Genomic DNA, 57,671 nt, shown 5'->3' with positions numbered 1-57,671 from the left:
GGATGATCTTCTTCTGAATACCCACCAGCTCGGCGTCGCCGATTTCCACACCAAGGTCACCACGGGCGACCATCACGGCGTCAGAAGCCTTGATCAGGCCGTCGAGGGTTTCGTCATCCGCTACGGCTTCAGCACGTTCGATCTTCGCCACCAGCCAGGCAGTACCGCCGGCCTCGTCGCGCAGTTTGCGGGCGTATTCCATGTCGGCGGCGTCACGCGGGAAGGACACCGCGAGGTAGTCGACTTCCATTTCAGCGGCGAGCTTGATGTCGGCCTTGTCTTTTTCAGTCAGGGCCGGTGCCGTCAGGCCGCCACCGCGACGGTTGATACCTTTGTGGTCCGACAACGGGCCGCCGATGGTCACGGTGCAATGCAGTTCGGTGGCGGTGGCGGTATCAACGCGCATCACCACGCGGCCGTCGTCGAGCAGCAGCTCGTCGCCCACGCCGCAATCCTTGACCAGATCCGGGTAGTCGATGCCGACCACTTGCTGATTGCCTTCGGTCAGCGGATGGCTGGTGGAGAAGGTGAATTGATCACCGATCTTCAGCTCGATGCGCTTGTTGGCGAACTTGGCGATACGGATTTTCGGGCCTTGCAGGTCACCCAGCAGGGCAACGAAGCGGCCGTGCTTGGCAGCAAGTTCACGCACCAGCTTGGCGCGAGCCTTGTGCTCGTCGGGGGTGCCGTGGGAGAAGTTCAAGCGGGCGACGTCCAGGCCAGCCAGAATCAGCTGTTCGAGAACTTCCGGCGAGTTACTGGCCGGGCCAAGGGTAGCGACGATTTTGGTACGACGGACGGTCATGCAGAGACTCCTGAGTTCAAGCGCTGAGTGAGGCTACTATGGTCCGAAGCTGTAGTCATTGTTCGTTTGCACTACTTATTGCTTTCTTTATTGAACCGTACAACTTTGATTCGAAGCCTCCTGAAGATTTTCGTCAACGGGTCGATACAGAGCTCAAGACAGGAGAACCCTCATGCGATTCGTGCTCATTGCTGCCCTTGCCCTCAGTGCCGTGGGCTGCACCCGTTGGTCGATGGACCATCATTTGAACAACGCCTACCGCGCCTATGATCGCGGTAACTGCGAAGACGCGATGCTCGAATTGTCCCAGGTCGACCGCGACAGTCGGGCGCGGCGCTATATACAGCCGGAAGTGTCAATGCTGCGCGGCCAGTGCCTGGAACGCCAGAAGTTGTACGTCGATGCAGCCGAGACCTATCAGTTCATCATTGCCCAGTACCCGGACAACGAATACGCCTACCGTGCCCGCGCGCGGCTGCAAACCTTGCAGTCGCTGGGTTGGTACCCGCCGCGCAGCAGCGCCAAAAGCATGCCCGCGCCTTTGTAATATGTAATCAGTGCTTCCAAAAGATCGCAGCCTTCGGCAGCTCCTACGGATTTGTGTACGGCTTCGGCTACTCTGCGTAGGAGCTGCCGCAGGCTGCGATCCTGGCGATTCTGCACGCGCCAAACATCTGCGGTTTACGTCGAAGTGCTGTGCATTTCGCTTAACTGACGGGCATTAGTGTGTGCGCGCCAGCCTTGAGCTAATCTTCGATTAGCGCGTTTTGGAATGTTCAACCTAAACGCGGTAACACCCGTGAACGGCAGCGGTAAAGCGAGCGCGCAACAGTGACGTTCGCACCGTGATCGGGGACAGCGCACCTGCCACAGGTCCGTTGCGAAGTAGTAGTGCGGCTCTGCTTAAGGGCCTTTCCATAGCGATACTCAGCATGTTCACTGACCGCCGAATCGAGCGGCATCAATTGCCGTATTTTCTGAGAGTGTTCAACAGCGTCACCGACAAACCCATTGGCTTTATCGGCAATGTCTCCGAAGACAGCCTGATGCTCATCTGCCCGTTGCCGATGATGATCGGCGCAGCGTTTGAGCTGCGCCTGAAAATCCCCACCAGCGAGGGTATTTTGCAGGTGATCGACCTGCGCGCCTGTTGCCTGTGGTGCCATGAAGACGCCACCCCCCACCATTACGACGCCGGTTTCGAGGTGCAACGCGCACCGCCCGAATACGGGCAACTGGTGAGCGCTTTGCGACAGTACTTCAGCTTTTATCCGCTGCCGGCTTCGGCGTAAGCCCTACCCGCAAATCGGAAGATCAAAAGATCGCAGCCTGCGGCAGCTCCTACACGGTATAGGCTGCGATCTTTTGCCGTTAAGCCCTACCGCAAATCAAAAGATCGCAGGCTGCGCCAGTTCCTACGCCGGATGATGTGTCCCGCGTAGGAGCTGCCGAAGGCTGCGATCTTTGCCCAACCTCTGGCAATTACTCCGTTTCAGGTGGATCAAGGTGATCCAGTGCGCGATTCACCGCCAATTCGGCCAGGGAAATCATCTGCTGAATCGCCAGTGCGGTATTGCGCTTGGGGCCGTCGAGGTCGAATGCCAGATCGCTGGCCATGACGTTGGCCGAGGCGAGGGTTTCGCTGGTATGGGCCAGCAGGGTTTCAGAGTCGACGTCGGGGGCAATGACGAAAATGCAGCCGGGGCGCCGGTCGGCTAACAACGCCTTGGTCTCGGGCAGCACCAGGTAATGATTGAGCGCACGGTGCGCGGCGGCGTGGAGCTCTTTCGAGTCGAGGGAGGCGTAGGGGGAAACGGGGTCGGTTTCGGGGGGATTCGGTGTGGCTTTGAACATATTCTTGTTCCTGTAGTGGGGCTGCCACCAATTCGCGACTAAACGAAGGGGTGGCGGCTGTACGCAGGTTAGTCGACCGGGAGGAGACAAGAAAAACCGGCGCGCCCGAGGGCGCCCTGCGCACAGCCACCATAACGAGCAAGGATAGGGATTACCTGACCGTATGGAGTGCAATGCACCTTCTTATCACCTCCGAGCGACTAAACCCGATCGCTGATGGGCAGCGACAGGACTCACGTTAGCCGTGGCGGACAAGGTGCACAAGCCGGGGGATTCTGGCGGATATGTAGGCTGCGGCGCAAGGAGATGTAGCCGTTGACTGAGGGGGTTGAAAGCACGAGGGAAGGGATGGGGAGACGGTTACCGTTCGTCTGAACTGTCAGTTATTACAGGTTGTCCGAGCCTGTCGAGGCGGACTACAAGTAGTGCAGGTGAACACTCAGCCGGCTACTTTCCTGGATTAAGTCATGTCTGATTTCAACGAGATCTTGCCCGTACTTGCCCTCACTGTAACTTCCCCACGGGAAGGGAGCATGACTGCGTCTCGCAGACCCCTTTTTGAAGGGATGGGGGAGCCCTTCAGTCGCCTCGTTGTTATTGCTTATCAGAATGGTCAGCCGAAGTGGGGAACAGATAGTCCCAGACTTGGAAGTGGGCCTAGCTGGTCGTTACAAGTTACGGAATGGGACCTTCCGAGCGGCACCATAGACCTCGAGGTGCAGATGTTCCGGGGCTCGGATTTTCTTGGGAAAGTTAATCGCCAATTTTTCATCGCTGGGCCGCCACAGATCATCTCTCCGACAGCCAACTCGTTGATCATCAATGAGCTCAGGCCTGAAGTCTCAGGAACTGGCTCCAACGGCACCGTCGTCAATATTTATCGCGAGGGTGGTGCCGGTGAGATCTATGGCAGTGCCTCGGTAATCAATGGCAGTTGGCGGACACGCCTTAGCAAGGACCTGCCTCAAGGTGGCTTTGTTTTCATCGCCGAGGCCAAGCTTGGCGGGCAGCCTACAGGCTGGAGCAACACGGTACCCGTCACGGTAGTGGTGTTGTCGGCGCCCGAGATCACCAACCCCGCTATGAACTCTATCCAACCGCTTCGGCCTACGGTCAGCGGTAAAGGTGGTTATCCGGGGGCGCAGGTAGAGATTTATAAAGATCTCGCTTCCGAACAGTTGGGGACGGCTAGTGTGAACGCAGCAGGTAACTGGTCTACGGTGGTTACCAAGGATTTGCCTCCTGGCCCATACTCGATCACGGTGCGGCAAACGTTCCGAGGTGAGTCGTCGCTGCGCAGTGGTGCCAGGCTTTTCAAGATCCGCCCCCCCAAACTGGCCGTCACCGTAACGCCGCTCGCCAACCAACAGATAAAATTCTCTGGTGCCGGTCACACCGGCGCCATCGTTGAACTCACTAAAATCAGCGGCCCCGGCGGGCAGGCATTGAGCACCACCGTGCAAAACGGTCAGTGGGAGGTCACCGCCACAAACTGGGTACCGGGCGCTTACACCCTGTCGGCCATACAAAAGGTATCCGACAACGCCGGTGGCTGGATCCCCTCGGAGTCAATTCAGTTCACCTTCACCTGGGCGCTGCCCAGCCCGACCGAGGTGGTCTACACGAAGGATTACACACCGGTCTTCTCCGGCAAGGGCTACACCGGTGCCATGGTGATTATTGCGTTTCCGGGTGGTGCGACCACCGCCGCGCCGGATGCCTCGGTGGGTGGTACGGGTGTATGGTCGAGCAGGGCTTCGGAACTATGGGGGCCGGTGAACCAGCGACTTATTCATATACAACAGCGTCTGAATGGGCAGTCGTCCCCTGGCTGGGTTGAAGTCGCGGTGACCATTCCTCCGTTGGCGCCTGTCATCACCAATCTTGTCGAGAACGAGTTGTCTCCGACCATCACCGGCACCTGCTGGCGTGGGGCGGAGGTCAATCTTGTCTTCAGCGGCAGCTCCACGGTGCATAAACCTTCCGGCGCCAGCGGCAGCTGGACCTTTCGGCGCGACATTTCCTTTGCTCCGGAGGTGACCCATACGGTCACCGTGACCCAGACAGCCGCGGGGCAAACCTCGCCCTCTGTATCCAGAACATTCACCGTGCAGAAGCCGCTGCTGAAGCCCGTCATCACTGAGCCCCAAAAGGATCAGGAGGTCGGCCGCGAGCTGATCGTTCGAGGCACGGCCGGGGTGAAGGGGGCCACGATGAGGCTTCGGGATGCCCAATTCGACAGACCCTTGGGGGAGCCCAAGGTGCTGATCAGCGACGGCGACTGGTCAATGGAACTCAAGGGCCTGGAGTTTCGCAAATACACCATTGACGCGAGACAGAGCATTGGCTCGCGGGATTCCATACGCAGCGAATACTGTTTTTTTGAGGTGGTGGTGCTGCCGCCGACTATCACGGTGCCGACGCCGGGAGGCGACCTGCCACGGACCTCGACGATGTCCGGCACGGGCATTCCCGGTGGCCGGGTCGAGGTGTGGTTGCAAGGTAATGCGCAGCCATTGCTCAGCAATATCCTTGTCGGCGAAAACGGTCGCTGGGAGGGCGAGGTGACGTTGCCGATCGGGGCGAAAACCATCTTGGCCCGGCAAACCTTGAATCAGGAGCGGCCGTCCAAAGACAGTCCCCGGCTGACCTATAACGTTGTGCCGGCCGCGCCCTTTATCGAAACCCCCGCCGAGGCTGAGCGGGTTGGTCGGCAGGTGGTGGTGTCAGGTTTTGGTTATTCGGGGGATACGGTGGCGGTGGCATTTGCCGATGCGCCGCAGACGCTGTTAGGCCAAGCCCCGGTCGTTGATCGCACGTGGTCGGTGAGGGTCACGCTCGACCGAGCGGGTGGGGCTCAGCGTTTGATGGCCGTGCAATCGCGCGATGGCTTCAAATCCGTCCAGTCACCTGCTCGATCCGTACTGCTGGGTTCGTATCTACCGACGATCGACAAGCCCGAGCAAGGGCGATGGGTCACCGATCCGGTCGGGGTTGCAGGTAAAGGCAGGGTGGGGACCGGTGAGTTGGTGAGCTGGTTCAATCCTGATCGCGTGTGGGCCTCGGGCGTTCCCGTCACGGCTCAGGGTTGGCAACGCAGTGTTGCTCAGCCACTGCCCAACGGCGGCAACTGGGTCCGCTTCAGGCAGGTTATTCAGGGTGAAACGGGCGGCTCTGACTGGGCCGAAAGCGAACGTTTCGAGGTGGGGCCGCAGCCGCCATTGTCTGATTAGCACCCTGTATAGCTCCCGATGAATGGTCAGCTCTACTGTCAGTTCTGACAGTAGACGCTGGCTTCGCTCAGGCGCCCAATCCAGTCATTGAACTGAACAGCGCGACCTCCTCGCCAGGCTGTTCAGCACACTGTCATCGGTACAAGGAGTTTCACCATGGCTGTTTCCCAGGATCACCCTTCCTTGCAACTGTTTCATGAAGTGTTCCCTGAAGAAGAACAGCGCGAAAGGTATGGCGAACTGAGCACATACCTCGAACAGGGTGGCTCGGTATTCCCGCTGGTGGCAAAAGGCGTGGAAGGCCTGGTGCATGACTTCAAGTTGAGCCAGGTTGATGCCCAGCACTATCTGCGGCGGGCCAATGCCCTGGCCATTTATGTGCGGCGTCAGTTCATCGAGCAGACGTTGACCGGTGACGAAACACAATCGCTCCAGGCGCTGAGCGGGTTGCCGTCATTGGTGCCGGGACCGAGTTTTGAGCGGTTGTTCTGGCCGGACTTCGACAGGCTTTGCCCCCCTGATGCGCTGGAGTCGGTGACCTCGCCGGTTGCCTATCTGATTGAACTGCTGCTGTGGATCAGAGACCGGATCGAGTCTGTCCCGGCTGACGGCCCGGAACCGTCCCGAAGGATGCCGCTGAACGGGCGACGTACCGATCTGGCGACGCTGTCCATCGACTTCAACGCGGTGCATCAGGCAGTGTCCTCAGTGGACATCATCATTCCGGTGCTGGAAACCTTCATCAAGGCCAACAGCCAGGCATCGGTGGACATTGACTTGGAAATGAGCATGGCCCGTTATCCCAATGGGCTGCCCTATTACCGGGACTGGACGACGATCGATTTTGTCGCCCGGCATCATGACCTGTCGGTGGGGGAGATGGCGCGGGTGGTTGATCTGTCGTTTCCGTATTTTCTGCAACCCAATGGACAGAGCACTGAGGCGGGACGAGCCTTGCTGCATGCCTCTCGGTTGGGACCTTATCAGCGGGAGTTGTTGACTGAGGATCCCAATGACAGTGAGGACCCTGATGACGTGGAGGGCTTCTACCTACGGAACTTTGGCGCTGTGGGTGTGGAGTGGCAGAACATCGGCCAGGTGCCGTTCTTCTGCGAAAGGACAAAACTTGACGCCATCGGACTTGAAGCATTGCTCTCGATTCGAAGTTTCGCCCCGGTGCGGTCCGCCAATGCGCCTCCGAACAACGGTGAACTATTAGAGGGTTCGCAGTCGGGTTCGGTCTATCTCAACGCAGGTCAAACGCCTTCTGTCAGTATTGACTTCAAGAGAACAATTGTAATTCTTCACCGATTGAAAGATGCCAATCAGGCACGATACGACCGCATGAACCGCAAGCTGCGTCTGGACCAATGGCTGGGTCTGCCCCCCGAGCAAGTGGATGCACTGCTGATGGCGGCCATCAATACCGAGACGCGGACACAGGCACCCGCACACAGCTGCTGGATATCGCCTGACACCCTGCGCGCCATTGGCTTGTTTCAAGGGTTGCGCGAGCGTTGCGGCTGTACCGTCGAGGATTTCTCGGTGTTTATCGGTGAATTGTCGATCTTCGGCCGTGGCGAACTACGCTCGCAGTTTGATCGGGTCTTCAATGACCAGGCGTTCTCCTCCACGCCTCTGAAACTCGATGACAGCGAGTTCCCGGTGTTTCCCGCGCCCGGCGACGAGGAGCTGACGGTCAACCTGCTCTGCCGTGGGCTGGGGATTAACCTGCACACTTACCGTCACCTGGCCGAGGTGATTGCTCCGGTGCATGGCCTGGGGCAAACGCTGAAATGTAACGTAGCGGTGCTCTCAAGCTTTTACCGCCTGGTGAAGCTACCGCAACTGTTGGGGATTACCCCGGTGGAGGCCATTATCTTGCTCGCGACACTGGGGGGAGAGCGCTGGCTCAAGGCGCTGGCCGGAGCCCCATGGCTCCACTCGAGCGAGCAGCAAGACACAACACCGGATGTGTTGAACGTGATTCACGCCATGGACGCCTGTGTACGCTGGTGCAACGAGTACACGCTGCCCGTGGCCTGGATGCTGCAGGTGGTAGCGCCCATTATGGCGCCGGCGGCCGCGTCTTCGAATGAACGCCAGTTGTTTGAACAACTGCGCAGCCTGCTGACAGCGGCACTGTTTTCCAATGCGGCGTTACTGATGGCCGGCGTTCCTCCGCTGGCGAGCGGGGCGGACTGGCTGGATTTGCTGGCGGCACTGGTCGACCGCGACGGTTTGGTGCTGACGCAACTGGAGGCGATCGAGCTCGATTACCCGGCGTACGCCCGTGAGCGGCTCGATTTGGCCGTCAGGGCGGGTATTGGCGAGGGCGATGCGGCCTCACGCGCGCAGATCGTCGAGAAAATGCTCGGCGTACTGCTGCTGGCCAGGGCGGGCCAGGTGTCGGTGGTCAGGGAGTGTCTGGCGGTGTACGCGGGGCTGCGCTCGGAGCTGGTGGTGTGGGTACTCGCCTGGGCGCAGGGCACGGTGTATCAAGTGCTCAGGCAAGCCCTCGAGCGCACGACCGAGGGCGACGAGGTGGCGGCTTACCGGCGACGGGAAGACGCCGAAGGCGATCCGTTTCTGGTGCTGCTGGCCGATGTGCAGCGGCGCAGTGCGGTGGTGATGAAACTCGACCTCAGCGCCGCACTGCTGGAGGACTACCTGACCTACGGCTACCGAGTCTGGCTCAAACGTGAGGACAAACATGAGTTCACGTTGAGTACGCTGTACTACTTGACGGTGCTCAACCGGGCATTCGCGTTGGGGGATCAGCCGCCAGCAGCGCTGCTCGATTACCTGCGAGAGGTCAACGCCTTGCCCGACCTGCTGACGGGTGATGCCTTGCGTCTGGCTCAGGAAACGGCGGCCATCCGGCTGGCGATTTTTTTCACCTGGAGCATCCAGGAAGTGCGCGAGTGCGCAAAACGGGTTGATCCGCAGAAGAGCCTGATCAAAAGCCTGGTGCAGTTGGATCTGCTGATCCGTGTTCGCGAGTTGGCGGCCAGCAGTGGTATGGATGCACAGACGATTTTCCTGATGGGCACCCTCCCGGCAGCGGTTGACAAAGGCGCTTACTCACAGGCGGCCGAGCATGCACTGCTCAGCCTGTCGACATCCCCCGTCCCCTTCGTTCCCCACGACGGGGAGGCCCTGGAACACACGGTGATGACGACGTGCGTGGTGGATCGTACCAAGTTGGTGGCCAATAAATCCGGTGAAATTGCTACCTACACGGTGACCGTTAAAGACCTCAGCGGGGAGGGGTTGAGCGGGGTCTATGTGTATTGGCAGACCGAGCTGGGCAGCATCAATAAAAGTGCAACCGACATCAACGGGGTGGCCAAGGCGGTGTTCACCCCCGGCAGGGTCATGGGCATCGCGGCCCCACGTTACTGGCTGGACCTGCATCCGAAACAGCAAGCACCCAATGTGGCGATTGGTGTCGATGAAGCCGAGCTGTTCTTCCCGGCACCGCTCAAGTCCCAGGTGCCGGATGGCGTTGTAGCGGCAGGTCAGGAAGTCGAACTGTACGCCGTGATGCTGGATAAATATGCAAACCTGGGTATCGGCCAGCCTGTGCAATGGAGCGCTGAACCGGTAAATGAGGCTGACATTCCTTGGCTGATTATCCGGCCCAGCGAAGCACTGACCAATCAGGACGGGCTCACGCGGGTGTTTGTCTCAAGCCCGTCGGGGGGGACATTCGAGGTCGGCGTCACCAGCGTCGACAGCGATATCACCGCCTATTTTGAGTCAATTACCTTCGCCGGTGGCGCACTGCCCGGCTGAAGGGCACTTCCTCAATCCGGGCGCGGGCTGCCCGGTCGCGCTCAACCTGGCTGTACCTCAGGAGCAAGGATCATGGACAACAAGCATATCGCCGGACTGCTCGAACAGCGTCGTACGGCATTGGTCGAGTATTGCATCGGGCAGCTTAGAAAGGGCCAGCCTGACGATCAGGACGATCAGTTCAACTTCCTGAGAACACCCGAGGACTTGTTCGAGCTTCTGCGCATGGATCCGCTGGACAATTATCCGGTGCAGAACTCCTGGGCCGCCGAGGCCACCAGCTGTGCGCAGCATTACATCCATGCGGTGTACCGCAAGCTGGAACCGGGGTATTCAACAGTCGAATTCGATAAACGGGATTTGAACACCTGGGAGCTCTACAGCAACTACCCGGACTGGGCGGCGTTGCAGATGATCGCCCTGTACCCGGAAAATTACATCAACCCCTATGTGCGTCGGCGCAAGACCAGCCTGTTCAAAACCCTCGAGAACAACCTGAACCAGACGCGCCTGAACACTGATTCCGTACAGCTGGCGTTGCAGGATTACCTGCAAACGTTCGAGCAGACCTGCAACCTCGACGTGATCAGCGGCTATATGGACGGCACCTCGCTCACGAGCAACCTCTCACCGACACGCGCCGATTATTATTTTGTCGGCCGGCAGCGGGTGCAACCGTTTCAGTACTTCTGGCGCAAGGCCGAGGTGGAACTGACGCCCAGCTGCCGGGCAATCAACCCGGCGGCGTGGGGTGAATGGCAGCCGGTCGAGATCCCGGCGGGGGAGAGGGTGCTGGATATGCGGCCGGTGTTCTGGGGCGGACGTTTGTGTCTGGTCTGGGCCGAGTGGCGTGACAGGGTGGTGAGTAAAGAGGCGGGCGAGTTTTTGCCCTACAAGCTGGAGATCAGTCTGGCGTTCATGGCGCAGAACGGCCATTGGTCAGCACCGCTTTCTCTGCACAGTTCTGAATCGGATAAGGATATTTCGGCTGGCTGCCGGTTAATTGCCACGGTGCTCGTCGATGACCAGCACCCAAAAGGCAAGTTGGGGGTGTTGTTGACCAATCGCAGTAATCCGGCGCCTGCAAACCCTGTCGATGTGTATCAGGTTCGTGATGTTCTGTTCCGTAGTGTTGCCAACGATGATGGTGGCTGGCTGGCGCCCTTGGCGGGCTATGGTTTTGTCGATCCAGAGATCGTGCAGCATCCGATCTTGCGACAAAACGTTCCGACTATTGTCGACTCAGACGAACCCAGCGGTAGCTTGACGCCTTACTATTCCTTGCAGGCGACTGTTTTGCGTGTTGCCGCACAGGATGTACTACTGGTTAGAGGCCTTTGTGCGGTGAAGCCGAATGTTGTAGGGGTTAACAAAACCTTCGACTTGAGGTTGCTTAATCCGAGCGGTGGTGATCCTGCGCCGATCATGGGGGCTTTTTCCAATGCAGGTGGCTGGAGTACCCCCTGGATGGTCGTTCCCAGATCGGCGGGTGGTTTTACAGTGCCGGTCAGTTTTACATTCGGTGGTACAACCTCAATTGATAACCTCGGGCGCAAAAAATATGTAGTGACGGTGGGCTTGATGGCAGGCGTTGCTTTTGCCCCGCCATCGCTGGACAAGACCAACCCCCAGGGCGCGCAATTTCTCACCCTCAACCAGCCTGAACTGACCCTCAAACACGTACGCCTGAACTCGTTGTTCGGGCCCGAGCTGGTGCAGCGCGCCAATATCTCGGTCGAGGCCGTGCTGGACTGGGAGACCCAGCATCTGCAAGAGCCGGCCCCGGTCGCAGGTCCGATCGACGAGCCCAACGGCGCGTTCGATGGCGCCAACGGCTTATTCTTCTGGGAACTGTTTTTCCATCTGCCGCACCTGGTGGCTTCACGGTTAAGCGCTGAAAACCGTTTTCTGGAGGCGCAACAGTGGCTGCATTACCTCTTCGACCCTCAGGCCCCGATAGACGCTAAAATCACACCGCCCAAACCTCTTTACTGGCGTTGCCGGCCATTGACCGGCCCCGGCAACCTGGGCTGTGAAGCCGAGGCACCGACCGATCCGGATGCCATCGGTTATTCGGCCCCTCGGCATTTTCAAATCGTGGCGTTCACCGAGTATGTGAAAAACCTGATGGCCTGGGGCGATGGGTACTATCGCCAGCTCACCCGCGACAGCCTGGTGGCCGCCAGGCTGTGTTATGTGCAGGCCGAGTTCCTGATGGGCAAGGCCCCGACGGCGCGGACCGTCAACCGCTGGCAACCGAAAACAGTCGGCGAACTGTTGGCCGACGCCAGCGCTCGGCCCGCGCTGGAAGCGTTCGAAAAAGACCTGGTATTCACCCTGGCGAATCTGCCGGCCAAGGCCGAGGTGGCGCCCGAGCTTGGCATGCTGGGGGTCAAAGGTTTTGTACTGCCGATCAATGAGCAGTTGTTGGAGCTGTTCGCCTTGCCCGGCAGCCGCCTGCATAACCTGCGCAACAACCTCACCCTTGACGGCAAGCCGCTGCTGATTCCGCTGTTCAGCCCGCCGACGGACCCCCACCAGTTGTTGCGGGATCTGGCCGCCGGCGGCGCCGGTTCGCCGCGGCCGATGGGCGGGCAATTGGTGGTGGTGGCGTTTCGTTGGCGGGTCCTGTTCGAAGCGGCGCTGCGTGCGGTGCAGACGTTGCAGGAGCATGGCAACCAGGTGCTGCGCCTGCTCGAACAACGGGATCGGGCCGAGATGGAGGAGTTGCAACACAGCCATCTGGTGGATTTGGGGGCGTATGCGCAGACCGTGCAGGAGCAGACCATTGCGCAGCTGGAGGCGAGTGTGACCGCGTTGGGGCAGAGCCGGGCGGTGGCACAGGAACGTGCCGATGCGTATGCGCAAAAGTATGAGAACAATGTGAGTGATGCGGAGTATGAGGTGATGGATTTCATGCTTGCGGCGAAAATAACCTCGATGGTGGGTATCGGGCATAAGGCGGCGGGAGCTCTCGCTAAAACCGTCATCCCGAATCATGTAGGGGCGGGGATGACAGTGTCGTGGGGCGTGTCAAATCCCGGGGGGATAATGGACGCGGTGGGTGGGGTTTTTGACATTGTCGCCGCCGGTTTATCCCTGAATGCCGAACGAACGGCAACGGCCGAAACCTACCGCCGCCGTCGAGACGAATGGGATCTGCAACGCCATCAGGCACTGGCAGAGGTCCGGGCAATCGACGCGCAAATCACCGCGCAAAGCCACGCTGTCGAAGCCGCCAAGGCCAGCCTGCGGCAAACCCTGCGGGCCAATGCCCATGCGCTGACGCTCTACACCTTCATCAAGAAGCGTGCGACCAACGCCGAGTTGTTCGGCTGGCTGCTGGGCCAACTCAAGGCTTTGCACTATCAGGCCTATGACGCGGTCGTCAGTTTGTGCATCAGTGCCCAGGCTTCGTTGAGCTTTGAGACCGGCGATTACGATTCGCAGGTTCCCCTGCCGAAGGTCTGGCTGGACGAGCGTCACGGCCTCACGGCGGGCGAACACCTGAAGGTGCACTTGCTGCGCATGGAGCGTGAATACCTGCACCGCCATGAGCGGCGTCTGGAGCTGGTCAAGACCATCTCTCTGCGGCAATTGTTCAATGACACGGTGGATCCGCAAGAAGGTTTCGATCACTGGACGGATGCGCTGGCGGACCTGCAAAAGACCGGCACGCTGGATTTCAAATTCACGCAGTTGCTCTTTGACCGTGACCATCCAGGCCATTACTGCCGGCAGATCAGCACGCTGGAAGTTGACCTGCCGGTGCTGGTCGGCCCCTTCGACAATGTGAAGGCCATCGTGTCTCAGGTCCAGAGCATCACGGCGACCAAGGCGTCGACCCGCTCGGTGGAATACCTGCACAACCCTGCCAATGCGGTGGCCCCCGCCGATGTGCGGTTCAACCTGCGCAGCGGCCAGCAAATCGCTTTGTCGGTGGGCGTCGGCGACACGGGCATGGCCATGGTGAAACCCGATGAAGGCTTGCTCAACCCGTTTGAATGCACGGGGGCGGTATCGCGTTGGAAACTGAGCTTTCCTCGGCCCCGCAAGGAGCCACAAAAATCCATGCTGGCGTCGTTGACGGACATCATCGTGCGGATTCGCTACACGGCGAAGGCCGGCGACCCGACGTTTGCGCGCAAAGTCGAGGAGCTGGTCAAACGCGTCGATCCGGATGATCCGCTGACGCTGGATTGATCGCCGATACGAATGGGTAAAACCGAGCAGGGACAGGAGCGGGCAATCATGAGTGATCCGATTATTCAGGCCAATGCGAGCCTGGTATTCAATAGTGAGTTTCGCGAAGGCTTTTCTTATTGGGTCAAAGGCCCGACCAATCCCATATGGGGCGCTCGGGAAAAAGACACCTATAACGGCGAAGAAATTTATTTATTGACGCTCGGGAATCGAGCCTCGGTCTGTCAGATTATCGAAGCGCCAAAGGACCTTCGCACTGACGCTCGTTACTTCCTGAGCTTTCTCTGCGAATCGTGGCATTACGCCGCCGGTCGTCTGGAGGTCCGCATTGACGGGAGTTCGGAACCTGCACAGGTGATCACGCTGCCTCCCGGCTCGCTCAACAGTCAGGTGGACGAAGAGCACTCTGACGATCAGCGACCGATGGTATTCAGACCTGAAAAATACGACGTCGAGCTGACGCTTCCGCTCAAACAACACGACAGGGTTCGCGTCAGCGTTTTCAGCCCGGCCAGCAAAGACGATGAGTATGGGAAGCTCATTCGCATCACCCGAATCAGGATTCTCCTGCACCTGGAACCGTTGGTGCTGCAGCGGCTGACAGTCGATGACCAGCCTTTGTCGCCGGATCGTCCGTTGTATGTGTGTCTGGGGGCTTCCGGGAGCTTTCAACACCGGCTTGGTTTTGTGCCGGTGCCGGGCAACGCCTGGCTGGACACCGAGGCGTCGCTGACCAGCGACGACAACCCTCAGGGTGCCATTATTGCGACGCCGACGCTGGGCGAGGACCATCCGCTCGATGATCAATGGTCGCTCGACTGTCCGCTGATCGACGGTGACGATCCCCATGAGTTTTCGTTCAACCTGTTGAGCAAATACACCGCCGATGCCTACCCCATCCGGGCTTCGCTCGGGCACCATCGGCTGGTGTTTCGTGAGGTACTGGAGGCGGCCTATTACCCGGTTTTCGAGTACAAACAAAGCGTGCGCCTGGGGGTTCAGGTGGCGTCGTATTACACCGGTCAAGCGCTGAGCGGCCGGACGGTGAATTGGGGGTCAAAGGGGCAGCGGCAAGTCACCACCACGCCCACCGATGAAGAGGGCTGGGCGTACTTCGATTACGTACCGAGTGGCCCTGGCGATGTTGTCATCGCAGCGTCGGTGGTGAGCCTGTACTACGCCAGTGGTGTGTCCACTCAAGCGTTTGACGTTCGGGTGCTGGCGACCGATCCCTGGAAGGAGGTCATGGCCGTCATCGACGGCAAGGAAACCCGTTGGGACGAGAAGACCGGTTACCCCAATCGTGGCACCCAATACCCGGTGACCTTGAAACTGCCTGCCACCAGTCCGTTGTTGGGGACTGATTTGAGGCTGCTGTGGGAAGGCGACTCCCCGGCCGAGTTGGGGGTGGCGGTGAGCCCGGAGCTTGACGAGCCGGTTCCGGTCGGCGCCGCTGGACTGACCTGGACCCTGACCTGTGGTGACGACCTCGACGGCAAGTTTGACCTGCTGCTGGGCTGCTCGAAACTGTTGCTGCCCTCGCGCAAAAAGCCGATGTCGCTGGCGCGCAACAGGGTCGAGATTGGCGAAGTGCGGGAGGCCAACAAGTCCCCGGTGGTGGATGAACAGGAAAGCGTGCTGCTGATGGTGCAGGTGCTGCACATCCTCACCAGCGGCCCCGGTGATCCGGTGGTCAATGCCCTGGTTGACTGGGTGGGACCCAATGGCACGGTGTCCACCGTTACGGGGGCGGGCGGCTGGGCCAGCGTGCTGGATACGCCGAAGAAGGATGGTCCCTACCAGATCATCGCCAATGTCAGGGCACACGCGGAAATGCAGCCGGTTGAGCGGGCGTTTGCGGTGACGGCGTTGGCGACCAGCCCCTGGAAGGATCAAGTCGAGTTTCATCTGGATTGCGAGCCCGTGGATCGGGCCACCGTCGGGATCACCTGTCGGCGTGGCAAGACCCATACCTTTCGCGTGACGCCGACGGCGGGTAGCCCGGTGAAGGACAAACCCATGACCTTGGCCTTGCGCAATGAAGAGCCGGGTCTGGGGTTGGTCATCGGGACGCCGACAGCCACGTCGGCGGGTGGCTGGGAATGGCGCTTGAGCTCCGGGTTCAGCGCCAGCCGCAGTAGCCTGTTCGAGTTGTCGCTCACCAGTGACGCGGTATCCGGCGTTCGGGAGCTGTCCGGGCGTTTACTCTCCGAGAACCTGGCCGATGAAGGGTACGTGGTGCTCGATCAGGTGTCGGCCACGGTGGGCAACCAGACACTCTTCCCGTGCCTGGGGGCGATTCATCGTTACAACTTCTTGCCCCATGCGCTGAGCCCGCTGATCGGATTGGATTTGAAACTGGGATGGTCGGGCACACCGGCCGGTGAGCTGGGGGCAACGGTTACACCTGCGCTGGACCGTCCTCAGGCTATCAGCGCCGGGGGAGCGGCTTGGGAGCTGAGCTTCACCGCCAGTCAGAAAGCCGGCCAGTTCTCCCTGGCATTGGCGCTGCCGCAACTCAAGCTGACGTCCACCGCCAATGTGATGCAATTGGCGCACAACAAAGTCAGGATCGAGGCGCTGCGCGAAGCGGCCGTGGACCCGGTCGTCGGGCAGGACCGTGCCTGGCAGTGGGTGCAGGTGTTTTCCAGTTTCACCCGCCAGCCGGTAGCGCAGGTGCCGGTGAAGTGGACAGCGCCGGGGGCTTCGAGTGCGGTGGATACCGATGCAAGTGGCTGGTCCGGTTATGCCTTGACGCCGGCGACCGCACAGCCACATGTCGTCGAGGCGCTGGTTTCCAGTCCTTATGACGATTATCAGGACAAACGCGCCATGACGGTCAACGTGCTGGCGAGCGATCCGTGGAAGGGGCTTGTCGTTCAGTTCGATCGGCAAGCTTCACAGCTTTGGGGTGACAAGACGTATTTCCCGCGGCGCAAAGGCGAGCACAGCATCGAGTTGTCGGTGCCGGACGACAGCCCGTTGCTGGATCAATATGTAACGCTGGGGTTGACGGGCACGGGCCCTGCCGAGCTGGGGGTCAGTTTCGTGCCGTCAGCGCTCGGGGTGCCGCGATTGCTGACCAGCATGGGGTTGAGCTACACGCTCAAAGGTGGCGATCTGAAAGACGGGAGTTTTGCGTTGCGCCTGGCCGCGTCGCGGTTGTCGAACCTGTCACCGGCCAATGCGCTGTCGCTGGGCAGCGGCGCGCAGGTGCTGAAAATCATCGGGAACAACCGTGTTCATCAAACACTCGATCGGGAGCAGCAGCTTCATGAGCAGGTCACGGTGGTGTCTGCCGTCAGCGGCAAGCCGATGGCCGGTTGGAGCGTGACCTGGCGCAGCCCCGACCTTGGGGTAGTGACCACGGTGACCGATTTTTATGGCGTGGCGCGGATCCGTTTCAATCCGAAAACCCCGGGGGCCGGTGAGCTGACGGCAACGGTCGGGGATGAGTCGTTCTCGGACAGCCTTTCGCTGACCTTTACGCTGAGCGATCCACGCAAAATCAGTGAACTGTATGAGCCCGATAACGCACAGCGGCCTGTTAAATGGGAGTCGCCGGCTCACGCAGTGGCCAAGGTGGTTTCCAGCAGAACGGGCTTGCCGCTGGAGGGCGTCGAGGTCATGTGGGAGTACGCGGCCCAGGCACTGTCGCCGTCGCTGACGGATGCCGATGGGATTGCCAGGCTGACCTTCGTCCTGTCTGCCGAGGGGCATGGCATATTGTCGGCAGCGGTGAAAGGCGGTGTGGGGGGCTGGGATACGGCGCAGTTGATGTATGGCGGGGTGATTCCGGTCATCAAGTCGCTCACCTGTGACAGGCCAGTCACTTATACGGGGTATGAAGTAAATGCCTGGGCCAAGGTTATCAGCGCTCCCAATGGCCTCCCCTTGAAAGGTATCAAGATCAAGTGGAGCTACGCGGGGCGCCCATTACCTGATTCGCTTACCAACGCCGATGGCATCGCGTCGGTTAGCTTTATGACATCTGACATCGGTGAATATGATCTGGTGGCCACGCAGGCTTCAGGCTTACCGGGTTCAAAGACACAGCGGATTACGGTTCAGCCTTTGCAAGCTGCAAGGGTATATGGAATGTCGGCTTTCCCACTCACGCTTCGGGTGGGAGAGTCATCGAATATCACCGCAACGGTATTGACCCTTTTGATTCTGAAGCCTGTGGAGGGGAGAAAGGTGCATTGGAAAATAGATGGCAAGGAGTTCGATATGACCTATACCGACGCAGCGGGCAAAGCCAGTGTCCAGTTTGATGCCACCCGAGCTGGAACCGTAACCATATGGGCTCACGTGTATAACCAGAGCAATGAAGAGGCTAAATCGGTGGATTTAAAGATTATCGAATAAGCAGCGCGTTGTGCTCTGGCGAATTTCCTGCTGTGGTACTGGCAACTAAATTGCACCCGCTTTTTTCCAGGCCAAATACCGCGTCACCAATGCCGAACCCAGTTCACTCGGCCGCACATCCAGCACCGGCACTCCATGAGCACTCAACCGCTCATGGAGTTCGGCCCTGGCGTTCAAGTAGTCCACCGTGCCGCAATAGGCGAGGGCTTCGTTCAGGGTTTGCACCGGGGTTTGCCGCACTGTGTCGAGCACCTCTTCGCGCAAACTCGCCACCAGCACCCGGTGTTGTTTACCAATGCGTTTGACCGCACTCAGCAATTCTTCGTCATCTTCATCGCGCAGGTTGGTCACCAGCACCACCAGCGCCCGACGTTTTTGCCGGGCCAGCAGTTGACTGACGGCGGCCTGATAGTCGGCCGGGCGCTGGCTACTGTCGAGGTCATAGACAGTGTTGAGCAACACGTTGAGCTGGCCGCTGCCTTTGACCGGGGCGAGGTAGCGTTGTTGATCGCCCGCAAAGGTGCAGAGGCCCACCGCATCACCCTGACGTAACGCCACATAGCTGAGCAGCAGGCAGGCATTGAGCGCATGGTCGAAATGCGCCAGTTCACCGTCCTGGCTGCGCATCCGGCGGCCGCAGTCGAGCAGGAAGATGATCTGCTGGTCGCGTTCGTCCTGGTACTCGCGGGCAATCGGTGTGCGTTGGCGGGCGGTGGCTTTCCAGTCGATCTGGCGCAGGCTGTCGCCTTCGCGGAATTCACGCAGCTGATGAAACTCCAGACCCAACCCACGACGTTGCCGCTGGCGCACGCCGAGCTGGCTGAGCCAGTTGTCGACGGCCAGTAATTGCGCGCCGTACAGGCGAGCGAAATCCGGGTAGACGCGGGTGCTGTCAGTGACATTCAGGTAGCGCCGGCCGGACCATAATCTGAATGGACTGGGCAGGTTGATTTCGCAGCGATCGAAGCTGAAGTGACCACGTCGCAGAGGGCGCAGACGGTAGCTGAGCTGGCTATGTTGGCCGGGTTGCAGATCGACCGATTGCGGCAGGTGTTCGAAGCTCAGGCCGTCGGGGACGTGGTCGAACAGTTGCACTTTCAGTGGCTGCGAATAGTCGTGCGCAATCTCCACATAGACTTCTCCCCAGCGCCCAAGCGCAAGGCTGCCGGGCATCTGCCGATGCACCCTGGGCGAAGGCCGGCGCATCAGCCGAACGGCATCGAGTAGCGTCAGTACCGATAGCGCCAACAGCAACCCCCAGTTGATCGACAGCAGGCTCGGCGCAACACTGACGCCCAGTGCCCGGAATATGCCGAGTACGATGCTCAGGCCCAGCAGGGCTACGAGCCAGATCAGCAAGAGGCGGGTGGGTTTCATGGCATGGGGTTTCTTGTCACAGGGCTACCCACCTATCTGCAAGGCATATGAATTGTGGCGAGGGAGCTTGCTCCCGCTGGACTGCGCAGCAGTCCTGAAACCGGTCACGGTGATTTTTCTGGCATTGCGCATCAGCTTGATTGCGACCGCTTCGCGCTCGAGCGGGAGCAAGCTCCCTCGCCACAGGGTTGGGTGTCATCGATATCGCGTTGCTCACACTCTTGGCGCCGGAACCTGATCGAGCAATTGCTGGAGCACTTGATCGACCTCCAGCCCTTCGATGTCCAGCTCCGGGGCGATCCGCACGCGATGGCGCAGCACGGCCAGTGCGCAGCCTTTGATGTCGTCCGGAATCACGAACTCGCCACCGCGCAGCAGCGCCCGTGCCCGGGCTACCCGCACCAGCGCAATGCTGGCTCGTGGGCCGGCGCCGAGGGTCAGGCCGGGCCAGCTGCGGGTGGTGCGGGCCAGGCGTACCGCGTATTCCAGCACCTGTTCATCCAGCGGCAAGTCGCTGGCGATCCGTTGCAAGGCCAGTACATCCTTGGCTTGCAGGACGGTGCGCAGCGGTTGCACGTCGAGCATGTCGGCGCGGGTCGAGCGGCTGACCTGACGGACCATGTTCAGCTCCTGATCGGCGTCGGGATAGTCCATGCGCACCTTGAGCATGAAACGGTCGAGTTCGGCTTCAGGCAGGGGGTAAGTACCTTCCTGTTCGATCGGGTTTTGCGTCGCCAGCACCATGAACGGTTGCGCAATCGGCAGGGCGCGGCCTTCAAGGGTGACCTGGCGCTCCTGCATGGCTTCGAGCAACGCGGCCTGGGTTTTAGCCGGCGCACGGTTGATTTCGTCAGCCAGCAGCAAATTGGTGAACAGCGGGCCTTTGCGCAGTTTGAACTGCTCGGTTTGCAGGTCGTACACCGCATGCCCGGTGACGTCGCTGGGCATCAGGTCCGGGGTGAATTGAATACGTGCAAACTCGCCACCGAAGCAACGGGCGAGGGCGCGCACCAGCAAGGTTTTGCCCAGCCCCGGAACACCCTCGAGCAGCACATGGCCGCCGGCAATCAGCGCGGTGAGCACATCGTCGATCACCGTGTCCTGGCCGATGACGGCCTTTTGCAACTCAAGGCGCACGGCTTGCGCCAGTTGGCTGGCGCGCTGGCGCTGTTGGGCGGCGTGGGTCTGGCCGGTGGGCTCGATGGGTTCATTCATAAGGCATTCCTGAGAGTTTGCAGGTGGGCGACCTGACGGCTGAAGTCGGCGCTGGAGAGCCGCTGTTTGGGCCGCGGGCTGAGTGCCTGGCTGATGGCGCGGGTCGGTTGACCGGTCAGGCGTGCGAGCACCTGCCATTGTTCGGCAACGCCGAGGTGTTCGAAGCCTGGGTGACGGTGTCGGGCGCGGCGCAGCACGTCGTGTTGCAGGCCAAGCAGCAAGGTGTGCTGACCGCTGCGCCGCAACATGAAGTCGGCGCTGGCGCGCAAATGCTCTTGAAGTTGTCGGCGGGCTTTGGGCGCTGGTGCCTGCAATGGCCCCTGACGTAACCCGACATGCCAGATCCACAGGCCCATCAACGCGGCGAGCGCGACCAGTGCCTGAGGGAAATAACGCAGCAGCAAGGTCAGCAGGTTGTCGTGATCAATGTTGAAGAGCAGGGTCACGCCCGTATCCGAATACAGGTACCAGAGCAGCCAGGCATTGTCGTATTGGCTGATGTTCGGGTTCTTCCACAGATCGGCGTCGGTGACCACCGTGATGGAACCCAGGCCGTAGCTGAGCTGCATCATGTGGGTGGCCAAGGCGCTGTTGGCCCAGGACTGGGCGAGATTTTTCGGGTCTTCGAGGTGAAACTGCGGGTCGAAGCTGGCGTAGGCCGGGGCGTCTTCGTTTTCGAGATAGAGTTTGGTCAGGTTTGGGTAAGGGTCAGCCTCGGCATCGGGTGGTGGGTTGCTGAGGTCTTTACTCATGGATTGATGCAGTTGCACCTGGTCGAGCAGCAGGTCGCCACTCTTGCCGGTTTTTTCATCCCACAAGGCTTCGGCCACAAACAGCAAACGTCCACCCGCGCGGGTCCAGTTCAGCACCTGATCGGCCTGGCGCGGGGTCATGTTGGCACGATCGCCGAGCAGTAACAGGCTGTGCTGACGCGGCTCCAGCAACGGCAGGATGTCCAGGCTATTGGCGTGAGTGACGGTCAGCCCTTGTTGACGCAAAAAGTGTTCAGCCGCCAGATATGGGTTGGCTCGGGCTTCGGGGGAAGGGCCGTGGTCGATGACTTCCTGATAGGGAATGGCCTGCTGATACAGATAAACGCCCAATGCACCGAGCAGCCCGGCGATCAGCAGGCCAAGGATCAGGCGCCGCCGACTCAACGCGCTGCTCCCGGACCGAACAGCGCTCGCCAGCCATCACACAATTCCTGTTGCAGATGCGCCGGTGGCAGGCGATGCCCGTAGGCCGTGTTCTGCCAGTGCACGGTCAATGTGTTGCTGAAGGCTTGCAGGGCCGGTTGTTGCAACTGCTGGACGCGCTCCAGCACTTGACCTTCGGTGTCGGCGGCTTTGAGTGGGAGATTGAAGTCGTGCAGCAAACGGCTGAGTAATGCTCGATAGAGTAAGCCGAGGGCTTCACGAGGCTGGGTCAGCCAGAGGTTTTCGACACTGGCGGCGATATCGTCTGGCAGGGTTTCGCGGCTGAGATCAAGGCCAAACAATTGCGGCGGTGCTGGATGTGCGGGCGTGGTGCGTGATTTTGGTTGGCGACTGACAAAGGTCCGCAGCCAATCGCGGTAGCGCCAGATCAGCAAAGTGATGGCGCCGATGACGCACGCCCACAGCAGCACCTCAATGGCCCGCGCCAGGCTGGCGAAGCGCTGACTGTCGAACAATGCGAAAAACGCTTTGAGCCATCCCGGAGTTTCAGTGTTGGCGGGTTGATCGGGCTTTTCCTCACCGAAGCGATAATGAGTGACGGTCTGCGGGTTCTTGAACGGTGGTGTGTCGAGTATGGCTTTGATGCTGTTGCTGGCGGCCTGACTGGTCAGCGGTTGCTGGAGCAGGCGCGGGCTGGCCGGTGCGTCGGCGGGTTCGGCGGGTTCGGCGGCCCAGAGTGGTAGCGCGGTAGGCAACCACAGCAGACCGACCATCAGCAGACTGGCAGCGACGCTACTCAGGCGCTGGCGCAAGCGGCGGAACATCAGTTCGATATCCCAGGCTTCGAGCCGGGTGCGACGGTTCAGGTACAAGCTGAAACCGCAGGCGACATAGATCGGTTCCCAAACGATCAGGATCAGCGCGTAAAGCGCATTGATCAGGTGGTCCAGCCAGAGCCAGTCTTGCTCCGTGGTGGCGATCAGCGTTTGCCAGTCCCAACTCAGTTCGATTTGCGCTGGCAGCAAGAGATAGGACAGCACCATCAGACCGATCCACAAGGCAACTTCCAGATGGGCGCCGATCAGCGTCAGCCAGCGTGCGGCGCCAGCATCGCGTTGTTGCAGCACGGCCAGGCGCTGTTGGCGGGCCAAGCCGCTAAGCCCTTCAAGCTGCACGACCGGCATGATGAAACTGCGGCTCAGGCCAAAGCGGCGCCAGGTCAAGCTGGCCAGTAATTGCGGTTTGAGCAGGCGTGGCCATTGGCGCAGGGCCTGTTTCAAGGTCGGGGTTTCGCCGAACAGGGCGCTGGAGAGGATGTACAGCGGTAGCCGTTCGAAGGCCGGTTTCAACCACCAGAACAGCAGCACGGCAATCGAGGGCGAGTCCCACAGCAACAGGCACAGCAGGGCAAAAACCGGCAGCGTGACGATCGCCCAACTGGTCACCAACAGGCGGCGATGTTGCTGACTCAGCAGAACGCCGAGGTCCATGGCTTCCCAGGTGGTACGAGGGCGAATGACCACGCTGGCGTCACTCAGGCGCATGGCGTGTGCGTCCGGCAACTATCAGGTAAATCGCCACCATCACCCAAAGGGCGGCGCCCACCAGGTATTTGATCAGCGGCGCAGGCCCGGTACGGGATGACCAGTAGGCTTCGATAAATGCGGCAATCAGTAGAAACAGCATGACGCCGCAGATCATCAACACGCTCTTGCGAGCCGCCAGGCGCAGCGCTTCACCGCGTGATAAACGGCCGGGAGCGATCAGCGCCCAGCCCAGTTGCAGACCGGCCGCACCGGCCAGGGCGATGGCGCTGAGTTCGAAGGCGCCGTGGCCGATGACGAATGACCAGAAGTTTTCACCGTAGCCGATGTGCGTCAGGTGGCCGGCGACTGCACCGATCATCAAACCGTTGAAGAACAGGAAAAACACGCTACCCAGGCCAAACAGCAAACCGCTGGCGAAGGTCTGAAAGGCGATGCCGATGTTGTGCATGATGTAGTAACCGAACATCACCCAGTCATCACTGGCGGCACGTTCCGTCGCGCGCCCCAGGTGACCGGCCACCGGGTCGTACATGCTTTGCATCTCGGAAACCTGTTCGACCGGGACCAGGCTGTAGACCAGTTCGGGGAACAGGTACACCAGCAGACCCGTGGCGATCAGCGAGCCGAAAAACAGCAGGCTGGCGACCAGCACGAAGGGCCATTGTTCACGGACCAGTCGGGGGAAGTCGGCAAGGACAAAGGCCAGCAGATTGCCGCCGACCCGACTGCGATGCCGGTAAAGTTGTTGGTGCCCGCGCAGTACCAGCTGTTGCAAGGGATCGATCAGATAACTGCTATAGCCGCGTTCTTGCGCCAGCGCGAGGTGTTGGCACAACCGTCGGTAATCCTTGGGGAACGAGGTGCAGTCATTGGCGCCGGCTTTTCCGCGCTCAAGCAGATCGAGTCGATGGGAAAATTGATCCCAATCGGGTTGATGGCGACTTTCGAATAGACTCTGCTTCATGCTGGCCCCAGCAAACCGCGAGCGATTCCATTGAGTTCGGCGACCGCGTGGGACGGTGACGCGCGAAGTGGCTCGGCGAGGATGGCGGCCAGCTCATTGACCCGTTCGCTGGAGAGTTCCGCCTGACGCTCGGCGAAACCCAGCACCGCGCGTTGTTCATTGAGGGTCAGCGCAAAAGGTGGGGGCAGCGCCAAGGCCAGCGGAATCTGTGGTCGGGTGACCGGTTGCTCGCGGTAAATCACCAGCGTGCCGGCGGCAATATCGCCCAGCCGTTTGAAGGTCGGATGCTGCAGGCAGCTGATGGCACCGAGGCCGTAGCCGAACGGCAGCATGTCGACGAACCGCAACAGATTGCGGATCAGCGAAGCCGACCAGCCAACGGGCGTTCCATCGTCATGCACGACGCGCAGCCCCATCAGCTGTTTACCGGGCGAGCAGCCCTGGTTGAGGACTTCGAACAGCACCATGTACCACCAACTGACCAGAAACAGCAGCACCGAACCCAACCCGACGCCGAGCTTCCCCAGAAAGGCCAGGACAATAAACAGCAGGCCCAGCACCAGCCCGCGTACCCCAAGGTCGACGGCAAATGCCAGTACACGGGGCATCAACCCGGCAGGTCGCAGAGGCAGATCGATGCCTTCCGGCGTTTCAACCTGATACCGCGTGTCCAGTGGCGGGGGCAGCGTTGCTTTCCTTGGCAGTGCCAAATTCTTGCGCATGATCAACCTGGTGATGTGGCCTGGTCGGAATTCAATACCGATTCGATGCTAGCAGCCTTCGCAGCGCAAACGACATAACTATGTATGACAAGGTATCAACGAGAAATGCTTGAATAGCAAGATTGCTGGTCGGCGCCGCGCTTGAGCGCCTAGACTTCGCCCGTCTCAAGTTCAGGAACAACCCGTGACCTCCATCTTCTGGTACGACTACGAAACCACTGGCATCACACCGCGCTGCGACCGCCCGCTGCAAGTGGCCGGCATTCGCACCGACTTCGACCTCAACGAGATCGACGACCCGGTCAATCTTTACTGCCAGCCGAGCGACGACATCCTGCCTCACCCGGCGGCGTGCGTGATTACCGGCATCACTCCCGGCCGCCTGGCAGAACAAGGCCTGAGTGAGGCCGACTTCATGACTCGGGTTCATGCGCAGCTCGCGGCCCCCGGAACCTGTGGTGCCGGTTACAACACCTTGCGCTTCGACGATGAAATGACCCGTTACAGCCTGTACCGGAATTTCTTCGACCCGTATGCGCGGGAGTGGCAGGGCGGCAACAGTCGCTGGGATTTGATCGATGTGGTGCGTGCGGCGTATGCGCTGCGCCCGGACGGTTTCGTCTGGCCCGAGGAGGACGGCCGCGTCACGTTGAAACTCGAACGCCTGACCGCTGCCAATGGCATCGACCACGGTCAGGCCCACGATGCGTTGTCCGATGTGCGCGCGACTATTGCCCTGGCGCGGTTGATCCGCGACAAACAGCCGAAACTCTATGACTGGCTGTTCAAATTGCGCAGCAAGCAGAAGGTCATGGATCAAATCCGTCTGCTGCAACCGATGGTGCATATCTCCGGGCGTTTCTCGGCCGCCCGCAGTTATGTGGGTGTGGTCCTGCCGTTGGCCTGGCACCCGCGCAATCGCAATGCATTGATTGTCTGCGACCTGCATCTCGACCCACAGGGGCTACTTGACCTGGACGCCGAAGCCTTGCGTCAGCGGTTGTATACCCGCCGTGAGGAACTGGCCGAAGGCGAATTACCGGTGCCGCTCAAATTGATTCACGTCAACCGTTGTCCAGTGGTGGCACCGTTGTCGGTGTTACGCGCCGAAGACCAGCAACGGCTGCAACTGGACATGGCGTTGTATCAGACACGGGCGCTGCGGCTAACTGACGCACAAGAAGTGTGGCGAGATAAAGTTCTGGCAATTTATGCCAGTGAGGATTTCACGCCGAGTGAAGACCCTGAGCAACAGTTATACGACGGCTTCATTGGCGACCGCGATCGGCGTTTATGTGAACAAGTCAGAGCGGCTGACCCAATGCAATTAGCGCAAGAGCAATGGCCGTTCGATGATGAACGTCTGCCGGAATTATTATTTCGTTATCGCGCACGTAACTTTCCCGACACGTTGAATGACAAGGAGCACGAACGCTGGAGATTATTCTGTCAGCAACGTTTGTCAGACGCTCGATGGGGGGCGCCCAATACCTTGCAGGGGTTTAATGAGGCGACGGCGCAATGGTCGCTTAGTGCTACAACGATTCAGCTGCAGGTACTGGATGAGTGGCGTGAATATGCCGATTCATTACGCAAACGTTTGGGCCTTTGAAATATTCTGTACAAATGCCCGAATGCCGGACATAAAAAAACGCCAGCGGATGCTGGCGTTTTCTGGTGTTCGCAAATGAACCTGCGAAGCGGGTTGCGGCTTAGCCCAGCAGGGTAGCCCAGCCTTCAACCACGTCACCGCCCCACTTGGCTTTCCACTCTTTCAGAGTTTTGTGGTTGCCACCTTTGGTTTCGATGACTTCGCCGTTGTGCGGGTTTTTGTATTGTTTAACCTTGCGAGCACGCTTGGTGCCGGTGGTTTTTTCTGCGCCGCGCGGTGCTTTAACTTTGGAGGTTGGATCCAATATGACGATGATGTCGCGCAGGGACTTGGAGTATTCGCCCATCAGGGTACGCAGTTTGCCTTCGAATTCCAGCTCGGTTTGCAGTTTGTCGTCTTGGGACAGGTTCTTCAAACGGGCTTGCAGCTCTTTGATAGCTTCTTCGGTGGCGCGGTATTCGTTGATCAAGGACATGAGGACTACCTTATGTTAGGCGCTGGATGACAGGGTACAGTGGCGCAATAATAGTCAGGGTGTTTCATCAAGTAAACATTTAAGCCGGCTTTTATTTAATTTAATTAGAGTGTTTAGCGAAAAAGCCGCATTCACTGTTAAAACTTGTCAGGGTTTCATCACAGATACTCACAAAAGCCTGCTTGCGTATTTTTCTCAAGAACATTGTTGTGCGTTCGGGCACAGCCATTCGGCATGGCGAAGCTGGGCAGGGTGTCAGGAATACTGCAGTTTTGCTGCACAATCGCTAGAATGGCGGCCTTTGCGAAGTTCTGGAGTTTTCCCCCCATGCGCACTTTTCGGCTAGTGATTGCTTGCCCGGACCGCGTCGGTATCGTTGCTAAAGTCAGTAACTTTCTGGCGTCACATAATGGCTGGATCACTGAAGCGAGCCATCACTCGGACAATCTCAGTGGCTGGTTTTTCATGCGTCACGAAATTCGTGCCGATTCGCTGCCCTTCGGTCTTGAGGCGTTTCGTGAGGCGTTCGCGCCGATCGCCGAAGAGTTCTCGATGAACTGGCGTATCACCGACACCGCGCAGAAAAAGCGCGTTGTACTGATGGCCAGCCGCGAGTCCCACTGCCTGGCCGACTTGCTGCACCGCTGGCACAGCGACGAGCTGGACTGCGAAATCTCCTGCGTGATTTCCAACCATGACGACCTGCGCAGCATGGTCGAGTGGCACGGCATTCCTTATTACCACGTGCCGGTGGACCCGCAGAACAAAGAGCCGGCATTTGCCGAAGTCTCGCGCCTGGTCAAACATCACGACGCCGAAGTGGTGGTGCTGGCGCGTTACATGCAGATCCTGCCGCCTGCGTTGTGCACCGAGTACGCCCACAAGGTCATCAACATTCACCACAGCTTCCTGCCATCGTTCGTCGGTGCCAAGCCGTATCACCAGGCGTCGATGCGTGGCGTGAAACTGATCGGCGCGACCTGCCACTACGTGACCGAAGAGCTGGACGCCGGTCCGATCATCGAGCAGGACGTGGTGCGCGTCAGCCACAGCGACAGTATCGAAGACATGGTGCGTTTCGGCCGTGACGTCGAGAAGATGGTACTGGCCCGCGGCCTGCGCTATCACCTGGAAGACCGCGTGCTGGTGCATGGCAACAAAACCGTCGTGTTCTGATTGCCGGGTGATGATCGTTCCCACGCGGGAGCGTGGGAACGATCTGCGGTCTTGTGAGGTGGGGGAAATGGCTGATCCACTGGATAAAGCAACATCCAAAGCGCCCGCGACCTTGGGGGAAGGGTGCTTGAGTCGATACGACCCGGATGACCTGAGTGCCGAAGATGGCACCGAGTTTCCAGGCGCAGCTGAGCTCTGGGAGCAATTGCAGGAAGAGTCCGCACCTACAGCTGTAGGCGCGAACTTACCGGTGAAGAAAGCCTAAAGCGCGTTAAATCCGGAAACTGCCTACAAGCTGCTTCAACCGCGCCGCTTGCTGCTCCAGGTCGGAACAGGCGCGCAGCGTCGATTGCAGGTTTTCCACGCCTTCCTGATTCAGGGTGTTGATCTCGGTGATATCGACGTTGATCGATTCCACCACGGCGGTTTGTTCCTCGGTGGCGGTGGCCACCGACTGGTTCATGCCGTCGATCTCGCCGATGCGCAATGTCACGCTGTTCAGGCGCTCACCCGCGAGGTTGGCGATCTCCACGCTGTCCTGGCTGTGACGCTGGCTATCGCTCATGGTGCTGACCGACTCGCGGGCGCCGACTTGCAGCTCCTCGATCATGGTTTGCACTTGCTGCGCCGACTCCTGAGTGCGATGCGCCAGGTTGCGGACCTCGTCGGCAACCACGGCAAAACCTCGACCGGCCTCACCGGCCCGTGCCGCTTCAATCGCCGCGTTGAGCGCCAGCAGGTTGGTTTGCTGAGAGATGCTGGTGATCACTTCGAGAATCTGCCCGATGTTCACGGTCTTGCTGTTCAGCGACTCGATGTTGGTGCTGGAGGCGCTGAGCATGCTCGACAGCTTATTCATCGCCGCGATGCTGCGGTCGACCACTTGCTGGCCGTCTTCGGCCAGGCTACGGGCATCGCTGGCCTGGTGAGAGGCCTGCGCCGCGTTACGGGCGATCTCCTGAGCAGCAGCACCCAGTTGATTGATCGCGGCCGCCACACTGTTGGTCCGGCTCGATTGTTCGTCGGAGTTGAGCATCGACGAGTTCGATGCGCTGACGACCCGCAGTGCAACTTCGTTGACGTGCTCGGTCGCCGACGACACTTCGCGGATCGAACCATGGATACGCTCGACAAAGCGGTTGAAAGCACTGCCCAGGATGCCGAATTCGTCCTGACTCTGGATGGTCAGACGGCGAGTCAGATCGCCTTCACCGTCGGCAATGTCCTGCATGGCGCGGGTCATGACGTGCAGCGGCTGGATCAGGATGCGGATCAGCATGCCAAGCAAGGCGATGATGATTGCCACGGCGATCACTGTGGCGATGATCGCCGAGGTACGGAAATCGCTGAGCATCGCGAAGGCTTTGTCTTTGTCCACCGACAGACCGACGTACCAGTTGACCGATGGCAGACCTTTGATCGGCGTGAAGGTGACGATGCGGGTTTTGCCGTCGACCTCGACTTCACTCGTGCCGCCGCTGATGCGCGGGGTGTTCTTCGGGTAAACCTCGCTGAGGGATTTCATCACCAAGGCTTTGTCCGGATGGACCAGGATCTTGCCGTCGGCACTGACCAGGAAGGCATAGCCCATGCCGCCGAAGTCACGCGCGGTCAGGGTGTCGATCAGGGTTTGCAGGCTCAAGTCGCCGCCTACCACGCCAACACTTTGCCCGGCTTTTTTCGAGGCGGTGGCGATGGAGATGATGGTCTGGCCGGTTGCCGCGTCTATATAGGGTTCGGTCAGGGTTGCGGTGCTGCTGTTTTCGGCGCCCTTGTACCAGGGGCGAACCCTGGGGTCGTAGCCGTCCGGCATCTTGGAGTCCGGACGGTTAATGAAGGTACCGCTGGCATCGCCCAGGTACCTGGCCATGAAGGTCGACGCCAGGGCATTCTGCTCAAGCAGGTTGGCAACGTTGGTGTGTTCGGGGTTGAGAGCGATGTTCTGGGCCAGGTTTTCCACCATGAGAATCCGCCCGGCGAGCCAGGACTGGATGTTGGAGGAAGTGACATCGCCCATCTCATGCAGGTAATTGTCCAGGTCCTGGCGAATCGCGTTGCGCTGTAAATAGTCGTTATACAGCGTGAACGAAGCGAAGGCGGCAATGACGATGAGGGCGGCGGCAAGCAGGATTTTGTGGCTGAAGCGCAGATTTTTGTTCATGGCTTGAGGTGTCCGCTAAGGTCATATTTGTTGGGGCGCGTTGCGTTGAAAAGCGCGCACAAAATGGGCGCTGTTGCACATAAGCTGATATTTCCATCTGTCCTTAGGGAATTATCGGACCTGATTTTCAGTCTGGTCTCTCGCTTATATCTATCGGCTGCGCAGGACTAAAGCTTAAGCATGGGCGACCAAATGCCTGACTCACCGACAAGCCCGGCGAGTCTACGGGGGCTGCGGCAGGGCAGGCCTTGAAATCGGCGATGCGACAGGCGGTCGTCGATAAACGCGAAAGATCGCAGCCTTCGGCAGCTCCTACATGGGTGGGTGTAGGAGCTGCCGCAGGCTGCGATCTTTTGATCTGCTTCTAGGTCTTCGGTTTGGCGTGAGCCGCCAGGCGTTCGAGCGCCGCCCGCAATTTCGGATCGCTGATGCCATCGGCGGTGGCTTGAATGGTCGCCGCCGCATCGCTCGACAGATCCATGGTGTGGCCAACGGCCCCTTGCTGAACGGTTGGTGGTTGAACCTTGAACAGAATTCGCGTCAGGCTGGCGAATTCGTCGAACAGCTGTAACTGCCGTTGCAGACGCTTTTGCTGGTAACGCAGGCGGGTTGCCCAATGACCATCGGTGACAATCAGCAACAAACTGCCTTCGCGCCACGACGCCACGTGACAATGTTCACGGGCGGCCGGCTGCAACTGGCTTTCCAGCAAGCGCTGTAAATGACCCAGGCGTTGTGCGTGACCGAAAATGGCTTTTAACGGTTTGGCTTCGCGAAGCAGAACGGCGGGTGCTCTGGCCGTAAGAGGGCGAAATGCCATGAAGGGACACCTGAAGTAACAGAGCCGCCATGGTAGCAGAAAGCACTTGATGCACCTGACCCATTGCTTTGTGACCGCTTTACTCATTAAATCAATGAGTAACTTATGCCGTGAATGGCTTGAAGTTCAGCAAAAAGCCCCTATTTTAAGTGAGCCCCGTAACAGCGCTGTGCATGCATCGTGGAATAACGCCACTTTCCTCACCATCGTTTCCGGGTAGAATGCTCGTTCGCATGCGGCCATGAGGGCTGCACGGGCGACTCACGGGGCCGCCCTCCATCCCTTTGTGTGGAAGATCCTGCCGATATGTTTGCGCCTTTGTTAAAGAAACTTTTTGGAAGCAAGAACGAGCGTGAAGTCAAACGCATGCTCAAGACGGTACAGATCGTCAATGCCTTCGAAGAGCAAATGGTGGCCCTTTCGGACGATCAGCTGCGCGCCAAGACTGATGAGTTCAAGGCCCGCATCGCCAAAGGTGAAACCCTCGACAAACTGCTGCCTGAAGCCTTTGCGGTTGCCCGCGAAGCCGGCAAGCGGGTTATGGGTATGCGCCACTTCGACGTCCAGTTGATCGGCGGCATGACCTTGCATGAAGGCATGATTGCCGAAATGCGTACCGGTGAAGGCAAGACCCTGGTGGCAACACTGGCGGTTTACCTGAACGCGTTGTCCGGCAATGGCGTGCACGTTGTCACCGTGAACGACTACCTGGCTCGTCGTGACGCCAACTGGATGCGTCCGCTCTACGAATTCCTCGGCATGACGGTCGGCGTGGTTACGCCGTTCCAACCGCCGGAAGAGAAGCGTGCGGCCTACGCCGCCGACATCACCTACGGCACCAACAACGAATTCGGTTTCGACTACCTGCGCGACAACATGGCGTTCAGCATGGAAGAAAAATTCCAGCGCGAACTCAATTTTGCCGTGATCGACGAAGTCGACTCGATCCTGATCGACGAAGCCCGTACCCCACTGATCATCTCTGGTCAGGCCGAAGACAGCTCCAAGCTCTACATCGAGATCAACAAACTGATCCCGCAACTTGAGCTGCATGTCGAAGAAGTGGAAGGTGTCGTCACCAAGGCCGGTCACTTCACCGTCGACGAGAAGACCCGTCAGGTCGAACTCAACGAAGCCGGTCACCAGTACATCGAAGACGTTCTGACCCGCATTGGCCTGCTGGCCGAAGGCGAGAGCCTGTACTCGTCGCACAACCTGGGCCTGCTGACCCACGTTTATGCCGGTCTGCGTGCGCACAAGCTGTTCAATCGCAACGTTGAATACATCGTCCAGGACGGTCAGGTCGTCCTGGTCGACGAACACACCGGTCGTACCATGCCAGGTCGCCGTCTGTCCGAAGGTTTGCACCAGGCCATCGAAGCCAAGGAAAACCTGAACATTCAGGCCGAAAGCCAGACCCTGGCTTCGACCACGTTCCAGAACTACTTCCGTCTCTACAACAAGCTGTCCGGCATGACCGGTACGGCGGACACCGAAGCGTTCGAATTCCACCAGATCTACGGTCTGGCGGTGATGGTCATTCCACCGAACAAACCGCTGGCACGTAAAGACTACAACGACCTGGTGTTCCTCACCGCCGAAGAGAAGTATGCGGCGATCGTGGCGGACATCAAGGAAAGCATGGCTCAGGGGCGTCCGGTTCTGGTGGGTACCGCCACCATCGAAACGTCCGAGCACATGTCCAGCCTGCTGGTGAAGGAAGGCATCGAACACAAGGTTCTGAACGCCAAGTTCCACGAAAAAGAAGCCGAAATCATCGCTCAGGCCGGTCGTCCGGGCGCGCTGACCATCGCCACCAACATGGCCGGTCGTGGTACCGACATCCTGTTGGGCGGCAACTGGGAAGTGGAAGTGGCCTCGCTGGAAAACCCGACACCTGAGCAGATCGCCCAGATCAAGGCCGACTGGCAGAAGCGTCACCAGCAAGTGCTTGAATCCGGCGGCTTGCAGGTGATCGCCTCCGAGCGTCACGAATCGCGCCGTATCGACAACCAGCTGCGTGGTCGTGCCGGTCGTCAGGGTGACGCCGGTTCCAGCCGTTTCTACCTGTCGCTGGAAGACAGCCTGATGCGCATCTTTGCCTCTGACCGGGTGAAGAACTTCATGAAAGCCCTGGGCATGCAGCCTGGCGAAGCGATCGAGCACCGCATGGTGACCAACGCTATCGAAAAGGCTCAGCGCAAGGTTGAAGGTCGTAACTTCGACATTCGTAAGCAACTGCTTGAGTTCGATGACGTCAACAACGAACAGCGTAAAGTGATCTATCACATGCGTAATACGTTGCTGGCCGCCGACAACATCGGTGAAACCATTGCCGACTTCCGTCAGGACGTGCTCGGCGCAACGGTCAGCGCACACATTCCGCCGCAATCGTTGCCGGAGCAGTGGGACGTTGCCGGTCTGGAAGCTGCGCTGCAGAGCGACTTCGGGGTGAAACTGCCGATCCAGCAATGGCTCGACGATGACGATCACCTGTACGAAGAAACCCTGCGCGAGAAGCTGATGCAAGAGCTGCTGGCGGCGTACAACGAGAAAGAAGAGCAGGCGAGCGCCGAAGCGCTGCGCACCTTCGAGAAGCAAATCGTGCTGCGCGTTCTGGACGACCTGTGGAAAGACCACCTGTCGACCATGGACCATCTGCGTCACGGCATCCACTTGCGTGGCTATGCTCAGAAGAACCCGAAGCAGGAATACAAGCGCGAGTCGTTCACGCTGTTCTCCGAGCTGCTGGATTCGATCAAGCGCGACTCGATCCGTGTGCTGTCGCATGTTCAGGTTCGCCGCGAAGATCCGATCGAAGAAGAGGCGCGTCTGCGTCAGGAAGCCGAGGCACTGGCTGCACGCATGCAGTTTGAACACGCCGAAGCCCCTGGTCTGGAGCAACCGGAAATGTTGGGCGAGGAGCTCGATGTGGCGCTCGCTGTCGCTCCGGTGCGCAACGAACAAAAACTGGGCCGCAACGAGCTCTGCTACTGCGGTTCGGGCAAGAAGTTCAAACACTGTCACGGCCAGATCAACTAAGATTTTTGCCAGACATTGATATACCCGCGCCGCGACCGGCATTAGCCGTCGCGGCGTTTTGCCATTTAAATCACCGATGCCACGTTAAAAAGAACAGGGCGACGACGGTGCAGATAATATTTTAAGGAGCGCTTTCATGGCTGTTGGTCTTGGTCCTTTGCCAACGTTGCACCCGGTTGCCGGTTTTGAACTCGGTATCGCTTCGGCCGGCATCAAGCGCCCCGGGCGCAAAGATGTCGTGGTCATGCGCTGCGCCGAAGGTTCCACGGTCGCCGGTGTGTTCACATTGAACGCGTTTTGCGCAGCACCGGTGATTCTGGCCAAACAACGCGTGCAAGGCCCGGTGCGTTACCTGCTGACCAACACCGGCAACGCCAACGCCGGTACCGGTGAGCCTGGCCTGGCTGCCGCCGAGCGCACGTGCGCCAGACTGGCTGAGTTGGCTGGCGTTGACGCAAGCGTGGTACTGCCGTACTCCACTGGTGTGATTGGCGAACCGCTGCCGGTCGAAAAGATCGAAGGCGCACTGCAAGCGGCCCTCGACGATCTGTCGGAGAACAACTGGGAGGCCGCGGCCACCGGGATCATGACCACCGACACCCTGCCAAAGGGTGCGAGCCGGCAGTTCCAGCATGAAGGCGTGACCATCACCGTCACCGGTATCAGCAAAGGTGCCGGCATGATTCGTCCGAACATGGCGACCATGCTCGGTTACATCGCTACCGATGCCAAAGTTTCCCGCGAGGTGTTGCAGAACCTGTTGCTGGACGGTGCCAACAAGTCGTTCAACCGCATCACCATCGACGGCGACACCTCGACCAACGATTGCTGCATGCTGATCGCCACCGGTAAGGCTGCTCTGCCAGAAATCACCTCCGCCGGTGGTCCGCTGTTCGCGGCGCTGAAGCAGGCGGTGTTTGAGGTGTGCATGGACGTGGCCCAGGCTATCGTTCGCGACGGCGAAGGCGCGACCAAGTTCGTCACCGTTGAAGTCAACGGCGGCGGCAATCACCAGGAATGCCTGGACGTTGGTTACACCGTGGCGCATTCGCCACTGATCAAGACTGCGCTGTTCGCCTCCGATCCGAACTGGGGTCGCATCCTGGCGGCCGTTGGCCGTGCCGGTGTGCCGAACCTGGACGTGAGCAAGATCGACGTGTTCCTCGGAGAGGTCTGCATCGCCAGCCGTGGTGCCCGTGCCGCGACTTACACCGAAGCCCAGGGTTCGGCCGTGATGCAGCGCGAAGAAATCACCATTCGTATCGAGCTGGGTCGCGGTGATTGCAGCGAAACCATCTGGACCACCGACCTGTCCCACGAATACGTGAAGATCAACGCCGAATACCGCACGTAACCCACGGTTCAAGACCGAGTCGCCCCATTCGCGAGCAAGCCCGCTCCCACAGGAGATCTTCAGTGAACACAGTATTTGTGTACGACAGGATCAAATGTGGGAGCGGGCTTGCTCGCGAAGACGGACGACCAGACGCTAGACATTCTGGCTTGTTCCCCTGACGAGAAGGCACCAAGACATGAGTTACCACCTGATCATCGGCGACAAACTGTATTCCTCCTGGTCCCTGCGCGGCGCTTTGGCGCTGGAACTGGCTGGCGCGACCTACACCGAAGAACTGATCAAGCTGAACCAGCCTGACACCCGCGAGCGCCTGCTCAAGCATTCGCCGACCGCCAAGGTCCCGTTGCTGAAAACCGAACACGGCACCATTGCCGACTCGTTGGCGATCGCCGAGTACCTGGTTGAGCGTTTCCCGAACGCCAACCTTTGGCCGAAGGACATCGCCACCCGTGCCCAGGCGCGCTCGGCGTGCGCGCAGATGCACAGCGGTTTCTTTGCCATGCGCAGCAACATGCCGTTTGACCTGAGCCACGATGCGCCGCTGTCGCCGATGCCGCCTGAAGTGCAGGTGGAAATCGAGCGGATGCTGGCGTTGTGGGCTGAATGCCGTGCCGTTGCAACCGAAACCGGCCCGTTCCTGTTCGGTAGTGTGAGTCTGGCGGACGCTTTCTTCGCACCGATTGCCGTGCGCCTGCGTACCTATCAGGTGGCGTTGCCGGCGGTTGATGCGGCCTATGTCGAAGCAATTTACCAATGGCCAGCCTTCAAGGCCTGGCAGAAAGCCGGTTTAGAGGAAATAGTGCGGTGAAACGAGTTCATGTAGCGGCGGCTGTCATCCGTGATGCCAGCGGCAAGATCCTCATCGCTCGCCGCGCCGATACCCAGCATCAGGGCGGCCTGTGGGAGTTTCCCGGCGGTAAGGTCGAGGACGGTGAAGCGGTGCAAACTGCGTTGTCCCGCGAACTGCAGGAAGAGTTGGGCATTGTGGTCAGTGCCGCTCGGCCATTGATCAAGGTTCAGCATGACTATCCGGACAAGCAAGTGTTGCTGGATGTCTGGGAGGTCTCGGCGTTTACCGGCGAACCCCATGGTGCTGAAGGCCAGCCTCTGGCGTGGGTGACGGCGCGTGAACTGCGCGACTACGAGTTCCCGGCCGCCAACCAGCCGATCGTGGCGGCTGCGCGTCTGCCCAGCGACTACCTGATCACCCCGCAGGGTCTGGAAACTCCAGCCATGCTGCGCGGTATTCAGAAAGCCATCGCCGGCGGGATCAAGCTGATCCAGTTGCGTGCCCCTAATGGCTACGACCCGCAATACCGCGATCTGGCGGTGGATGCCGTGGGTTTGTGTGCCGGCAAGGCGCAACTGATGCTCAAGGGCCCGTTCGAGTGGTTGGGAGACTTCCCGGCCGCCGGTTGGCACATCACCGCCGCGCAACTGCGTAAGTACGCCAGTGCCGGGCGTCCGGTGCCAGCCTCGCGCTGGTTGGCGGCGTCCTGCCACAACGCTGAAGAGCTGAGCCTGGCCGAGCAGATGGGCGTGGACTTCGTCACCCTGTCACCGGTTCAGCCGACCCAGACTCATCCGGATGCGTTACCGCTCGGTTGGGAGCAGGCATCGCAGCTGATTGCAGGCTTCAGCAAACCGGTGTTTCTGCTGGGTGGTGTGGGTCCTGCTGAAAAGCAGAAAGCCTGGGAAGCGGGTGCACAGGGCGTGGCGGGGATTCGGGCGTTTTGGCCTGAGGTCTGATTTTGCGGTGACGCTACCGACGCCATCGCGAGCAAGCTCGCTCCCACAGGTGATATCGGGTGTTCACAATTTCTGTGTTAACCGAAGATCCACTGTGGGAGCGAGCTTGCTCGCGATGACGGCCTGATAGACGCTGACTAAACCTTGGGCTTGTCCGCCGCCTGCCAAAGAATCTCCGCAACCCCCTGACGCTTGGCAATCAGCCGAGCCGCCACAAACAACAGGTCCGACAAGCGATTGATGTACGCCAGGCCAACCCCGGCCAACGGCTCCAGCGCATTCAAATGCTGACAACGTCGCTCGGCACTTCGCGCCAGGCTGCGGCAGACGTGGGCTTGGGCAATCAACGCTGAACCGCCGGGCAGAATGAAATTCTTCAGCGGCCCCAGCTCCTCGTTCCAGACATCGATCGCCGCTTCCAGGCGTTCGACTTCCGCCGCATTCAAGGCCTGATACACCGGCATCGCCAGTTCGCCACCCAGGTCGAACAACCGGTGCTGGCACGGCTCAAGCACCTCGATCACCTCAGCCAGGCCAGGATAATCGTGGCACTGCGCGGCCAACCCGGCCAGCAGCAATCCCAGCTGACTGTTCAGCGTATCAACTTCGCCGATGGCCTCGACGCGTGGATGGTCCTTGGGCACTCGGCGACCGTCGCCAAGCCCGGTTTCACCTTTGTCGCCGGTGCGGGTGTAAATCTTCGACAAGCGAAAACCCATGCTTAGCGCTCCAGTTGCTTGAGTTCGTGAGAGGCGAGCGGGGTGCCCGCCAATGGCAGGCGCAAGGTGACACAGGTGCCTTGGCCGAGGGTCGATTGCACTTCCATCTGACCCTTGTGGTTGTTGGTGATGATGAAGTACGACACCGACAGTCCGAGGCCGGTGCCCTGGCCGATTTCCTTGGTGGTGAAGAACGGTTCGAAGGTGCGTTTGCGTACGTTCTCGCTCATGCCCACACCGTTATCTTCCACTTGAATTTCTGCCCACGGCGGGTTCAGTCGAGTGCGCAGAATGATCCGCCCGGGCTCACGCTCATCTTCGCGCTGATGAATCGCCTGAGCAGCGTTTTTCAGCAGGTTGAGCATTACTTGTTCGAGCTCGTTGGCGGTGCCGGGCACTGGGCCCAGCTGCGGGTCGAACTGACGAGTGATGGCCTGGCCCTTGAAGTCGAAGCCGATCGCCAGGTCGAAGTCATTGCCGGCGATCTCCACGGCTTGATCGATCAGTGCCGGCAGGTCGCACGGGGCCATTTGGCGGTTGCTGCGGCGACTGAAACTGAGCATGTGGGTGACGATCTTCGCCGCCCGGGCGCCGGCTTGTTGAATGCCGTCGAGCAGTTGCGGTACTTCGCGGTTTTGCAGGTAGCGATTGACGCTGTCCAGCTCGATACCTACCTGTTCGGCGGTTTCGATGTTCTTGGGCAGGTCCGCAGACAAGCGCCGGCGAATGTTCTGCACGTTATGCAGGATCGCTCCCAGGGGGTTGTTGATTTCGTGGGCCATGCCCGCCGCCAGGCCACCGACCGAGAGCATTTTCTCCGACTGCACCATCATTTCTTCCAGGGACAGGCGCTGGGTGATGTCGTCGATCCGGATGACTACGCCGCGCCCGGCACTGCCCATCAACGGATAAAAGGTCAGTGCGTAATGCTTGGGTTCGTCGTCCTTGACCCAAGTGACGCGCTCGATCTTGACCACGCTGTGCTGCTCGACGGTTTCCTTGAGTTGCGGCAGGAACGGCTTGAGCGGTTCGAAGGCGAGGAAGATCGGCTGATTCAATGCTTCGTCCAGACGCGTGCCGGAAAGTGCGCTGGCTTCCTGGTTCCACTGGGTCACGTAGAGCTGTTCATCGAGGGCAATCAACGCTGAAGGCATCGAGTCGATGATGCTGTTGAGGTAGTTCTGGAAACCGGTGAGTTTCTTCTCGATCTTGCTCCGTACCTGAACTTCCAGTTCCAGTTTGCGGTTGGTGTGACGGGTTTCTTCGGCCAGGCCCTGAGCCTGGTCGTAGGCGGCCTGGGAATCGTCCCGCGCGCGCTTGAGTTGCTGCTCGCGGGCTTCGATGCGCGAGAGCATGGTGTTGAAGGCTTCGGCGAGACTGCCGATTTCGTCGTGGTTACCGCGAGAGGCTCGCAAGGCGTAGTTTTCTTCACGGGTGACCTGCCGGGACAGCTCTTCGAGTTCATGGATCGGTCGGGTGATCAGGCGTTTGATCTGCCGGGCAATCACCAGCCACAACAGCACGCTGAAAATCAGAATCCCGAGGCTGGCGGTCAGGGTGCCGGTATAGAAAGCCATCGGCAATTCGCTGCTGGCCACCAGCAGCAGATGGCCGGGTGCCTCGCCCGGGCGCAGCAGGGTGATCAGCTGATTGCTGCGAAACTCGGTGGCCTGCCAGGCTTCGATATTCCGGTAGTGCTCGGGCAGCTTGAGTTTTTCGCCGTGCTCCACCTGGGCCAGGCGTTGGCCTTTACCGTCATACAATGCGGCCGTTTTGAGCGGTGAATAGCTGTTGAGTTCGTTGAGCAGCCTTTGGGCTTCTTCTGGAGAATTGAGCGCCTCGGCGGCGATTGACGGGTTGGCTACCAGCCGGCCGATGGTCTGCAAGGCCTGTGGGGCCATGCTTTCCTGGGAGATCCAATAGGCGGCGCTGATAAAGGTCAGGTTGGCCACCAACAACACGGTGGTCAACAGCACCAACAGGGCGGCCAGCAGTTTCTGGCCGACCGGTAGGTTTTCAAGGCGCTGGCGCAATGGCATCGGGGTCGTCGCTAAAGAGGAACAGGAAGGCAGCGTAGCCGCTGCTCAGTCGCTGGGCAATCCGCGTGTGTGCAGGTGCGTGATCAACCTCTGCTGCAATTGGTTCAGGTGCGGAAGCACCAGTTGGTGCCTCGACGCAACGGCGCAGGCGTGCCCGAGCAGGTAACTGATCTCGGTTCGGCGCTGATTGGCGACGTCCTGGTACATCGACGAGTAGTTGGCTGCAGTCGCTTGAATCACCCGCTCGACTTCTTGTTGCAGGTTCTGCGCTGCGGCTGGCTGGCCACAACGCTGCAGCAACTCGCTCAGTTCGGCGCAGAGGGTGGCGACCTCGCAATGATGTTGTTGCAAGCCACCGTTGCGGCAGTCATGCAGGACTGTCAGGGGGTTGATCGCGCAATTGAGCGCCAGTTTGCGCCACAGACGGGTCAGGATATCCATGCTCCACTCGTGGGGGATGCCGGCAGCGCACAGGTCATCCAGCCAGATCGGTGGGGTAGGGTGGCTGGCATCGCCGAGCCAGGTGTACCCGTGACCGGCAAACACTACGCGCCAGTCGTCATCACGAAACGCGCCTTCGGTGCTTGAGGCAAAGATGCAGCGAGCCTGCGGGACGCGTGCGGCCACCGCGTCCTGGCTGCCAAGGCCGTTCTGCAGCAAGATCAGCTCGGCGTTGGGTGCAAGGCGCGGTGCCAGTTGCGCCACCGCGCTTTCGGCGTCGTAGGCTTTACAGGCCACGAGCAGGCGCTGTATTGGACCGATGCTGTCGACGGTCTCGCCGGGAATCGCATAACGCTGTGCTTCACCCTGTTCGACCAATGTCAGCCCGCCGGCGGCCCGATAGGCCTGCAATCGCTCCGTGTCGCGCAGAATCAGTTTCACCGGCAGACCAGCCCGTGCCAGGCGCGTGGCCCACAGGGTGCCCAGACTGCCAGCGCCAAGGACGTGCCAGGTGGTCGACATCAGTTTTTTGCTCGGATTGGCAGGCGCATGTGAGGCTCGCAGTTTCGGAGGAGAAAGACCCGTTATAATCAGCACGGATTTTAACCGCAAGCCAGGCGTGCTCCATCTTTATTGAGCGTGCCCTTTTTTATTGGAGAGATTACATGCCGTCGTTCGACGTGGTATCCGAACTGGACAAACACGAACTCACCAACGCGGTCGAGAACGCCGTTAAGGAACTCGATCGTCGTTATGACTTGAAAGGCAAAGGCAGCTTCGAGTTCAAGGAAAAGGACCTGACCGTCAACCTGACCGCCGAGGCCGACTTCCAGCTTGAAGCGATGATCGAGATCCTCAAGCTGGCACTGGTCAAGCGCAAGATCGATGTGCAGTGCCTTGAGGTAAAAGACGCCTATGCTTCCGGCAAGCTGATGAAGCAGGACGCGGTGCTCAAGGAAGGTATCGACAAAGAGTTGGCGAAGAAGATCGTTGCTCACGTCAAAGACGCCAAGCTCAAGGTCCAGGCCGCCATTCAGGGCGAGCAGGTACGGATCACCGGCAAGAAGCGCGACGACCTGCAAGAAGCCATTGCGGCATTGCGCGCCAAGGAATTTGGCATGCCGCTGCAGTTCAACAACTTCCGCGACTGATCAGTCTTCAGGGAACCTCTTGGCGTAATTGACGTCCGAGGCCCAAGCAACGGCAGAAACGATTGAGCCCTGACGGTTCGGTCTTTCTGCCGCTCAGTTTTTTACGTGCCGGGTAGCCGGGAATCAGGAGAGACAAATGGACATAAATGCTGAAGTGGACAACCTGGTCAAGGCTTCCCAGGCCTGGGTCCCGATGATCATGGAATACGGCAGCCGTGTGCTGCTGGCAGCCGTTACCCTGGCCATTGGCTGGTGGCTGATCAACAAGCTGACCCACAAGGTTGGCAAACTGCTGGCCCTGCGCAACGCCGATCTGGCGTTGCAGGGGTTTATGAGCAGCCTGGCGAACATCATCCTCAAAGTGCTGCTGATGGTCAGCGTCGCGTCGATGATCGGTGTTGAAACCACCTCGTTCGTGGCGGCCATCGGTGCTGCCGGTCTGGCGATCGGTCTGGCGTTGCAAGGCAGCCTGGCGAACTTCGCTGGTGGCGTGCTGATCCTGTTGTTCCGTCCGTTCCGTATTGGTGACGTGATCGAAGCGCAGGGCATTACCGGCACAGTCGACAGCATTCAGATTTTCCATACCCTGCTGCGCACCGGCGATAATAAAACCGTCATCGTGCCCAACGGTAATCTGTCGAACGGCATCATCACCAACCACAACCGTCAACTGACCCGTAAAGTGGTGTTTGACATCGCTGTGAATTACGACGCTGATTTGCAGAAGGCCCGTGAGGTATTGCTGGAACTGGCCAAGGATGAGCGCGTGTTGGCCGACCCTGCGCCAGTCGCGGTAGTGTCGACCCTGGGCGATAGTTCGATTACGGTTTCGCTGCGCGTCTGGGTGAAAACCGCGGACTACTGGGATGTGCTGTTCCAGTTCAACGAACACTCCCGCGATCGTCTGAAGGCGGCAGGGATTGATATTCCGTTCCCACAACGAGTGATTCGTATGGTTCAGGAAACGGCGTAACAAATAGCGCTTTGTTACTTGGCCTTTTGGTCAAGTACCGGCGACGAACTCAAGGGGCAATAAGCCCCTTGAGTGTTTTTACAGTCTGCTGTTTTGTCGCTCTGAAACTGGAATAGGGTGCTGGCTTATTATTAGCTGGCTATTTATTAAAGTTGGTTTCGTGCTGTCATAAAGCAGGCATAAAAAAAGGCCCATCAGTGATGGGCCTTTTTTATATCAATCGAACAACTGTAGTCGTAGCGATTACAGGATGTTCAGCGGGTACTCGGTGATCAGGCGGAACTCGTTGATGTTGCCTTCGCCTTCGTCCGCGTTGGCGCGGTGCCATGCTTGACGTGCGCGGAAGGACAGGTCTTTCAGAGGACCAGCCTGGACAACGTACTTGGCTTCCAGGTTGGTTTCGTGGTGCCGACCATCTGCGCCATACTGGCCAACATACGAGCCGTTAGCATCCGCGTGGGTGCCGTCGATACCTTGGCCGTGAACATAACGAGCCATGAAGCTCAGGCCTGGTACGCCGTACTCAGCCATCTTCAAGTCGTAACGTGCCTGGATGGATTTCTCGCCAGGACCGTTGAAGTCAGAGTACTGGATGGAGTTGGCCAGGAAGATCGAGTCGCCGCCACGGTCGGAGCGATCGCCCACACCGACGTAGTCGAATGGTGTATCACCGTGTACCTGCTGGAATGCCAGGGTAAAGGTGTGTGCCTTCAGGAAAGAGTAGGCAGCCGCCAGCGAGTAGGCGGTGTTGTCGATCTTGCCTGCCAGCGCCTGACCAGTGTCGGTTGTGTGGTAGACGTTGAGGTCGAAGTTCAGAGACTGGTCAGTTGCCAACGGAAGGGTGTAGTTCGTGTTGGCGTAGTACTGGTTCCAGACGTCCTTGAACTTGGCACCGTAGAGAGAAACGCTCAGGTTCTCATTGATGCCGTATTTGCCACCCAGATAGTCGACGGTTCTGACGTCGAGGATGGGGGTGTTGCCGACGCCAGGAAGATTGCTAGCGTATGCGGCACGCAGCGGCGCCTGCATCGAGGTTTGATCCTGGCTGCTGCCAGCGTAGAAGTGACCGGCTTCGAGATCGAGGTCTTTGACTTCACTGCTCTGCAGTTGGAAACCACGAGCGGTCTGCTGGAACAGGCGGCTGCCACCGAGAGCGAATACTGGAGCAGTGGTAGGCGTCTGGTCGCCGAATTTCAGCTCGGTTTTGGAGATGCGAACTTTAACTGCCGCGCCTGCTTTACCGAAGCTGTTGTTGTTGTCGCCATTGGCTTGGCGGCTCAGGTTGCCGGAGCCAGACTGCGAGTCGGTACCGTCAAGTTTGAAGCCAGCATCGCCGAAGCCTTCAACGCCCACGCCAACAGTGCCTTGGGTGTAGCCGGAACTGAACTTGCCCAGAACGCCTTGGGTCCAGTCGATCTGGTCGTTGGCGCCAGCTTTACGGTCGCGGTTGAAGTAATAGTTCTTCAGAACCACGCCAGCCGAGGCGCCTTCAACGAAACCTTTTGCGTCAGCCTGGTCGGTTACAAACGGGTCGGCCATAGCGACTTGGGTGCCGGTAGCTGCAGTAACAGCCAGGGCGATCATGCTCCACTTCATCACGCGCATCGTGATTTGCTCCTTTGGTTTTTAGAAGAGTACTGCCGTCCCACCTGATTTATTATCTGGGCGGCTCTTACTTTTTGGATCGGCGCAAACTTATATCACGCCGACAATATTGGCGATACTTGCGTATCTAACCTTTCAGCTTCTTTACGGCCCTGTCGCAAAATGCGCTGTAGAGGTCGTAATTCCATAATTTTTATGCATTCGGACTGACTACTTCAGCGTTGTTTTCCAAGGCTTCAGCATCAGAAAAAAGAAATCCCTGTCCTGCACTTGAAGCTCCTTGGGCAGCCATGCCGCTATTGTTATGTGCCTTAAGGTTCCGACTTCCAGCGGATGCCTTATAGGCGATGTGTGTATGAATGCAACAAGCGTGCACAAATCGGCTTTTTGCTGCCGGTTTTTTCAAAATCCCCGGTATTAATTACCGAAACCTCATAAAATCGGGGCTTTCAAGACCGATTTGTTTGGGCTTGACTCCGTGCTTCTTCTGGTGTTGCACCACGAAGGAGCATGTGTAACAGCACAGAAATGTTACTGGTTCACCCTGCGGGTGAGTAGACGGCGGATGCTCGACGATTTCAGCGTAGACGCACTGTGCGAATTTGGTGCAAAACTTTTTCAAAATTGTACGAAATTCACACAGCGAAGACCTCGAACGCAGGTTTACATTCGCTGATAGGTCGTTGATTTTTTGACGAAGTGCCGGGCTTTGGTTCTGATTTGGTGCGTCGGGAGTGAAAGTGTTCAGTGTCAGGGCGTCCGTACATTGACTGTTTGTATCTGGTCGCCAGGCTCAGGGTGTACAGCAGGTTTTTTCGCCGTGATCCGTGCGGCGTTCGCGGGTATGCTGCTGTTAGGTTGCAGGCGATCAGCCTTTGAGGCTAGGCGCTAAACTGAATCTTATGAACGGTACGGGAGTGCGCGCGGTGTTCGCTTTAGATCCAAGACTTGAACAAGACACCCTGCCGATTGGGGATTTCCCTCTAAGCCGGTTGTTGCTGTCCAATGATTCGAATTACCCCTGGTTTATCCTGGTGCCGCGTCGTGAGGATGTCAGCGAGTTGTTTCAACTGGATGTCACCGACCAACTGCAATTGTGGCGAGAAACAACAGAGTTGGCCGAAACACTCAAGGATTCGTTCGACGCCGACAAGTTGAATGTCGCGACCCTGGGTAATGTTGTCAGTCAGCTGCACATGCATGTCATTGTGCGTAAGCGCGATGATGCCGCCTGGCCAGCCCCGGTTTGGGGCAAACACCCGGCCAAGCCTTACAGTGCCGAAGAAGTGGCAGTAATTCGCGAACGGCTGCGTTTGGTTTTGACCGATGACTTCACGTTTCTGGAGGGCTGAATCATGAGCCTGGAAGAACGCGTTACCGAACTTGAAAGTCGTCTGGCGTTTCAGGATGACACTATTGAAGCGATGAATGATGTGCTGGTGACGCAGCAGCGAGTGGTCGAGCGCTTGCAGTTGCAAATGGCGGCGTTGCTCAAGCGCCAGGAAGAGATGGTCGGCCAGTTCGAGTCTTTCGAAGAAGAAGCTCCGCCGCCGCATTACTGAGTGCTGGCCGGGGCAACAAATCGGCAGGCAATAAAAAAACCGCGATGCAGTCAGACTGCATCGCGGTTTTTTATTGCGGGCGGAGCGGTACTGAAATCAGCGACGCGGCAACGCGGCGATCACGTCTTCAGCTTGCAGACCCTTGTCACGGTTCATGACGGAGAATTCCACGCGCTGGCCTTCGACCAGGACGCGGTGACCTTCACCACGGATTGCACGGAAGTGCACAAAAATATCGTCTCCGGAATCGCGAGAAATGAAACCGAAGCCTTTGGAGGTGTTGAACCACTTGACGGTGCCGGTATCACGATTGGTCATATCGTAATTTTGCGTAGCGGCGGCAGGAGAGGATTTATAGAAGCTGATGGCCAGGTGCAGAAGTACGGCGACCAGGGCGACGATGAGGCTAAGTAAAACTGCTGGCTGACCACCAATTACCGGCATCGGCGCGAGGAGGGTCAGGGTTTGCACGACAACGGCAAGCACCAGCAAGGCACTGACCAGATTTTGCAGTTGGTGACGTGGACCTTTGTTCCAGTAAGGGATAACCGGAGCGAGGGTCAGGTTGAGCAAACCGAAGAACGCCAGGTACAGCGCGTCAGGTTGTTGCAGGTAAGGTAAGGCTTCGGTTCGCAAGCTGGGGATGAAGGACAGCAGCAGAGCCGCTGCGCCCGTTAGCAGGTGGACGATTTTCAACATTTTGATTAACTCACGTTAAGACGGATCACAAGGAAGAGCTGATTGAGCACGGTTCGCTTCTGAACAATGGGAGGCGCTGGACACGTACCCGGTATCAGCCTATGCGCTGCGCCCAGGGAAATAGAGGCAGCGACACGCCTCTATTTAACAGCAAAGCCCAGGCCTTCTCAAATCAAGTGCAGGCGGCGCGGGGCGGGACGGATCGACGGTTTGCGTGGCGTTGTCCGCAGGTGTTGCCCGAAGGCTTGATCCAGAGCCTGTCGCGGGCATATGAGGCGCCTTGAATTCGGGGGGGGATTATGGGCGTCAGACACAATTTGTCGCAGGTGGCTGCGTGATCCCGGGCTGCGAGGTGGACCCTCAGTCATCCTGTCTGTGCCGATGGTTCCCGGACGGCGCTCTCAGTGCGCTCCCCAACCTCGGGGCGCCAGGCTCCTCTGGTGGGGCGATGTCCGAGCCTTATGCGGCTTCTTTCGCTCTGTGGTTTTGACTTTTCCTGCACTGAAATACTGCTTTATAGATGGATGTAGGACCGTGTTAACGGTCTCCCTGCTGTTGTTGGCTTGTCCTACGTTGATGGTCATAAAGTCATCTGGATAATCACTATCCGCTTGCGTTTCTATAAGGAAATAGAGGGTTGCTCTTATTGAAATCAAGTATGACAAAGGAGTGTCAACGGTATGGTTCATGAAATAGTGCAGGGCATCCGGGGGGCGGTCAGGTTTCAAGACGTAAAAACAGATCCTTTTGTTCGGGAGTTTGATATGGGCCTGGCGCGCCCGCTGTCCCGGTCAGTGCGTTTGAATGGTTTCGCCACCTGTCTACGGCTTGAGCAGGTCTATTGGGATATTCTGGCAAAAATGGCGAAGATCAATTGTTGCTCGGTGAGCGCTTTGCTTTCCTATGTCGATAGAGAGGTTCACCTGCGACACGGCGGGGTAAAGAATTTCAGCGGGCTGGTCCGGGTGGTGTGTGTTGTACACAGCTTGAACGAGAGCGCGTGTAGGGCTGAATGACGCGCGGTGCGCAAACGCGATGGCGGGTGTGATCGGGTGACGTGTCGTCGACGGATCTGGATGAGTGCATGCCTGTGCAGTGTTACGGCTGCACAGGCTCGATTTAATGGATATAATCCCGCCCTTTGCCGCGAAACCCAACGTTTGCGCGGTAATAATCTGATTGCCGAGACAGCCCCATGCCGATGTACGACTATCAATGTGCTTCCTGTGGTCATCAGTTGGAAGCCATTCAGAAGATCAGCGCAGCGCCGTTGGTCGACTGCCCTGCCTGCCAGGCACCCGAACTGAAAAAAATGCTGTCCATGCCAGGTTTCCGCCTCAGCGGCACCGGCTGGTACGAGACCGACTTCAAAACCGGTTCGAAGAAGAACCTGGCCGGTGGCGACAAAGCTGACTAAGTTGAACTCTACGCGCGAGCTCTTGCATCATCAGGCACCTTATTCAAGTGCGGTGGTGCGGCAAGGCCTCCAAACGAATTTCGAATTACGAGAAGTGAAACCACTACCATGATGCGCAGCCATTATTGCGGCCAACTGAACGAAAGCCTGGAAGGTCAGGAAGTTACCCTTTGCGGATGGGTCCACCGTCGTCGTGACCACGGCGGGGTGATTTTCCTCGATATCCGTGATCGTGAAGGTCTGGCCCAGGTGGTGTTCGATCCGGATCGCGCCGAAACCTTCGCCGCCGCCGACCGTGTGCGCAGCGAATACGTCGTCAAGATCACCGGTAAGGTGCGTCTGCGTCCGGCCGGTGCCGGCAATGCCAACATGACTTCGGGCATGATCGAAGTGCTCGGCTACGAGCTGGAAGTATTGAACGAAGCGGAAACCCCGCCGTTCCCGCTCAACGAGTTCTCCGACGTTGGCGAAGAAACCCGCCTGCGCTATCGCTTTATCGACCTGCGTCGTCCGGAAATGCTCGAGAAGCTGCGTCTGCGTTCGCGCATGACCACCAGCATCCGTCGTTACCTGGACGAGAACGGCTTCCTCGACGTCGAGACGCCGATTCTGACCCGTGCAACCCCTGAAGGTGCACGTGACTACCTGGTGCCAAGCCGTACTCACGCAGGTAGCTTCTTCGCCTTGCCGCAATCGCCGCAGCTGTTCAAGCAACTGCTGATGGTCGCCGGCTTCGATCGTTACTACCAGATCGCCAAGTGCTTCCGTGACGAAGACCTGCGTGCCGACCGCCAGCCGGAATTCACCCAGATCGACATCGAAACCAGCTTCCTCAACGAAGCTGACATCATCGGCCTGACCGAAGGCATGATCCGCAACCTGTTCAAGGAAGTGCTGGGTCTGGAATTCGGTGAATTCCCGCACATGACCTGGGACGAGGCCATGCGTCGTTACGGTTCCGACAAGCCGGACCTGCGTAACCCGCTGGAACTGGTTGACGTTGCCGACCAGCTCAAGGAAGTCGACTTCAAGGTCTTCAGTGGCCCGGCCAACGACCCGAAAAGCCGTATCGCCGCTCTGCGCGTTCCAGGCGGGGCGAGCATGCCGCGCAGCAAGATCGACGACTACACCAAGTTTGTCGGCATCTACGGTGCCAAGGGCCTGGCGTACATCAAGGTCAACGAGCGCGCGAAGGGCGTCGAGGGGCTGCAATCGCCTATTGTCAAAAATATCCCTGAAGCCAACCTCAATGTGATCCTCGATCGCGTTGGCGCGGTTGATGGTGACATCGTGTTCTTCGGCGCCGACAAGGCCAAGATCGTCAGCGAAGCGCTGGGCGCACTGCGGATCAAGGTCGGTAACGATCTGAACCTGCTGACCTGCGAGTGGGCGCCGATGTGGGTTGTCGACTTCCCGATGTTCGAAGAGAACGACGACGGCAGCTTCACTGCCTTGCACCACCCGTTCACCGCGCCGAAGTGCACACCGGAAGAGCTTGAAGCCAACCCGGCGACCGCTCTGTCGCGTGCCTACGACATGGTGCTGAACGGCACCGAGCTGGGTGGCGGTTCGATCCGTATCCATCGCAAGGAAATGCAGCAATCGGTCTTCCGTCTGCTGGGTATCAGCGAAGCGGAACAGGAAGAGAAATTCGGCTTCCTGCTCGACGCCCTGAAATACGGCGCGCCGCCGCACGGTGGTCTGGCCTTCGGTCTGGACCGTCTGGTGATGCTGATGACCGGCGCCCAGTCGATCCGTGAAGTGATCGCCTTCCCGAAAACCCAGAGCGCGGCCTGCGTCATGACTCAGGCTCCTGGTCTGGTCGACGCCAAGGCGCTGCGCGAGCTGCACATTCGTCTGCGCGAACAGCCTAAGGCTGAGTAAGACTGAGCACCTTGGCGCATCGATCGATGCGCCAAGGTGTCAGATCCAGATTGTGTTGCCCGCTCGCCTTCATGGGCGTGCGGGCATTGTTTTAAAGAGAGTTGTTTTAAAGAGAATTCGGAGCGAGTGTTATGGCGGGTCATTCCAAGTGGGCGAACATCAAGCACCGCAAAGAACGTCAGGATGCCAAGAAGGGCAAGATTTTCACCAAGTGGATTCGTGAACTGACTGTCGCGGCCCGTCAGGGTGGCGGTGATCCAGGCTCCAACCCGCGTTTGCGTCTGGCGCTGGACAAGGCCCTTGGCGCCAACATGAGCCGTGACATTATCGACCGCGCGGTGGCTCGTGGTGCCGGCGCTGCCGACACCGATGACATGGTCGAGTTGAGCTACGAAGGCTACGGCCCAGGCGGCGTAGCGGTGATGGTCGAGTGCATGACCGACAACCGCAACCGCACCGCGGCGGCTGTCCGTCACGCGTTCAGCAAATGTGGCGGCAACCTGGGGACCGACGGTTCGGTGGCTTACCTGTTCGAGCGCAAGGGGCAGATTTCCTTCGCGCCGGACGTCGACGAAGACGCGCTCATGGAAGCGGCCATGGAAGCCGACGCCGATGACGTGGTCACCCACGAAGACGGTTCGATTGACGTGTTCACCTCGTTCGCCGGTTTCTACTCGGTTCGTAACGCTCTGGAAGCTGTCGGTTTCAAAGGTCATGACGCGGAAATCGTCATGCTGCCAACCACCAGTGCCGAACTGGATCTGGAAGGCGCCGAGAAGGTGCTCAAGCTGATCGACATGCTGGAAGACCTGGACGACGTGCAGAACGTCTATTCCAATGCTGATATCCCGGAGTCGGTGGCCCAACAGCTCGGCTGATCGACCCCGTCCTTGTAGGAGCCTGGCTTGCCTGCGATGGCGGCCTGACGGTCGGTGCATGGCTCACGGGCCCCATCGCTGGCAAGCCAGGCTCCTACAGGTCAGGTGTTAGTCTCACGTTATGTTTCGCCGGCACAGCCTGCTCCATGCTGGCCTCACTCTCTAAACCCGCAGGCGTTATGACTTTAATTCTTGGTATCGACCCCGGTTCACGCATTACCGGTTACGGCGTGGTACGCGATACCGGTCGTGGCTGCGTGTACGTGGCCTCGGGCTGCATTCGTACCGGCAGCGGCGAGTTGCATGAGCGGCTGCAAATTGTTTATCGCGGGGTGCGCGAAGTCATCCAGACCTACGGTCCGGTCACCATGGGGATCGAAAAGGTCTTTATGGCCCGCAACGCCGACTCGGCCCTGAAACTCGGCCAGGCTCGCGGCGCCGCCATCGTCGCTGGCGCTGAAGAAAACCTGGAAATCGCCGAATACACCGCAACCCAGGTCAAGCAGGCGGTGACCGGGACGGGAGCTGCGAATAAAGAGCAGGTGCAGATGATGGTCATGCACATGCTGAAACTGATCAGCAAACCGCAAATCGATGCCTCGGACGCCTTGGCAATCGCCATTTGTCATGCTCACACCCGTTCCAGCCTGTTACCCCATGGTCTGGGGACGGCTCGCAGTCGCGGCGGTCGCCTTCGCCTCTGATCTGATAGCATCAGCCCACTCATTTTATCCGTTGAGCGTTTTGCGCCTGTTTTGTCGGCGGTCACGCTCACTTTGGTACTCGTCAGCCAGATCTGGCCAACGCTTAAGGATTTGAAACGTGATTGGACGTTTGCGCGGCACCTTGGCTGAGAAACAGCCGCCGCACCTGATTCTGGATGTAAACGGCCTGGGCTATGAGCTGGAAGTGCCGATGACCACGCTCTATCGGCTGCCGTCGGTCGGTGAGCCGATCACCTTGCACACCCATTTGGTCGTGCGCGAAGACGCCCAGTTGCTTTATGGCTTCATTGGCAAACGTGATCGCGATTTTTTCCGTGAGTTGATCCGCCTCAATGGCGTGGGCCCCAAGCTCGCGCTGGCGCTGATGTCCAGTCTTGAGGTTGATGAACTGGTGCGCTGCGTGCAGGCGCAGGACACCTCGGCGCTGACCAAGGTGCCGGGCGTCGGCAAGAAGACGGCCGAGCGTTTGCTGGTAGAACTCAAGGATCGCTTCAAGGCCTGGGAAACCGTGCCAAGCATGTTCGCACTGGTGCCTAATCAGCCGGATGCGCCAATGCCGCTGGTCACCGCCGAAAATGACGCGGTGAGTGCGCTGATCTCCCTCGGCTACAAGCCGCAGGAGGCCAGCAAGGCGATTTCTGCCATCAAGGAAAAAGGTTTGAGCAGTGAAGACCTGATTCGTCGCGCCCTGAAGGGAATGATTTAAGTGATTGAAGCTGATCGTCTGATCGCCGCCACGGGTGGCCCTCGTGACCGCGAAGAAGTCCAGGATCGCGCGATTCGTCCCGTCAGCCTGGCCGAATACATCGGCCAGCCGACCGTTCGCGAGCAGATGGAGTTGTTCATCCAGGCTGCCCGTGGGCGCAACGAGTCCCTCGATCACACGCTGATCTTCGGCCCGCCGGGTCTGGGTAAAACCACCCTGGCCAACATCATTGCCCAGGAAATGGGGGTGTCGATCAAAAGCACCTCGGGGCCAGTCCTTGAGCGTCCGGGTGATCTGGCGGCGCTGCTGACCAACCTCGAACCGCATGACGTGCTGTTCATCGATGAGATCCATCGGCTGTCACCGATTGTCGAAGAAGTGCTGTACCCGGCCATGGAAGACTTCCAGCTCGACATCATGATCGGCGAAGGGCCGGCGGCGCGTTCGATCAAGCTCGACTTGCCACCCTTCACGCTGGTCGGTGCCACCACGCGCGCCGGGATGCTGACCAACCCGTTGCGTGACCGCTTCGGTATCGTTCAGCGTCTGGAGTTCTATAACACCGCAGATCTGGCGACCATCGTCAGTCGCTCGGCGAATATCCTTGGCTTGCCGCTGGACCCGGAGGGCGCCTTTGAAATCGCTCGTCGGGCCCGTGGTACGCCGCGTATTGCCAACCGGCTGTTGCGTCGAGTGCGCGATTTTGCCGAAGTCCGGGCGAAGGGGCATATCACTAAACCGATTGCCGATCTGGCGCTGAACCTGCTGGATGTGGATGAGCGTGGCTTCGATCATCAGGATCGACGTCTGCTGTTGACCATGATCGAGAAGTTCGATGGCGGCCCGGTCGGGGTGGACAGTCTCGCGGCGGCGATCAGCGAAGAGCGACACACCATCGAAGACGTGCTTGAGCCATATTTGATCCAGCAGGGCTATATCATGCGGACCCCGCGTGGACGGGTAGTGACCCGGCATGCGTACCTGCATTTTGGTTTGAATATCCCGTCACGGTTGGGTGAAATGCCCGTGGTAGACGAGTTTCTTGATGCAATAGACGAATGACGACCTCTGCGTGCTGATTTATTTCGGCTTTGTGTGGTCCTAGGGGACTGCGATTGCCGATCTTTCGCACGAAAGTCGTTCGAGAATGAAAAACAGTTGCCTGGCCGGATTGGCAACCTGAGGAGTAAGCACTAGAGTATGCGCGCGCAAAACGGGCTTGAGTCGTTCGCACATCGTTGTCGCGTTTATTACGAGGACACCGATGCCGGCGGCATCGTGTATTACGTTAATTACCTTAAGTTTATGGAGCGGGCTCGAACCGAGCGGCTACGAGAACTGGGCTTTGCCCAATCGCAGCTGGCAGGGGAGGACCTGTTGTTCGTCGTGCATTCCAGCGAAGCGCGCTATCACGCGCCGGCGCGACTGGATGACGAGCTTTTGGTAAGTGCTGAAGTAATCGAATTGAACCGCGTCAGCCTGCGCTTTAAACAGCAGGTCAGGCGAGCCGCGGATAATGCACTGCTCTGCGAAGGGCAGTTTTTGGTGGCCTGTGTGCGCACCCATAGTTTGAAACCCCGGGCCATTCCCGAAGCTCTACGTGCGGCCTTTGCCGACGTGAGCGGCGCGGGTACACACTCAGAGCAGGAGATAAAGCGTGGAAGCTAACGTCGTCGACCATACCTCCATGTGGAGCCTGGTCAGCAATGCCAGCGTTGTGGTGCAGTTGGTAATGCTGATCCTGGTAGCCGCATCGGTGACCTCGTGGATCATGATTTTTCAGCGCAGCAACTTGCTGCGCGCCGGTCGCCGTGCCCTGGAGAGCTTCGAAGAGCGCTTCTGGTCGGGTATCGACTTGTCCAAACTCTACCGCCAGGCCGGTAGCAACCCTGACCCGGATTCCGGCGTAGAGCAGATCTTCCGTGCCGGTTTCAAGGAATTTTCCCGTCTGCGTCAGCAGCCAGGCGTTGATCCGGAAGCGGTCATGGAAGGTGTGGCGCGTGCCATGCGCGTGGCCATTTCCCGCGAAGAAGAAAAGCTCGAGCAGAGCCTGCCGTTCCTCGCCACCGTCGGTTCCGTCAGTCCGTACATCGGTCTGTTCGGTACGGTCTGGGGCATCATGAACTCCTTCCGTGGTCTGGCCGCTGCCCAGCAAGCGACCCTTGCCACCGTGGCACCTGGTATCGCCGAGGCACTGGTTGCAACGGCAATCGGTCTGTTCGCTGCTATCCCGGCAGTAATCGCTTACAACCGTTTCGCCGCTCGCAGTGAAACCTTGCTCAGCCGTTACTACACCTTCGCCGATGAGTTCCAGGCGATCCTGCACCGCAAAGTGCACACCAGCGAAGAATAAGCAGGTAATTCCCAATGGCTTTAATCGCTCGAGCTCGCAAAAAGCGCAAGCCGGTTGCCGAGATGAACGTGGTGCCTTACATCGACGTGATGCTGGTACTGCTGGTCATCTTCATGGTGACCGCCCCGATGCTCAATCAGGGCGTGAAAGTTGATCTGCCCAAGGTTTCCAGCGAAGCCTTGCCGCAAGACAACAACACTCAGGTCCTGACCATTTCGATCAAGTCTGACAAGACCTATTACTGGAACCTTGGCAGCGAAGTCGACACCGAGAAGCAGCAGGACAGGGCCATGACCCTGCCGCAGATGACTGACGCGGTGACCAAGATCATTCGCGCCGGTAACGAAGGCGGCAAGCACACTCAAGTGTTCATTCGCGGTGACAAGACCGTCGATTACGGCTCCGTGATGGGCGCCATGGGTGGATTGCAGAAAGCCGGGGTCGGTAATGTTGGCTTGATTACCGAGGCGCCCTGATGCAGCAACAGCGAGAGCCGACAGCCTCGGAAAGCTACTTCTGGCCTAGTGTCTGGGCGATTGGCCTGCACGTGCTGGTGTTTGGCATGCTGTTCGTCAGTTTTGCCATGACCCCGGAGTTGCCGCCGGCCAAACCGATCGTCCAGGCGACCCTGTACCAGCTGAAATCGAAAAGTCGGGCGACCACCCAGACCAATCAGAAGATTGCGGGTGAAGCGCAGAAATCCGCTGCGCGTCAGACCGAAGCCGAACAGATGGAACAGAAAAAGGTCGAGCAGGAAGCGGTGAAGGCTGCGGAACAAAAGAAAGAAGAGGTGGCTCAAAAAGCCGAGGAAGCCAAGAAGGCCGACGAGTCGAAGAAAGCGGACGAGGCGAAAAAGGCTGATGAAGCCAAGAAAGCCGATGAAGCGAAGAAGACCGCCGAAGCCAAAAAGGCCGAACAGAAACAATTGGCTGATATAGCCAAGAAGAAAGCCGAAGAAGAAGCCGAGAAAGCCGCTGAAGAAGAGGCCAAGAAAGCGGCCGCTGAAGCTGCGAAGAAAAAGATAGTCGAAGACGCGAAGAAGAAAGCCGCGGAAGACGCCAAGAAGGTAGCTGAAGCGAACGAGGCGAAGAAAAAAGTCGCCGAGGACGCGAAGAAGAAAGCGGCTGCCGATGCTGCGAAGAAAAAATCGCAGGAAGCTGCACGTAAATCGGTCGAAGAGAAAAAGGCTCAGGCCTTGGCTGATTTGCTTTCCGACAAGCCGCAGCGTCAACAGGCTTTGGCGGACGAGCAGGGTGATGAAACCGCGGGCAACTTCGATGATCTGATTCGTTCGAGGGCATCTGAAGGTTGGGCGCAGCCACCGTCGGCACGCAAGGGCATGAAAGTGATCCTGCAGATCAACATGTTGCCTGACGGAACGATCTCCGGAGTTTCGGTAGCTCATTCCAGTGGCGATGTACCGTTCGACAGTTCTGCGGTAGCGGCAGTAAAAAATATTGGTCGTTTGACCGAAATGCAGGGTCTGAAACCAAGTGATTTCGCTCCCTATCGTTCATTCAAGATGACATTCACACCTGAGGATCTAGCCTTGTGAGAAACCTTCTTCGAGGACTGCTTGTAGTCATGTTCTGCTTTGCAGGATTGGCTACAGCGGATGAAAAAAATATCCTGGTCAGCAGTGGTAGCTCCCAGGCAACTCCGATTGCCGTCGTACCGTTCGGCTTGCAGGGCGGTAGCGTCCTGCCGGACGACATGGCGGAAATCATCGGTAATGACCTGCGTAACTCGGGTTACTACGCGCCGGTTCCGAAGCAGAACATGATCAGCCAGCCGACTCAGGCCAGCGAAATCATCTATCGCGACTGGAAGGCCCTGGGCGCCCAGTACATCATGGTCGGCAGCATTGTTCCGGCGGGCGGTCGTCTGCAGGTGCAATACGCCCTGTTCAACGTTGCCACCGAGCAGCAAGTGTTGACCGGTAGCGTTTCGGGTGGTGTCGATCAACTGCGCGACATGGCGCACTACATCGCCGACCAGTCGTTCGAAAAACTGACCGGTATCAAGGGGGCGTTCTCCACGCGCCTGCTTTATGTAACGGCCGAGCGTTTTTCGGTGAACAACACACGCTACACCCTGCAGCGTTCGGACTACGACGGTGCTCGTGCCGTGACCCTGCTGCAATCGCGCGAGCCGATCCTGTCGCCGCGTTTCGCACCCGATGGCAAGCGCATCGCCTATGTGTCGTTCGAGCAGAAGCGTCCGCGCATTTTCATGCAGAACATCGACACCGGTCGCCGTGAGCAGATCACCAATTTCGAAGGCCTGAACGGTGCTCCAGCCTGGTCGCCGGATGGTTCTCGCCTGGCGTTCGTACTGTCCAAGGACGGTAACCCGGATATTTACGTGATGAACCTGGGGTCGCGTCAGATCAACCGCGTGACTGCAGGTCCAGGCATCAACACTGAACCGTTCTGGGGTAAAGATGGTTCGACTATCTACTTCACCTCCGACCGTGGCGGCAAGCCGCAGATCTACAAGACCAACGTCAATGGTGGCGGTGCGGAGCGTGTGACCTTTATCGGTAACTACAACGCCAACCCGAAACTGTCGGCTGACGAGAAGACACTTGTCATGATTCACCGTCAGGATGGCTTCACCAATTTCCGGGTGGCGGCTCAGGATCTGCAGCGCGGTAGCATAAAAATCCTGACAGACACCAACCTTGATGAGTCAGCCACTGTTGCGCCCAACGGCACCATGGTAATCTACGCCACCGCCCAGCAGGGCCGGGGAGTCTTGATGCTCGTGTCCATCAATGGACGCGTAAGGCTCCCGCTTCCTACCGCTCAAGGCGAAGTCAGAGAACCTTCCTGGTCCCCTTACCTGAACTGACGCGGCGCTATACGTTTTACTTAACACACTG

The 57,671-nt window shown here is 58.8% G+C and carries 45 protein-coding genes (1 of these 45 running past the window's edge); 29 read left to right on the top strand and 16 right to left on the bottom strand.

All coding sequences use genetic code 11. From position 1 onward, the window contains the following. Positions 1 to 805 carry the 5' portion of a pyruvate kinase gene (pyk, locus tag ACIPIN_RS04715; RefSeq protein ID WP_401115969.1) on the bottom strand. It extends 647 nt beyond the left edge of the window, so 805 of the gene's 1,452 nt are visible here — the first part of the coding sequence; it begins with the start codon at positions 803 to 805; its stop codon lies off the left edge, out of view. Between the two features lie 172 nt (positions 806 to 977). Between pyk and ACIPIN_RS04710 the strand changes: the two genes are divergently transcribed. After that, positions 978 to 1,352 carry a tol-pal system YbgF family protein gene (locus ACIPIN_RS04710; RefSeq protein ID WP_401115966.1) on the top strand — a complete coding sequence of 125 codons (375 nt, stop codon included), beginning with the start codon at positions 978 to 980 and terminating at the stop codon, positions 1,350 to 1,352. Between the two features lie 385 nt (positions 1,353 to 1,737). Then, a complete protein-coding gene (locus ACIPIN_RS04705) occupies positions 1,738 to 2,097 on the top strand; it encodes a PilZ domain-containing protein (RefSeq protein WP_401115963.1) in 360 nt (119 codons plus the stop codon). A 190-nt stretch (positions 2,098 to 2,287) separates the two neighbouring features. Here the strand turns inward: ACIPIN_RS04705 and ACIPIN_RS04700 are convergent, their stop codons facing one another. Further along, the gene (locus ACIPIN_RS04700) at positions 2,288 to 2,659 is read right to left on the bottom strand and encodes a DUF6124 family protein (protein ID WP_401115960.1); all 372 of its coding nucleotides are present in this window, start codon (positions 2,657 to 2,659) and stop codon (positions 2,288 to 2,290) included. Positions 2,660 to 3,126: 467 nt separating this feature from the next. On the opposite strand from ACIPIN_RS04700, the gene ACIPIN_RS04695 reads away from it, so the two are divergent. From ACIPIN_RS04695 to ACIPIN_RS04680, 4 genes are all read left to right on the top strand, one after another. Next, positions 3,127 to 5,892, top strand: a complete 2,766-nt coding sequence (locus tag ACIPIN_RS04695) for a hypothetical protein (protein ID WP_401115957.1) — start codon at positions 3,127 to 3,129, stop codon at positions 5,890 to 5,892. Positions 5,893 to 6,048: 156 nt separating this feature from the next. Next, the gene (locus ACIPIN_RS04690; RefSeq protein WP_401115954.1) at positions 6,049 to 9,690 is read left to right on the top strand and encodes a Tc toxin subunit A; all 3,642 of its coding nucleotides are present in this window, start codon (positions 6,049 to 6,051) and stop codon (positions 9,688 to 9,690) included. Between the two features lie 72 nt (positions 9,691 to 9,762). Next, positions 9,763 to 13,893 carry a neuraminidase-like domain-containing protein gene (locus tag ACIPIN_RS04685; protein ID WP_401115952.1) on the top strand — a complete coding sequence of 1,377 codons (4,131 nt, stop codon included), beginning with the start codon at positions 9,763 to 9,765 and terminating at the stop codon, positions 13,891 to 13,893. Positions 13,894 to 13,941: 48 nt separating this feature from the next. Further along, complete coding sequence (locus tag ACIPIN_RS04680) at positions 13,942 to 18,261, top strand: hypothetical protein (protein ID WP_401115949.1); 4,320 nt, start codon at positions 13,942 to 13,944, stop codon at positions 18,259 to 18,261. A 45-nt stretch (positions 18,262 to 18,306) separates the two neighbouring features. Here ACIPIN_RS04680 and ACIPIN_RS04675 read toward each other — a convergent pair whose 3' ends face one another. From ACIPIN_RS04675 to ACIPIN_RS04650, 6 genes are all read right to left on the bottom strand, one after another. Further along, complete coding sequence (locus ACIPIN_RS04675; protein WP_401115947.1) at positions 18,307 to 19,638, bottom strand: DUF58 domain-containing protein; 1,332 nt, start codon at positions 19,636 to 19,638, stop codon at positions 18,307 to 18,309. A 213-nt stretch (positions 19,639 to 19,851) separates the two neighbouring features. Then, entirely contained in the window at positions 19,852 to 20,853 is a 1,002-nt protein-coding gene (locus ACIPIN_RS04670; RefSeq protein ID WP_401115944.1) for an AAA family ATPase, read from the bottom strand. Beyond that, a complete protein-coding gene (locus ACIPIN_RS04665) occupies positions 20,850 to 22,010 on the bottom strand; it encodes a DUF4350 domain-containing protein (protein ID WP_401115941.1) in 1,161 nt (386 codons plus the stop codon). Before ACIPIN_RS04665 ends, ACIPIN_RS04670 begins: the two co-directional genes overlap by 4 nt. Beyond that, on the bottom strand, positions 22,007 to 23,554 hold the full coding sequence (locus ACIPIN_RS04660; protein ID WP_401115938.1) for a DUF4129 domain-containing protein: 1,548 nt from the start codon (positions 23,552 to 23,554) through the stop codon (positions 22,007 to 22,009). The genes ACIPIN_RS04665 and ACIPIN_RS04660 overlap by 4 nt, the downstream gene beginning before the upstream one ends. Next, positions 23,541 to 24,521 carry a stage II sporulation protein M gene (locus ACIPIN_RS04655; protein ID WP_401115935.1) on the bottom strand — a complete coding sequence of 327 codons (981 nt, stop codon included), beginning with the start codon at positions 24,519 to 24,521 and terminating at the stop codon, positions 23,541 to 23,543. The genes ACIPIN_RS04660 and ACIPIN_RS04655 overlap by 14 nt, the downstream gene beginning before the upstream one ends. Beyond that, positions 24,518 to 25,243, bottom strand: coding sequence for an RDD family protein (locus ACIPIN_RS04650; RefSeq protein ID WP_401115932.1), 726 nt, complete (start codon positions 25,241 to 25,243; stop codon positions 24,518 to 24,520). Before ACIPIN_RS04650 ends, ACIPIN_RS04655 begins: the two co-directional genes overlap by 4 nt. A 184-nt stretch (positions 25,244 to 25,427) precedes the next feature. On the opposite strand from ACIPIN_RS04650, the gene sbcB reads away from it, so the two are divergent. Beyond that, positions 25,428 to 26,855, top strand: coding sequence for an exodeoxyribonuclease I (gene sbcB, locus ACIPIN_RS04645; RefSeq protein WP_401115929.1), 1,428 nt, complete (start codon positions 25,428 to 25,430; stop codon positions 26,853 to 26,855). Positions 26,856 to 26,955: 100 nt separating this feature from the next. Here the strand turns inward: sbcB and mvaT are convergent, their stop codons facing one another. Further along, positions 26,956 to 27,330 (bottom strand): histone-like nucleoid-structuring protein MvaT, encoded by a 375-nt coding sequence (mvaT, locus tag ACIPIN_RS04640; protein ID WP_401115926.1) that lies wholly within the window; start codon positions 27,328 to 27,330, stop codon positions 26,956 to 26,958. A gap of 327 nt (positions 27,331 to 27,657) precedes the next feature. Between mvaT and purU the strand changes: the two genes are divergently transcribed. Continuing rightward, on the top strand, positions 27,658 to 28,506 hold the full coding sequence (gene purU / locus ACIPIN_RS04635; protein ID WP_401115923.1) for a formyltetrahydrofolate deformylase: 849 nt from the start codon (positions 27,658 to 27,660) through the stop codon (positions 28,504 to 28,506). A gap of 67 nt (positions 28,507 to 28,573) precedes the next feature. Further along, positions 28,574 to 28,771 carry a hypothetical protein gene (locus tag ACIPIN_RS04630; RefSeq protein WP_401115920.1) on the top strand — a complete coding sequence of 66 codons (198 nt, stop codon included), beginning with the start codon at positions 28,574 to 28,576 and terminating at the stop codon, positions 28,769 to 28,771. 6 nt (positions 28,772 to 28,777) lie between these two features. Here ACIPIN_RS04630 and ACIPIN_RS04625 read toward each other — a convergent pair whose 3' ends face one another. Continuing rightward, positions 28,778 to 30,667 (bottom strand): methyl-accepting chemotaxis protein, encoded by a 1,890-nt coding sequence (locus ACIPIN_RS04625; protein WP_401115917.1) that lies wholly within the window; start codon positions 30,665 to 30,667, stop codon positions 28,778 to 28,780. 364 nt (positions 30,668 to 31,031) lie between these two features. Beyond that, a complete protein-coding gene (locus ACIPIN_RS04620) occupies positions 31,032 to 31,487 on the bottom strand; it encodes a DUF721 domain-containing protein (RefSeq protein WP_401115914.1) in 456 nt (151 codons plus the stop codon). A 306-nt stretch (positions 31,488 to 31,793) separates the two neighbouring features. Here ACIPIN_RS04620 and secA point away from each other — a divergent pair, with 306 nt between their 5' ends. From secA to ACIPIN_RS04600, 4 genes are all read left to right on the top strand, one after another. Further along, positions 31,794 to 34,529 carry a preprotein translocase subunit SecA gene (secA, locus tag ACIPIN_RS04615; RefSeq protein ID WP_401115911.1) on the top strand — a complete coding sequence of 912 codons (2,736 nt, stop codon included), beginning with the start codon at positions 31,794 to 31,796 and terminating at the stop codon, positions 34,527 to 34,529. A 136-nt stretch (positions 34,530 to 34,665) separates the two neighbouring features. Further along, entirely contained in the window at positions 34,666 to 35,883 is a 1,218-nt protein-coding gene (gene argJ, locus ACIPIN_RS04610) for a bifunctional glutamate N-acetyltransferase/amino-acid acetyltransferase ArgJ (RefSeq protein WP_401115908.1), read from the top strand. A gap of 178 nt (positions 35,884 to 36,061) precedes the next feature. Further along, positions 36,062 to 36,694 carry a glutathione S-transferase family protein gene (locus tag ACIPIN_RS04605; RefSeq protein WP_401115905.1) on the top strand — a complete coding sequence of 211 codons (633 nt, stop codon included), beginning with the start codon at positions 36,062 to 36,064 and terminating at the stop codon, positions 36,692 to 36,694. Then, positions 36,691 to 37,635 (top strand): Nudix family hydrolase, encoded by a 945-nt coding sequence (locus ACIPIN_RS04600; protein ID WP_401115903.1) that lies wholly within the window; start codon positions 36,691 to 36,693, stop codon positions 37,633 to 37,635. Before ACIPIN_RS04605 ends, ACIPIN_RS04600 begins: the two co-directional genes overlap by 4 nt. A gap of 137 nt (positions 37,636 to 37,772) precedes the next feature. Here the strand turns inward: ACIPIN_RS04600 and ACIPIN_RS04595 are convergent, their stop codons facing one another. The 3 genes from ACIPIN_RS04595 to ACIPIN_RS04585 are packed head-to-tail and all read right to left on the bottom strand — an operon-like array spanning position 37,773 to position 41,356. Then, positions 37,773 to 38,354 carry a cob(I)yrinic acid a,c-diamide adenosyltransferase gene (locus ACIPIN_RS04595; RefSeq protein WP_401115900.1) on the bottom strand — a complete coding sequence of 194 codons (582 nt, stop codon included), beginning with the start codon at positions 38,352 to 38,354 and terminating at the stop codon, positions 37,773 to 37,775. 2 nt (positions 38,355 to 38,356) lie between these two features. Then, positions 38,357 to 40,393, bottom strand: coding sequence for an ATP-binding protein (locus ACIPIN_RS04590; RefSeq protein WP_401115897.1), 2,037 nt, complete (start codon positions 40,391 to 40,393; stop codon positions 38,357 to 38,359). Positions 40,394 to 40,438: 45 nt separating this feature from the next. After that, entirely contained in the window at positions 40,439 to 41,356 is a 918-nt protein-coding gene (locus tag ACIPIN_RS04585) for a putative 2-dehydropantoate 2-reductase (RefSeq protein WP_401115894.1), read from the bottom strand. Positions 41,357 to 41,499: 143 nt separating this feature from the next. On the opposite strand from ACIPIN_RS04585, the gene ACIPIN_RS04580 reads away from it, so the two are divergent. Next, on the top strand, positions 41,500 to 41,985 hold the full coding sequence (locus ACIPIN_RS04580) for a YajQ family cyclic di-GMP-binding protein (protein ID WP_019693270.1): 486 nt from the start codon (positions 41,500 to 41,502) through the stop codon (positions 41,983 to 41,985). A 136-nt stretch (positions 41,986 to 42,121) separates the two neighbouring features. Continuing rightward, on the top strand, positions 42,122 to 42,958 hold the full coding sequence (locus ACIPIN_RS04575) for a mechanosensitive ion channel family protein (RefSeq protein WP_401115891.1): 837 nt from the start codon (positions 42,122 to 42,124) through the stop codon (positions 42,956 to 42,958). A 243-nt stretch (positions 42,959 to 43,201) separates the two neighbouring features. On the opposite strand, the gene ACIPIN_RS04570 is transcribed toward ACIPIN_RS04575, so the two are convergent. After that, on the bottom strand, positions 43,202 to 44,563 hold the full coding sequence (locus ACIPIN_RS04570) for an OprD family porin (RefSeq protein WP_401115888.1): 1,362 nt from the start codon (positions 44,561 to 44,563) through the stop codon (positions 43,202 to 43,204). A gap of 926 nt (positions 44,564 to 45,489) precedes the next feature. Between ACIPIN_RS04570 and ACIPIN_RS04565 the strand changes: the two genes are divergently transcribed. Together ACIPIN_RS04565 and ACIPIN_RS04560 are read left to right on the top strand one after the other, a co-directional pair. Continuing rightward, positions 45,490 to 45,915, top strand: coding sequence for an HIT domain-containing protein (locus ACIPIN_RS04565; RefSeq protein WP_123426649.1), 426 nt, complete (start codon positions 45,490 to 45,492; stop codon positions 45,913 to 45,915). Between the two features lie 3 nt (positions 45,916 to 45,918). Then, a complete protein-coding gene (locus ACIPIN_RS04560; protein ID WP_123426650.1) occupies positions 45,919 to 46,125 on the top strand; it encodes a SlyX family protein in 207 nt (68 codons plus the stop codon). A gap of 96 nt (positions 46,126 to 46,221) precedes the next feature. Here the strand turns inward: ACIPIN_RS04560 and ACIPIN_RS04555 are convergent, their stop codons facing one another. After that, complete coding sequence (locus ACIPIN_RS04555; protein ID WP_401115883.1) at positions 46,222 to 46,824, bottom strand: cold shock domain-containing protein membrane protein; 603 nt, start codon at positions 46,822 to 46,824, stop codon at positions 46,222 to 46,224. Positions 46,825 to 47,504: 680 nt separating this feature from the next. Here ACIPIN_RS04555 and ACIPIN_RS04550 point away from each other — a divergent pair. From ACIPIN_RS04550 to tolB, 12 genes are all read left to right on the top strand, one after another. Then, a complete protein-coding gene (locus ACIPIN_RS04550) occupies positions 47,505 to 47,840 on the top strand; it encodes a ribbon-helix-helix domain-containing protein (protein WP_401115880.1) in 336 nt (111 codons plus the stop codon). 179 nt (positions 47,841 to 48,019) lie between these two features. Continuing rightward, on the top strand, positions 48,020 to 48,241 hold the full coding sequence (locus tag ACIPIN_RS04545; RefSeq protein WP_010457489.1) for an FmdB family zinc ribbon protein: 222 nt from the start codon (positions 48,020 to 48,022) through the stop codon (positions 48,239 to 48,241). 108 nt (positions 48,242 to 48,349) lie between these two features. Further along, positions 48,350 to 50,125, top strand: a complete 1,776-nt coding sequence (gene aspS, locus ACIPIN_RS04540; RefSeq protein WP_401115877.1) for an aspartate--tRNA ligase — start codon at positions 48,350 to 48,352, stop codon at positions 50,123 to 50,125. A gap of 131 nt (positions 50,126 to 50,256) precedes the next feature. Further along, positions 50,257 to 51,003: a YebC/PmpR family DNA-binding transcriptional regulator gene (locus ACIPIN_RS04535; protein WP_401115874.1), complete on the top strand. Its 747-nt coding sequence runs from the start codon at positions 50,257 to 50,259 to the stop codon at positions 51,001 to 51,003. A gap of 179 nt (positions 51,004 to 51,182) precedes the next feature. Then, positions 51,183 to 51,707 (top strand): crossover junction endodeoxyribonuclease RuvC, encoded by a 525-nt coding sequence (gene ruvC, locus ACIPIN_RS04530; RefSeq protein WP_017340471.1) that lies wholly within the window; start codon positions 51,183 to 51,185, stop codon positions 51,705 to 51,707. A gap of 118 nt (positions 51,708 to 51,825) precedes the next feature. After that, complete coding sequence (ruvA, locus tag ACIPIN_RS04525) at positions 51,826 to 52,434, top strand: Holliday junction branch migration protein RuvA (protein WP_401115870.1); 609 nt, start codon at positions 51,826 to 51,828, stop codon at positions 52,432 to 52,434. Continuing rightward, positions 52,435 to 53,496 (top strand): Holliday junction branch migration DNA helicase RuvB, encoded by a 1,062-nt coding sequence (gene ruvB / locus ACIPIN_RS04520; protein ID WP_401115867.1) that lies wholly within the window; start codon positions 52,435 to 52,437, stop codon positions 53,494 to 53,496. 138 nt (positions 53,497 to 53,634) lie between these two features. Continuing rightward, complete coding sequence (gene ybgC / locus ACIPIN_RS04515; RefSeq protein ID WP_019693257.1) at positions 53,635 to 54,102, top strand: tol-pal system-associated acyl-CoA thioesterase; 468 nt, start codon at positions 53,635 to 53,637, stop codon at positions 54,100 to 54,102. Continuing rightward, a complete protein-coding gene (gene tolQ / locus ACIPIN_RS04510; RefSeq protein WP_262115408.1) occupies positions 54,092 to 54,787 on the top strand; it encodes a protein TolQ in 696 nt (231 codons plus the stop codon). The genes ybgC and tolQ overlap by 11 nt, the downstream gene beginning before the upstream one ends. 23 nt (positions 54,788 to 54,810) lie before the next feature. Then, the gene (gene tolR, locus ACIPIN_RS04505) at positions 54,811 to 55,263 is read left to right on the top strand and encodes a protein TolR (protein ID WP_262115426.1); all 453 of its coding nucleotides are present in this window, start codon (positions 54,811 to 54,813) and stop codon (positions 55,261 to 55,263) included. Then, on the top strand, positions 55,263 to 56,342 hold the full coding sequence (tolA, locus tag ACIPIN_RS04500) for a cell envelope integrity protein TolA (protein ID WP_401115864.1): 1,080 nt from the start codon (positions 55,263 to 55,265) through the stop codon (positions 56,340 to 56,342). Before tolR ends, tolA begins: the two co-directional genes overlap by 1 nt. A gap of 29 nt (positions 56,343 to 56,371) precedes the next feature. After that, positions 56,372 to 57,640, top strand: coding sequence for a Tol-Pal system beta propeller repeat protein TolB (gene tolB, locus ACIPIN_RS04495; RefSeq protein ID WP_401115861.1), 1,269 nt, complete (start codon positions 56,372 to 56,374; stop codon positions 57,638 to 57,640). The last annotated feature ends 31 nt before the right edge of the window (positions 57,641 to 57,671 follow it).

The organism is Pseudomonas sp. NPDC087697 (assembly GCF_044743155.1).
GTDB lineage: Bacteria > Pseudomonadota > Gammaproteobacteria > Pseudomonadales > Pseudomonadaceae > Aquipseudomonas.
Note: the sequence above shows the minus strand (reverse complement) of the source record. Positions and strands in the feature narration are given on the sequence as shown.

Coding starts and splice junctions, on each gene's coding strand:
- ACIPIN_RS04550 (WP_401115880.1), top strand. CDS start 47,505: ATGGTTCATGAAATAGTGCAGGGCATCCGGGGGGCGGTCAGGTTTCAA.
- purU (WP_401115923.1), top strand. CDS start 27,658: ATGCGCACTTTTCGGCTAGTGATTGCTTGCCCGGACCGCGTCGGTATC.
- ruvC (WP_017340471.1), top strand. CDS start 51,183: ATGACTTTAATTCTTGGTATCGACCCCGGTTCACGCATTACCGGTTAC.
- ACIPIN_RS04660 (WP_401115938.1), bottom strand. CDS start 23,554: ATGCGCCTGAGTGACGCCAGCGTGGTCATTCGCCCTCGTACCACCTGG.
- ACIPIN_RS04570 (WP_401115888.1), bottom strand. CDS start 44,563: ATGCGCGTGATGAAGTGGAGCATGATCGCCCTGGCTGTTACTGCAGCT.
- ACIPIN_RS04625 (WP_401115917.1), bottom strand. CDS start 30,667: ATGAACAAAAATCTGCGCTTCAGCCACAAAATCCTGCTTGCCGCCGCC.
- ACIPIN_RS04655 (WP_401115935.1), bottom strand. CDS start 24,521: ATGAAGCAGAGTCTATTCGAAAGTCGCCATCAACCCGATTGGGATCAA.
- ACIPIN_RS04690 (WP_401115954.1), top strand. CDS start 6,049: ATGGCTGTTTCCCAGGATCACCCTTCCTTGCAACTGTTTCATGAAGTG.
- ACIPIN_RS04650 (WP_401115932.1), bottom strand. CDS start 25,243: ATGCGCAAGAATTTGGCACTGCCAAGGAAAGCAACGCTGCCCCCGCCA.
- ACIPIN_RS04620 (WP_401115914.1), bottom strand. CDS start 31,487: ATGGCATTTCGCCCTCTTACGGCCAGAGCACCCGCCGTTCTGCTTCGC.
- ACIPIN_RS04705 (WP_401115963.1), top strand. CDS start 1,738: ATGTTCACTGACCGCCGAATCGAGCGGCATCAATTGCCGTATTTTCTG.
- ACIPIN_RS04545 (WP_010457489.1), top strand. CDS start 48,020: ATGCCGATGTACGACTATCAATGTGCTTCCTGTGGTCATCAGTTGGAA.
- aspS (WP_401115877.1), top strand. CDS start 48,350: ATGATGCGCAGCCATTATTGCGGCCAACTGAACGAAAGCCTGGAAGGT.
- ACIPIN_RS04630 (WP_401115920.1), top strand. CDS start 28,574: ATGGCTGATCCACTGGATAAAGCAACATCCAAAGCGCCCGCGACCTTG.
- ACIPIN_RS04585 (WP_401115894.1), bottom strand. CDS start 41,356: ATGTCGACCACCTGGCACGTCCTTGGCGCTGGCAGTCTGGGCACCCTG.
- ACIPIN_RS04700 (WP_401115960.1), bottom strand. CDS start 2,659: ATGTTCAAAGCCACACCGAATCCCCCCGAAACCGACCCCGTTTCCCCC.
- ACIPIN_RS04555 (WP_401115883.1), bottom strand. CDS start 46,824: ATGTTGAAAATCGTCCACCTGCTAACGGGCGCAGCGGCTCTGCTGCTG.
- ACIPIN_RS04685 (WP_401115952.1), top strand. CDS start 9,763: ATGGACAACAAGCATATCGCCGGACTGCTCGAACAGCGTCGTACGGCA.
- ACIPIN_RS04710 (WP_401115966.1), top strand. CDS start 978: ATGCGATTCGTGCTCATTGCTGCCCTTGCCCTCAGTGCCGTGGGCTGC.
- ACIPIN_RS04675 (WP_401115947.1), bottom strand. CDS start 19,638: ATGAAACCCACCCGCCTCTTGCTGATCTGGCTCGTAGCCCTGCTGGGC.
- ACIPIN_RS04590 (WP_401115897.1), bottom strand. CDS start 40,393: ATGCCATTGCGCCAGCGCCTTGAAAACCTACCGGTCGGCCAGAAACTG.
- ACIPIN_RS04605 (WP_401115905.1), top strand. CDS start 36,062: ATGAGTTACCACCTGATCATCGGCGACAAACTGTATTCCTCCTGGTCC.
- ACIPIN_RS04680 (WP_401115949.1), top strand. CDS start 13,942: ATGAGTGATCCGATTATTCAGGCCAATGCGAGCCTGGTATTCAATAGT.
- ACIPIN_RS04560 (WP_123426650.1), top strand. CDS start 45,919: ATGAGCCTGGAAGAACGCGTTACCGAACTTGAAAGTCGTCTGGCGTTT.
- ACIPIN_RS04580 (WP_019693270.1), top strand. CDS start 41,500: ATGCCGTCGTTCGACGTGGTATCCGAACTGGACAAACACGAACTCACC.
- ACIPIN_RS04575 (WP_401115891.1), top strand. CDS start 42,122: ATGGACATAAATGCTGAAGTGGACAACCTGGTCAAGGCTTCCCAGGCC.
- ACIPIN_RS04535 (WP_401115874.1), top strand. CDS start 50,257: ATGGCGGGTCATTCCAAGTGGGCGAACATCAAGCACCGCAAAGAACGT.
- mvaT (WP_401115926.1), bottom strand. CDS start 27,330: ATGTCCTTGATCAACGAATACCGCGCCACCGAAGAAGCTATCAAAGAG.
- ACIPIN_RS04695 (WP_401115957.1), top strand. CDS start 3,127: ATGTCTGATTTCAACGAGATCTTGCCCGTACTTGCCCTCACTGTAACT.
- tolB (WP_401115861.1), top strand. CDS start 56,372: ATGTTCTGCTTTGCAGGATTGGCTACAGCGGATGAAAAAAATATCCTG.
- secA (WP_401115911.1), top strand. CDS start 31,794: ATGTTTGCGCCTTTGTTAAAGAAACTTTTTGGAAGCAAGAACGAGCGT.
- tolA (WP_401115864.1), top strand. CDS start 55,263: ATGCAGCAACAGCGAGAGCCGACAGCCTCGGAAAGCTACTTCTGGCCT.
- ACIPIN_RS04670 (WP_401115944.1), bottom strand. CDS start 20,853: ATGAATGAACCCATCGAGCCCACCGGCCAGACCCACGCCGCCCAACAG.
- ACIPIN_RS04595 (WP_401115900.1), bottom strand. CDS start 38,354: ATGGGTTTTCGCTTGTCGAAGATTTACACCCGCACCGGCGACAAAGGT.
- argJ (WP_401115908.1), top strand. CDS start 34,666: ATGGCTGTTGGTCTTGGTCCTTTGCCAACGTTGCACCCGGTTGCCGGT.
- ybgC (WP_019693257.1), top strand. CDS start 53,635: ATGCGCGCGCAAAACGGGCTTGAGTCGTTCGCACATCGTTGTCGCGTT.